The following is a 57,671-nucleotide window of genomic DNA, read 5'->3' on the forward strand; positions in this document are numbered from 1 at the left end:
GGGGAATAGTTCATGGATGGTCCGCTGGGCGTAAACCGAGGCCTTCAGGTTGGCTTTCTTCAGGGAGACCACCTGGGCGGTCAGCTCCTTTTTCTGGTGCAGGGGGTAATCCCCTGCGGCATCCGTCAGGGTAACCACCTGCTCCAGGGTACCGTTCCCGTCAAAATCGTTTACCCACATTTTCATGGGCTTCCCCGGCTCAGGTTTGTAATGCAGGTTAGCGCCCTGGTTTCCCAGGATGAGGTCCAGATCCCCGTCTGCATCCAAATCTGCGGCTTCCACCGCATTCCACCATCCATGCAGGGTGTCCAGGCTGGTGGAGGCGCGTTCCAGCCTTCTGCCGGTGTTTCTGAAAATGGCCGGGCTGCCCCAGTCGGAAACGGTCACCAGGTCCTTTCGGCCGTCCCCGTCCATATCTGCCCAGCGGGCTGCGGTAACCATGCCGGTATTCTTCAATTCGCCGGCCGCCCGGTCCGTGATATTCGAAAACTGCCCATTGCCGTCGTTCTGCAGGAGCAGGTGGTCCGGGTTTACCCCATAGATGCCCACCACGGAGCGGGACCCGATAAAGACATCGATGTCCCCGTCCCCGTCAAAATCCTCAGGGGTGACGGTAGACATGTTTTTCAAGACAGTGGGTAGCTGCTGTTCTGATTTCAGGAAGGTGCCATTGCCTTGGTTCAGGTACAGGCGGGGGCGGTAATTCCGGTAGCGGTCCGTCTGGTTCCCGCCGGTGGCCACCATCAGGTCTGCATCTCCGTCCCCGTCGGCGTCAAAGAAGGCCGCGGCGGTATCCTCCAGGTCTGCATCCTGCAAAAAGGCAGCTGGGGTCTGGGCGCGCAGCCGCCCGCCCCCCTGGTGCAGGTACAGTACCCCGCTTTCGCCAGAGGCCCCGCCCAGGTAAAAATCGTCATTGCCATCCCCGTCTACGTCAGCTACCGCCAGGGCCGGGCCTTCCTGGGAAAGTTTCCCGTAGATCAGGCCTTCGTGATCAAAGTCGTTGTAGGGATCTTCCTTGTGGGCGATGGCCCCCTGAAGGGGTAGTTCGGTTAGCAGGGTAGGGGTTTTACCCGGACCGGGAGGCGCATAGGTTTCCGACGCCTGGGCGTGGTCCAGGGGCCACTCCCGGTCGGTTTCCAGGCCGGTTAGCAGCTGGGTGCGGTCGTCCGGCCAGATCACCCGGAGGGAATCCAGGCGGGATACCTCGCCCAAGCCAAAGGTAATGGGGTAATCCACTGAAGATTGGAAGCCGCGGGAAGGAACGAGTTCCTGCACCCACACCTGATCCCCGGCATAGGCCTTTACGGTGGCGCCTATGGCAAAGGGGTTCTTTTCCGGGCCTTTCAGGCGCAGCCGCACAAAATGACGGTCGGGTTGCTGTTCCGTATTGTTGCGGTAAACAAAGGCCGGCATATTCACGTTGTTAATTACCAGGTCCAGGTCTCCGTCGTTATCCAGGTCGGCATAAGCGGCCCCGTTGGAGCGCGTTGGGAGTTCAAAGCCCCAGGCCGCGTTGGCATTGTCGAAGGTCAGGTCGCCCTTATTTCGGAAGGCATAGTTGGGCTGGGGTTTGATCGGCATTTTCTGGATGATGGAATCGATGGATTCCTTCCGGCCGGTCAAGGCCATTTTCTGGATGATCTCATTGGCAAAGAAGTCCACGAAATCCAGGTCGGTCAGGTCGTGGTTAATGCCGTTGGTCACAAAGATGTCGCGCAGGCCGTCGTTGTCCATGTCGAACATGAGCCCGGCCCAGCTCCAGTCCGTGGCGTGCACCCCGCTGTAATAGGCCACTTCCGAAAAGGTGCCATTGCCGTTGTTCAGTTGCAGGGTATTCTGGATATACTGGTGGCCAAAGTCCTTGCCTTCCTTGAGCTTGTACACGTTATACCCCTCGAATTCCATAACGGACTTAACCCGCTGTTCTGCTTCCGGGAGCATGTCGGTGATAAAGACATCCTGGTACCCGTCATTGTTGATGTCGCCAATATCGATCCCCATGGCGGAGAGGCTCAAATGCCCGGCCCAGGCCTTGATTTGCTCAGAAAAGGTGCCATCCTGATTGTTGATGTAGAGGTAATCACGTTCGTAGAAATCGTTGGATACGTAGATGTCCGGGTACAGGTCCTGGTTGAAGTCCGATACCAGTACCCCCAGCCCGAACCCGATCAGGCTCCCGTAAATGCCGGCGGCCTCGCTCACGTCGGTAAACGTGCCCCCGTCGTTGCGCAGCAGCATATCGCCCACCCCGCGAAAGATATGAGGTACGCCCTCCCAGTCCTGGGCACGGACCTGCCGCTGCTCGGCATAGCCCAGGCTGCTTACCGGGATGTTGCTGTTGTTCAGGATATAGGCGTCCAGGTCTCCGTCCTTGTCGTAATCGAAAAAAGTGGCGTGGGTGGTAAAGCCGGTTTCGGCCAGGTTGAATTCCCGGGCCTGTTCCGTAAAGGTGTTATCGCCGTTGTTGATGTACAGGTCGTTGTCGTGGTTGTTGCCCTCCATATTCCCGGCGTTACTCACATAGATGTCCAGCCACCCATCCGCATTGACGTCGGCCATGGTTACCCCCGTGGACCAGGGTTTGTTGCCGCCCACCCCGGCCGACTCGGTAATGTCTTCGAACTTGAGGTTCCCGCGGTTCAGGTAAAGGCGGTTGGAGACCATGTTCCCGGTCAGGAAGATATCCGTGAGGCCGTCGTTATTGATGTCCCCCAGGGCTACCCCGCCCCCGTTATAAAAATTCCGGTATTTGAAGATATTCAGGTCCTTCTGGTTCTCCACCTGGTTTACAAACTCCACCCCCGTGCTGTCCGGCGGTAGCAGGGTAAAGAGGGTGGGGCGTTCTGCCTCGCTTTCTGGCGTGGCCATTTCCCCGTCCTGGCAACTCCATAGCGCCAGGAGGGCCAACAATGTGAGAAACCTAGTTGCGCTTGTCATCTGGTATGTTTTTGGTGAGGGTAAAAGGCCGGGCATTATTGCGGCCGATAACCCACGTTTTCAATCCGTTTATATGCAGGCTGTCTATGCTGCGGGCGGCACCCGGGATAAAGGGCAAAGCGCCCGGATCCCAGTGGTATCCGCCTTCCGGGGTCGCCTGCAAAAGTAAGCCATGCAGGGCATCCAGCCTACCGAGCTGGGTGCTGATGTCGTAGTTGTTTCCCACAGCAAGGAGGTCAACCCGCCCATCGCCGGTAAAATCTCCTACCCCGAAGTCAAATATGGCCGAGGTTTGGGCCATGCGGGGGAGTATTTCCATGGTAAAGCGGCCTGTACCGTCATTCCTGAAAATGGCGCTTTCCAGCAGATACACCTCTTTCCGGTCGGAGGCCTTCAAGGCCTCAGCCCCGAAAACCTCCTCCAGGCTGGCAGTGGCAAAATCCCGGTAGGTACGGAATTTCTTGTTTAGGAAGGGCATTTGTTTGGAGAGTTCGTCCTTTGAAGCAAAGGGTGTTTCCACCCCGTTGTGGTAATAAGTAACTACGGGTTCGGTACTGCCATTGCCGTCAAAATCGTTGCGATAGAGCCGTACCGGGGTTTCCCGGCTGGCCCTGAACTTGCTGTTCAGCCCCCAGTTCCCCCCGATAAGGTCCATATCCCCGTCTCCGTCCAGGTCTGCAGCCCGCAGGGCGTTCCACCAGCCATGGGTGAATTCCAGGCCCGTCTCCTCGGCCGGAACCCATCCCTTGCCCGTTCCCAGGAACAGGCGTATGGGGCTCCAGTGGCCGGCAACGGCCAGGTCGGTGGTTCCGTCCCCGTTAAAGTCTGCCCATTGCACCCGGGTTATGGCGCCGGAGCGGTCCAACCCCGGGATGGGGGAAGGAGAAGCTAATTGGAAATGGCCCTGACCGTCGTTGATTAAGACATGGTGGCTGGGGGTTTGACCAAATGCCCCGGGAACGGCATCGGCCGTTATGAGTACATCGGGGTCCCCATCGGCGTCCAGGTCCCGGGCCGAAAGGGTTGAAGCATTGATGGAAATTTCCGGTAAATGGGCCGATGTTTTTTCAAAATACCCGCCCCGGTTCAGGTACAGCCGGGGTTGCAGGGGTTCGCCCTCCTGGAATTCATTGCCCCCGCCGGCAATAATCAGGTCGGGTTGGCCATCGCCGTTGGCATCGAATACCAGCAACGCGGTGTCTTCGCTCAGCGCATCTTCAGCAAACAAGAGGGAATCCCGTTGGGTAAAGGATCCGTCTTCCCGCTGGAAATACACGGCCGTGGGTTGGCGTTTGGCACCGCCTATTACCAGATCTTGCCGCCCGTCTCCATTCAGGTCTGCTGTGGCCAGGGCCGGGCCCTTGTTGGAACCGGCAAAGACGATCAGGGGTTCCCGGTCAAAATCCAGGACGGGGTTTTCCCGGTGGCGGAAGGGGACCAGGCTGTCCGTAGCCAACCAGTTTCCGGGTTGCAGCACCATCCGTCCCGCAGGTTTAGGACGGGCCTGGGCATAGTCCATTACCAAAAGGGTATCCGTAGCGACACCGTGCAGGGTTTGCACCCGCCCGTCCGGCCAGGTAACGCTAAGGGAATCGGCAAGGGTCCGGGAACCTGTCCCGAAATGCAATTCCGGGGGAACGGCAGACAAATAGCCCCGGGTAGGATAATTTTCAGCCCATTGGGTGCCTTCCTGGGTGTACAGGAGGGCCTGGGTCCCTATGCCAAATGGGTTGCCTTCAGGGCCTTTAAAGGCCAGGGTAAGGCCATGGCCGCCGGAGATGGTGTTTTCAAAAACAGAGGCACTTTGATTCATATGATTGACCACCAGGTCCAGGTCTCCATCCCGGTCCAGGTCTGCATAGACGCTGCCGTGGCTGAAGGTGGGTTCTTCGGGATACCAGGTGCCGGTCATATCCGAAAAGGTTAATTCTCCCGAGTTGCGGAAGAGGTAGTTGGGTACCTTCTTTTCCGGGATTTCGCGGGTCAGGGGCATATCCGAAGCTTTCATCCCGGCGTCAATGCGGCGCTGTATGTCTTCATTGGCAATGAAGTTCATGTAGTCCATATCATTAGTGGCCCCTTTAATACCGTTGCTGATAAAGATGTCCCGCAGGCCGTCATTGTCAAAATCGGCCAGCAGGGTACCCCAGGACCATTCGGTGCCGGCCAGGTCGCTCAGGTATCCGATTTCCGAAAAATGCCCGTCCCCCAGGTTTAATTGCAGGGCATTTTGCATGTACTGGGGCGCAAACCCCTGGTTCAGGTACTGCTTGTAAATGGGATAGGCATATTCCAGGCCTGAGGTCTTGTAGGTAACCAGATCTTCCGGCAGCATATCCAGGGAGAGGATGTCCGGCCGGGCGTCGTTGTTCAGGTCCGCAATGTCGTTGCCCATACTGAAGTGGGTGGTATGGCCTATCCCTTCGGCGCCGGAGGCGATACGCTCGCTATAGGTCCCATTGCCGTTGTTCAGGTAGAGGTAATCGTTTTCAAAAAAGTCATTGCCCACATAAATGTCCGGGTAGCCGTCTGCATTCAGGTCACTGATTCCCAGGCCCAGGCCATACCCGGCTTTCCCCTGGTAAATGCCGGCTTCCTGACTAATGTCTGTAAAGACACCGCCGTCGTTCCGCAACAGCCGGTCCCCGGCCAGGGCATCAAAGCCCTCCCGTTGTTTCCCCCGGCCGTAGTTCCGATTGGGGTGCACGGAGTGATTCATCAAAAAGGCATCCAGGTCTCCATCCCGGTCCATGTCAAAAAACGCAGCCTGCGTGCTCAGGGCTTCCAGGTCCAGGCCGTATTGGGCCGCCTGTTCCTCAAAACGGGGAATGCCATTGGCGTCTGGCCCCAGGTTTACATACAGCCGGTTGCGGCCTTTCAGGTTCCGGTATCCGGAGGCCTGGCAGAGGTACAGGTCCAACAAGCCGTCGGCATTAATATCTACATGGGTGACCCCGGTGGTCCAGCCGTTGGGTTGTAGGAGCCCCGCTTTTTCGGTCACCTCTTCAAAGGTCATATTGCCGCGGTTCAGGTACAGGGCGTCCGGCTGTTGGTTGGCCACGAAATACAGGTCAATCCAGCCGTCGCTGTTAAAATCGGCTGCGGCCACCCCGGCGCCGTTGTAGTAATACAGGTAATTCAGGATGTTAAGTTCCGGGGTTTCTTCCAGGAAATTGCCAAAAGTAATCCCGGTGTGTTCCGGGTCCAGTTCGCGCAACCGGGGTTGTTCTTCAGAACAACTCTGGAGCAGCAGCAAGATTCCGAGAAGTACGGGCAGGGTGCGCATGGTGTTTTCAGCAAGCTGCTAAAATACCCATTCTGCAATGAAAAGGCCAATGTTTACGGGCGGTTGGCGAGGTTTTTAACGATGCCTTAGCTCTTGTTAATTTTTCATTAGTCTTTTCCGCCATAAACAAAAAAAGGCTGCCATTTGGCAGCCTTTTTATCAGGTCTTGCAAATCCCTAGTAACCGGGGTTCTGCTGCAGGTTGGGGTTAGCCAACAGTTGCGGCAGCGGGATGGGGAAGAGCAGGCGTTTGCTGCTGGTATCTTCCTTGAATTCCCAGTTGCGCAGGTATTGTCCGAAGCGAACCATGTCGTTCCGGCGCCATCCTTCAATGTAGAGTTCACGGCCACGCTCATCCAGCAGGTCGGACTCGGTTACGCTTCCCAGGGGGGTAGCACCGCGGATAACGCGCAGGTCGTTCACCATGGCGGTGGGGTCCTGCCCCAGGCGCAGCATGGCTTCAGCCTTCATCAGGTAGGCGTCGGCATAGCGGAAAATCAGGTTGTGTCCTTCAAAACCTCCACCAAAACGGGGGTTGTATTTCATAACACGGATACCGGTTTTCTCGTCGTTGTTGATGAGGTTGGGGTTGCCATCGCCGTCAACAAACTCACGGCTGAAAACCAGGGGCTGGCCCTGACGATCGGTAAGAGCAGTTCCATCCAAAGCGTATTGCTGCCCGATCAGGAAGCCGTTTCCTACGTTGGAGCCGTCTTCGTATCCGCCGTTGTCGGAAGTTCCGGGAACGCCTGAGAAGGTTACCCCTACGGTGGGAACCCCGCCGCGACGCTCTTCCTGACCATTATCCGGGGCGCTGTTCAGGTCGCCAGCATAGAAGTTTTCGTCAGGATCGCCCTCAAAGAGGTCGTAGTACTCGGCCAGGGTGCTGAACCCGTTCCATCCCCCTCCACCAAGGCCGGTGGAGTTGTAGTGCAGCCCGTTGAAGATACGGTTCCCTACACCGGCGGTTCCCCACCAGATGGTTTCGGTATCTGCAGAGGAGCGGAAAATGTCAAAGTAGCCGGATTCCAGGGCATAGCCATCGGCAGTGATTTGGTCTACCAGGCTGATAACTTCCTGCATATCCCCTGCATCGGCAGAAGGCATGGCGCCACCGGCAGCCATATCCAACTGGTTGTTGAAGATGTGGCGGTTCAGCAACACTTTGGCCTTCAGCAGGCGGGCAGCCGCCTGGCTGGCGCGGGTCAGGTCTCCGGTACCGGCCTGGACGGAAGGCAGTCCGGAAATGGCTGCATCCAGGTCGGCCAGGATAAAGTTCACGGCATCGGCTCCGGTGAGTACCTCAGGCACCGCAGAAGACGGCAGTTGAGTGTCGCGGAAAGGAACCTGTCCAAACAGGTCCAGGATGGTGAACATGTTATATGCCCGCAGGAAGTGCGCTTCGGCAGCAACCTGAGGGGAAGCCCCACTGCGGGTGTCCAGGATCTGGGAAGCCAGCAGTTGGTTGGCGTTGTATTGGTCAAAGGGGGTGAGGATGTCGGTTTCCTCCAGGCCCCAGGAGTGCTGGTGCAGCTTTCTCCAGCGACCGTTGTCCCCCCAGTCTGCTCCCCGTGTGGGGATCAGCAGGGCGTCGGTGGTCACTTCGTAAAGTGCGTAGCGGTTAGCCTGGTCGGCCCACTGGCCGTAGACCTGGCCGTAAAGCTGGTCCAGCGCGGAAGCCGGGTCGGCCAGACCCTGGAATCCTTCGCTGATAAAGGAATCCGTTTCCTCGATTTCCAGGTCCGTACAGGAACCGAGGGCGAATGCCGCCAGCATGGATAAAGAAAAATACTTCAGATATCTTTTCATGATATACAATTTTTTTTAATTAAAATGTGGCGTTTACTCCAAAGGTTACAGTGAGCGGGTTCGGGAAGGCTGCCCAGTCGATTCCCCGGGTAGGAACTCCGGATCCGAGGGTTCCGGTAGGAACAGTAACCTCAGGATCGATACCGCTGTAGTCGGTGAACAGCATCAGGTTCTGACCGGTAAGGGACAGACGCAGGCTCTTGAACAACCCGTCTCCTGTAAGAGGCACATTGTAGCCAATGGTTGCGTTCTGGAAACGGACAAAATCACCTTTTTCCAGGAAGCGGGTGGATACCGCAGTGGAAGCACCACCATTTTCTCCGGCGCTCGCAGCATCTGCCGTTACGTTACGTGCAGTAACGATCTGGCCTGCGTTGAAGAAGGAGTTGGCAGTGTTGTTGTATACGGAGAATCCGAACTGACCATTAAAGAAGGTGCTGATATCCCAGTTCTTGTAGTTGAAGTTCAGGCTCAGACCGGTAGTTACATCCGGCAGGGCATCTTCACCTACAAACTTCTTGTCCGCATCGGGATCGCCTACACCATTTCCGTCTACGTCTGTATACTGGGGGTTTCCGTTGGAATCGAATCCGAGGAACTCGGCCATGTAGTAAGAGAACAGGGAATAGCCGGCTTCAAAACGCTGGGCGAAGGCTCCGGACAGACCGGGACCTGCAATTTCACCTGTGTTGATAGCCCCGGCGAAATCCTGTATTTCGTTCTGGTTGTAGGCAATGTTGAAGGATGCAGAGAAGGTCGCATCTTCAGTTTGTACGAAATCGTAGTTCAGGCCAAGTTCAATACCCTGGTTCAGGATACTGGCATCCACGTTACCAAACTGGAAGGGGTTAGTGGACGGTGCAGCCGGAGGCGTTTGCAGGAGGACATCCTGGGTTTCGTTCCGGTATACGTCAATGCTACCGTTGAAGCGATCCAGGTTGAACCCGAAGTCCAGACCCACGTTAAAGTTGATGGTGGATTCCCATTTCAGGTCGGGAACATCGGTGGCAACGATAGACAGACCGTTTTGGTTAATGGTGTTGTCGTTGTTGATGCCCAGGCTTGCAAAACGCTGACGGGCGACGAAGTTACCATACCCCAGACCATCCTGGTTACCGGTAATACCGGCACTCAGACGCAGTTTCAGGGTAGAGATGTTCTCTCCGATAAAGTCTTCCTCGGCAATCTGCCAGGCGAAAGCACCGGAGGGGAAGTATCCGTACTGGTTTTCAGGACCGAAACGGGAAGAACCGTCCGCCCGCATGGTCGCGGTGAAGAGGTACTTGCTGTCAATGCTGTAGTTGATCCGTCCGAAGAAGGATTGCAGCTCGTCGGTATTGTCGAATACATCGGCAACCAGGGCACGTACCCCGCGGGTGAACTGGAATGGAACCACTTCTCCTGCCACCACATTCGGGAACAGGCGGTTCACGACAAGGCCGGAGGTGTTGGTGGCGTAGTAGAATTGCTGATAGGAACCATCAACAGTGGCTGCCGCAGCGTTAACGGTGTTGCGCAGCTCAAAGCCCATAACATCAAGGTCGGAAGTACCAAATCCGCGGCCCGCAGATCCGCGACCGGAGGTGCGGAAATCCTGGTAGGCATACCCGACGAGGGCATCCAGGGAGCTGTTGTCAAACTCCTTGCGGTAGTTCAGGGTAGCTTCCAGGGTTTTGTTCTCGCGGTCCAGGGTGTTATAGGTACCAAAACCGTTGCCTTCAATCCCTGTAAAGTTCTGCAGATTGCTGGACAGTACGGAAGTGTTCTCACTTTCGGACTTGTCATAGCCCAGGTTAATTTTTGCAGACAGTTCCGGGGTGAACTTGTATTCGGCGGAACCGTTGATCAGGAAACGGTTAGTCTTGGTGCGGTTCTGGGTCTCGGCCAGGTAGTTGGCAGGCTGGATTTGCCCCCCTCCGTCATCGAAGAGCGGGTCGGCCGGCCAGGTCGGGTTGGCGGAGTAGGCAGCCCCGAGGATATCTCCGCGGAAGCCTGCACCGGCAGCCAGAGGCGGTTGCTCGCGATTCACGCGACCTACGGAAGCCTGAACGCCCAGAACGAGTTTGTCGTCCAGCAAGCGATGGTTCCAGTTCAGACGGCCGGTGATCCGTTCGAATTCTGATTTTTCAACCACACCGAACTGATCCTGGTATCCGAAGGTAGCACGGATGTTCCCGGAACCGTAGTTGCGGCTGTAGGCCAGGTTGTGGTTGGTAGAAGCGGCGGTGCGCATTACCACGTCCTGCCAGTTGGTGTTGTTGCCGAAGTTTACGGCAGTGGCATTTCCACCATACTCGTCTACGGCGCTCAGGAAGCCCTGGGCATCCAGCAACTCGTACTGGCGAACGGGGGTGGAAACGCTCAGGCTGGAAGACCATTCGATCTGCCCGCCGCTGGCGCCACGGCCGCTCTTGGTGGTGATGATTACAACCCCGTTGGCACCCCGGGAACCGTAGATAGCGGTTGCAGAGGCGTCTTTCAGGATGCTGATGCTCTCGATGTCATTCGGGTTCAGGAAGTTCAGGGGGTTACCCACTTCGCTGCCGCCCTGCCCGGTATCCCCGGAGGCATCGGTGCTCTGTCCGAAAAGCGGCACCCCATCCACTACAAAGAGCGGGTTGTTGTTACCACGAACGGAATTAGAACCCCGGATGTTCACCTGGATCCCGGCACCCGGCTCACCACTGGTTTGCTGGATGTTTACACCGGCAGTCTTACCCTGAATCAATTGTTCGGGGGAGGAAATCACACCGGAGTTAAAGTCGTCGGAGGTAACGGCGGTCACCGAACCTGTCGCATCTTTGACAGTGGTTTGGCCGTAACCGATAATCACTACTTCGTCCAGCGCCGTGGCATCTTCAGCCAGGGTTACATTAATAGTGGATTGGCCGTTAACGGCAACCTCTTGCGTGGCGTAACCGATATAGCTGACAACCAGCACTCCGTCGGAAGGAACGCCTGACAGGGTATAGTTACCGTCAAAATCCGTCTGGGTACCGGTAGTGGTCCCTTTTACGACCACACTGGCGCCCGGAAGCGGGCCATTTGCATCAGAAACTGTACCTGACACGTCTTGCGCCTGCACCAGTCCGAAGCATAAAAATGCCCCAACAAGCAACAAGCTCTTCAGTAGCGTAATCTTCATAGATAGTTAATTTTTAAGTTTAGTTAATTTAATTCAAGGGGTCAAAGTATGTAAAAAAAAAGTTAATATCCTATTCCTAAAGGGATACGACGTTACGAAAACGGTTTCGTGTTAATAACTTTAGATTCTGCTGAACTGGTAATTTTAGCACGGCTAAATTACCCGATTCACATTAAGGAGGGGTGGTTTTTGACGAAAGTCAATCAAATATAGCATTTTTTTATTCGACCGGCAATTTAATAAAATTTCGAAAAATATTGTTAATAACCTGTATTTATTAGGACTTACGGGCCTGGAGTACTCCGGGAATTATCCGTAATTTCACCCCAACAGGCATCGCGCAGCTGTGAAACGAAAAATCACCCTCAAGCATATTGCCCGGGAACTGGACGTCTCCATTTCCACGGTTTCCAAGGCCCTCAAAAACAGCGAGGAGATCAGCCGGGACACCAAGGAGAAGGTACAGGCCTTTGCGCGCCTGTACAACTACAAGCCCAACAACATCGCCATTAGTCTGAAGAACAAACGCACCAAGAACATCGGGGTGATTGTTCCGGATATTGTACACCATTTCTTTACCACCGTTTTCCGGGGCATTGAGAAATACGCCAATGCCAAGGGCTACAACGTGATTGTCTGCGTTTCAGACGAGTCCTTCGACAAGGAGGTGATCAATATGGAAATGCTCGCCAACGGGAGTATCGACGGCTTTATCATGGCTCTTTCCGCGGAAACCCAGCGCAAAAATGACTTTAACCACCTGCGGGAGGTGACCGAACAGGGCATCCCCCTGGTGCTCTTTGACCGGGTTACGGACGAAATCCGCTGCGATCAGGTGATCATCGACGACCGGGCGGCCGCCCGGGACGCTACCCTGCGGCTCATCGACAATGGCCGCCGGAGGATTGCCCTTTTCACCACGGAAACTTATCTGAATGTCAGTGCCAAGCGGGAGGACGGCTATCGGCAGGCCCTGGAAGAGCGCGGTATTCCCGTGAGGGAGGAGCTCATCCTTCGCTTGCCGTACCAGTACGAGGAGGAAAACCTGAGTGGGGTATTCTTCCGGGATCAGGAATTCGATGCCGTTTTATGCGTGAACGAAATTTTTGCCGTCCGCGCCATGCGCCTGGCCCAGCAGCAGGGTCTTCGTATTCCTGAAGACATTTCCTTTATCGGTTTTACGGACGGGCTGCTCTCGCGCTACAGCGCCCCCACCCTTACCACTGTGGCCCAGCACGGGGAGCAGATGGGGGAGGCCGCTGCAAAGATGTTAATTGATAAGGTAGAGCAGGAATACGACGAAACGGACGCCCGCAGCTACCGTACCCGGGTTATCCCCACTACCCTGATCGAGCGGGAATCTACGGCTTTGTAAATCCGGCCCTTGTTTTTTATTCCACTTTGAATTCTGAAACCTCGGAGGTGCTTTGGTTCCCGGCCTGGTCACGGGTAATTACCTGCCAGTAATAAAGGCCTGGTGCAGTTAGGGCCAGGGTAAGAGTTGCTTCCGAAGGCGCTCCCACCTCGGTGGCCGGGGTAGGGTTGGTATCCAGTAAGACCCGATAGCCTGTAATGTCCCCGTCGATATCCGAACCGCTCCAGACCAGAGTTACAGGCCCCGGAGCAACAGATTTTCCGGAGGCGGGGACCAGCAGTTCTGCCGGGAAAGGGGCATAATTCAGGATGGCTTCCCCCGCATTGTAGAATCGCCAGGTGGCACTTCTGACTTCTTCCGTGGTCTGATTGTTTGTAGCCACTACCGACCACGCATACGGTTGCCCCCGGGTTAAGGTTACCGTAGCCTCGGGCTGAGTGCTGTTGTAGCGCTGCTGGGTGTTGTCGGAGAGGTCTGTAACCTCCAGCACAAAGGTTTCCGAGCGGGCCCCTGCCGCCCACTGAAAGGTGATCCTGCTTTCAGTGCTCGACAGGATTTCCCCTTCTGTGCATTCGGACATATTTTCCGGGAAAACCAGGGAGCTGGCTTCCGGGGGCAACCCGGGCTGTGCCGGGGGGTCCGGATTCGGGTCGGAGCCATTACTACAGGCCGCCAGGAAAAAGGCAGACAGGGCCAGGATGCGAATGGTCATTTTCATTTCAGGATGAGTTTTTTGGTGGCTACCTGTTTACCGGACCGGCCTTCCAGGATATATACACCGGGTGCCAAGGCGGGCAGGGGGAGCAGCCGTAGGTTTTCGCCTCCCTGCAGTTTCGCCTGATAAACCCGCTGCCCCTGCAGGGTGTAAATCGCCAGGGATTGGAGGGGTAAACCAGTATTCAGCAGTAGCTCCACGGTCCTGCCCTGGGCGGGGTTCTGCCCGATGGCAAAAAGGTCCCCCACCAGGAACTGCTCCCGGTAAGTCCCCTGGCAATCCAGGTCTGTGGATACCTCTACGGAATGGACCCCGTCCGGCAATGGGATCGAAAAACGGGGTTCGGATACTACCCACCGTTCCTGGTTGATCAGGATGGTATAATGTTTTGCCCCATTGAGGTCCAGGATAAGCTTTCCGGAATCGGGCTGGTATTTTCCGCTAACCGAGAGGGCTTCCGGTTGGGTGATCTCCAGGGTGTAACACTGCAGGTAGTCCGGTTCTCCCGCCACGGTAATGCATAACTGATAGGTGCCGGCTGGCAGGTTTTCAAAGGCTAGGCTGGTGCTGAATGCGGTAGACTGGTTTATGGGTCCGCTCAGGGTAGCCGTGTAGTCCAGGGCAAGCTGGGCAGTGATTTCAATGCGGCCGTTATTCGCGCTACGGCAGGTTTCGGAAGCGGAGCGGATCTCAAAATTCTGAGGGTCCAGGCTAAAGACGGGGCACCCGTCCACTGTTACCTTGGTGCCCAGCGGAGTATCCGGGCAGAGGTCCGCCCCATCCAGGACCCCGTCGCTGTCCTGGTCCGGCGGGTTGTCGTCCGGGAAAAGGGTGGTGGGGGCATTTGCAAAGAGGCGGAATTCCCCCGGGGCCAGGGTAATGACCTGTTGGGGCTCCGGCACTACAAATTTCAGGTTGTTCTCCAGCCATTCGTACCAGACCCCACTTTCCTGGAAGGTAACGGTGATTTCCTGGGGTGTAACCCCGAAGTTGCCGATAACGGTCAGGTACCCTGCTGCACCACCGAGTGGGGCGGGATCCGTGAGCTGGAGGATTTTCAACCCGCTGGATGCCCCCAGGCTCAGGGTAACCTGGTCGGTTCGGAATATAGGCTCCGCAGTTTTCAGGGTTATCAGGTCCGCCATGAGGTCATAGAGAGCGGTTCGGTTGGGGTTGTCCAGATAGTCCCAGCGGATAGGTTTATTTCCGGTACGTCCATTGTAATCAATGCTGTAATCGTATCCCAGCTCTCCGAATTGCCAGATCATCTTGGGCCCGGGAATGGTAAAGAAGAAAGCGGAGGCGGCCTGTACCCGTTTCAGGGCAGTGCCCAGGTCCTTTACATTATAAGCTCCGCTGCTGTTCCCGTATTCCAGGTTTTTAAACATCAGTCGCTCCTCATCATGACTTTCCATATAGGAGATGGCCGAAGGCTGCGCAAAGCCCTTAGCCCCGTAAAAGGCCTGGCTGAAATCGGACTTGCCACTGTCGTGGTAGCCCATGGTGGCTTCGTTGTAGGGCTCGGTTTGCTTATTCCACAGTAAAATGCCCTTGCCTTCCGACACCCGGTAGTCCGCCCACTGAGATTCCTCGGCCACGGTGCCCAGGTGTTCAAAAATGACCAGGAAATCGGGATCTGCAGCCCATTGGGTGTCTGCATACTCTTTGAGCACGGCAATCCGATCTGCCTGGGGGCTGTCTGTACATCCACCGTCAGAGGCGGTGCAGTTCTGGGTAAAACCCTTGGTGAGGTCCCATCGCATTCCGTCAATATGGAACTCCTCAATCCAGTACCGGACCGTTTGCTTTACGTAGTCCCGGGTAGCCGGGCTCTGGTGGTTAAAGTCCTGGAACACGGAATACGAGTGGGTCGCTTCCGGGTTGAAGAACGGATTTTCGGCCGTGGCCTGCCCCCCGGTGCCCCCTCCGCTGGTGTTCCACATGCGGAAATACGGGTGCTGCCCGGTGGCGTGGTTGTAGACCACGTCCAGGATCACGGCAATGCCGCGGGCGTGGCAGGCGTCCACAAACTGCTTAAAGGCTTCCGGGGTGCCGTAGTATTTGTCCAGTGCCATATGGAAGGCCGGGTTGTAGCCCCAGCTTTCATTCCCGTCAAATTCGCTCACCGGCATTAACTCTATGGCGTTAATGCCCAAAGACGTGAGATAATCCAGACGGTTCACCACGGCGTCATAGGTGTGCAGGGCGTCAAAATCCCGGATCAGTAATTCATATACCACCAGGTCTTCCCGGGCTGCAGGCACAAAATCCGTTACCTGCCAGGCATAGTCCGGGTCCCCGGTGCGGAGTACGGTAATAGCCTCGGTCTGCCCGGCAGGGTAGGGAGGCAGATCGGGAAAAACGGAAGGGTCAATGAAGGCATCGTTCCCGTACCCGTCAAGGACCAGGGTAGCGTAGGGGTCGGCAATATTGATGTCGTACTCCACCAGGTACTGATACAGGTAAGGGGTCTGCGGGCTAAGCCCGGTTAGTTCCAGCCAGAAGCGATCATTGGTCGAGTCTCGGTTCATCAGGTAGGTGTCCAAAGGGGCCCAGCCAATCCAGTCCCCGATCAGGTGTACAAATTCTTTTCCGGGAGCATACAACACCAGGGTGGCCCGGGTGGGGTCCGCAGGGTCCAGGTTGATCCCATCCACAAGGCCTGCCGGAAGGGGGGCTTCTGTAACCGCAGGGCGGACATAGGCCTGGAACCCGGATTGCAGGGTTTCGGACCCATTGGTGGCGGAGAGCTCATATAGGGTGCTGGTATTCACCGTGGCCAGGTAAGTATAGGAGGTGATCCCACTTTGCTGGTCGATGATGGCCCCGTTGGCCCGCAGGGTGAAATCTGCATTCTGGGAGGTGCTGGCCGTGATGGACACGTTGCTCCCAGCATCTATAAGTACCGGGTTTTCCAGGGGGTTGGTCAGCGTAAGCTGAAAGCCGCCTACTTCTACCACATAGTCCTGGGATTTTTTGTCCCCTGTCCCATCCTTGGCCTTGACCAGCATTCCTATGCGGTCTATGGCAGTGGTGCCGTACAGTTGGCTTGGCACAAAGCTGAAGCTGAAACTGCCGTCCCCGTTGTTGGTCATCCGCTGGGCTTCATCGGAATTGGCCCAGGTGCCGTTGGTGGGCGAATTAATAGCCGAAGTGGATGCCGGGGTTTCAAAATACCAGGCCCAGACATAGAGGTCGGTTACGCCCCAGGCCCCGGGGTCCACCCCGGTTACGGTTAAGGTGATGGCGTCGTTGGCGCCAAAAGTGGGCGGGGTTATGCTGAAGGTCGCGTTTTGCTGCTGCCCCGAAAGGCCAATGGCCCACAGGAAGAGGAAAATGCCTAGGATACCTTTTTTCATATGCCGGGTCTTTTAGTGCGTAAAGGGCTCCCCCGGGGGAGCCCTTTTCACTCTAAATCAAAATAACTAAACAAGTGAATAAACAAAAAGATCTATTTGCTGATAAGCGTATAGGTTCCCCCTTCGCTAAAGTCGAGGTAGATGTCATAGGTGCCTGCTGTTACCACAATGTTGGCTCCGTTCGCTTCCAGGGTGCCATCGGCCCCGTCGTCGCCCAGGTTGTTGCCCCAGTCTTCATTGACCCGGAATTTGATTTCCCCATCAATCAGGGTCACATTCTGGGCCAGCCAGAGATCTGTGTTGACTTCGGTAAAGGTAAAGTCCGGGCCCGCACCACCCCAGTCGTTGTAACCGGAACCTACCACGCCCCAGAGTTCATCCGCTTCCATGGTGTAGGTGTTATTGACCAGGTCCAGGGTTATGGTATAAAATCCTGCAGTGGAGGGGATATTGGCGCCATTGGCCTCCACGGTGCCGTCGGCCCCGTCGTCTCCCAGGTTGTTGCCCCAGTCGTTGTTAAAACGGAATTTAAATTCCCCGTCCAGGAGTTTTACCCCCACCTTAAAGGTGTTGGTGGTGTAGTCGTAGAACATCTTGGCGTCCGGGCCTGCACCGCCCCAGTCATTCCAGGCGGAGCCCACAATACCCCAACTGAAGGCTTCAATGGAGTAGGTATTGCTGTTCAGATCCAGCAGGATGCGATAATCCCCTGCGGTTACCGTGATATTGGCGCCCCCGGCTTCCAGGGTGCCGTCGGCCCCGTCATCGCCCAGGTTGTTGCCCCAGTCGTTGTTTTCCCGGAATTTGATTTCCCCGTCTTTCAGGTTGGCGTAGGAGACCAGGACACCATTCTGATCCGTAGTATAGAAGGGGATATCCGGCCCGGCACCACCCCAGTCGTTGGCTGCAGAGCCTACCACGCCCCAGGTAGCTACGGAAATACCGGCTCCGGTCCCTTCCGGGGCGCGTTCCAGGATGCTGAAGGGCACTGCCCGGACCTCAGAGAGAGTGCTTACGCCATTATCCGCACCGCTGCTGCCCACAAAAGCACTTACACGGAAGTACAGGGTTCCGGTATTGTTGGGCTCGCCCCCGTCAGCTGTCGTGGCCGGGTCGTCGTCCAGGCCCAGCAATTCAAGCATGCCCAGGACGTTGCCCATGGTTACGGCGTGGTTGGTTTCGGAAAGGGTGCCGGAATCGTAATCCACACTGGCAAAGTCTGCCTGAATGGACCCTTCCAGGCGGTAGCTTACCGTGGTGGGGGCTTCAAAATCAGGGGTATTCCAGACAAAACGTTCCGCAATGCTGCTTCTGGTCTGGTTGGAGACCACATAGTTGTCCGAAAAGGTATTGGTGAATGCGATTTGTTCATTGGGTTGCCTGGCCTCAATGACCAGGAAATCCTCCTTTTCGCATCCCAAGAGCAGGCCAAGCGTTACGATGGCCAACACAATGTTCTTAGTGGGGTTGAATAGACCTTTCATAATATAGAGAGTTTAGTAACCGGGATTCTGAGTTAAGTTGGTATTGATGAGCAGGACGTTGTCCGGCAGGGGGAAAATTTTCCTGAAGTCTTCCACGGCACGGCCGTTGGAAGCCCCGCCTTTAAAGGGCCAGAGGTAAGAGCCTCCGGTAAACAGGCCGTAGCGAATCAGGTCTGTGCGCCGCAGGCCTTCCCAATGTAATTCCCTAGAGCGTTCATCCAGTACAAATTGGAGGTCCAGGTCTGCGGTAGTAATGGTTGGGGCACTTGCGCGTGTCCGCAATTCATTGATCAGAGCGGCACTGGTGGCCGCACTGCCCCCGCCGCCCCTCAGGGAGGCTTCAGCGTAATTCAGGTACACCTCTGCCAACCGGATGATCGGGAGGTCGATGTCCGCAAAATCCCCGGAAGTATCGCTGCCGGGGGCCCCGGTCACGTCCACATTCCGGAATTTGGACAGGGCATAACCGTCCTCAAAGGTATTGGCGATGGTGGTGATTTCGTAATTCTGCCCGTCGGTAAAGAACTGGGCACGCGAATCGTCCCAGCCCACGGGAAAACCATCCCCGTCGCTGGCATTAATGGCATAGTCGAACTTTTGTACCAGGCCCTTGGTGGTGCGGTAACCGCTCCACCCGCCATTAATCCCGAAATCCGCCGGGTCCATGTTCCCGCCTACCGGGCCATGGGTCAGGAAGGTAGTGCCGCCGTAGGTTTGGGATTTCAGCCCGTCGTAGGTCAGGACAAAGATGAATTCGTTCTGTGACCCGTTGCGGTCGTTGTCTGCCAGGAAGAGCTCGTCGTAGGCAGAGCCATTCCCATTGCCGTCCGCCGTGTTGATGCTGTAGGTGCTGTTGATTGCCATTTCAGCATAGGTAACGGAATTGGTGTATCGGGCTTCCCCGTTAAAGACCTCGGCGTTCAGATACAGGCGGGAGAGAAGGGCCCAGGCGGCTACCTGGTCTACCCGGCCGTATTCATTGCTGCCCGGGCTTTTCAGGGCGTCCTGGATCTCCAGCAGTTCGGCCTCTACAAAGCCGAAGATTTCGCTCCGGCTGCTTTGCTGGGGCAATTCGGTTGTGATCGCCGTTACCAGCGGCACACTGCCAAAGAGGTCCATTAGGTTGTAATAGGCATAGGCCCTCAGGAATCGCGCCTCCGCAATATAGTGTTGTACTTCCGCATCGCTGGCCAGGTTTTCGGCATTCGAGATAAAGGAGTTGCTGAAACTCACCACCTGCGAAAGCCGGAAATACATGGCAGTGGTAAAGTCATTGCCAGACCCCCAGGACATTTCGTGCAGGTTGGGTAACCCGGGGTCCCCCCATCCGACCACGCAGTGGTCCGTGGTGAGTTCGTTCAGGTTGAACAACATCCGCGAAAACTGGGAAAATCCTTCGTCAATTCCGCTGATATCCGGCTGGCCAGCAGGCCCGTTTTGCCCGGTCAGGGAGAGGCTGGCATATACTTTTGCCAGGGCGCTCTTGGCCTCATCGGCCGATTGGTATACGTCTACTTCGGTAAAGAGGTCCGGATCGATCGGAGTTTGGTCCAATTCCTTGTGACAGCCATTGAGGAAACCGGCCAGGGCGACCACTGCTGCCAGGATCAGATACTTTTTCATAACCATCAGATTAAAAATTCAGGTCCAGCCCAAAGATGATGGTCCTTGGCCGGGGATAAAAGTTATTGTCGATACCGCCAGTGATTTCCGGATCCAGCCCCTGGTAATCTGTTACCACCAACAGGTTCATGCCGGTAAGGTAACACCGCAGGGAGTTGCTGCCCAGGAATTCCGGGAAGGTGTACCCCAGGGTCACGTTATCCAACCTAAAGAAGGAAGCATTTTCGATGAAATGGTCGCTCAGCAGGTTGGTTTCGGTGAACTGGTTAAAGCGGGTACGCAGGTAATCCGCGTGGATGTTCCTCAGGATATCGTTCTGGAAAACGTTGGTGCGGGCCGTGACACTGGCAATGTTGTTGTAGGAGTAATTGCCAATGCTGGCGCGGGACACAAAGCTCAGGTCCCAGTTCCGGTAGCTGAAGTTACCGCTCAGGCCCATGAGTACATCTGCATAAGGACTCTTATAGAGGTATCGGTCGCTGGAGTTGATCTCCCCGTCACCATTCAGATCCGCATAGGCTCCCTCAATGGGGTTGCCGTTGGTATCGTAGATCTGTTTATAGACCAGGAATGAAAAGGGCGCTGCCCCTTCCTGGTGCCGTTGAATGGTATTGCCCACCCCTCCGGAAATTCCACCCACATCCTGGGGATCCGGCAGGCGGGTGATTTTGTTTTCATTCAGGGCCACGTTGTAGTTAAGGCTCCATTCGAAATCCTCGGTACGTATGGGCACTACATTCAACTCCAGTTCAACACCTTTGTTTTCCATGTCGCCAATGTTGGCGCTGATGGTATTCCCGAAATTGGTAAAGGGGTCTACCACGGTAGTGGAAATGAGATCTTCCGTTTTTCGGATATAGGCATTTACCGAACCGGAAACGCGGTTGTTGACCAGGGTGAAATCCAGGCCGGCATTCAGGGTTTTACCCACTTCCCACCGCAGGTTCTCATTGATGGGTTCCGGACGGTAAGTGCGGTAAAAGGCGTTGCCGAACTGGTACTCCGCGGTGTTGGTACTTACCACGTAACGGGTCAGGAAGTTGTAATCGCCCAGGCCGTTAACGTTCCCGACTTCCCCGTAGCCCAGACGAAGCTTAAGCTCCTGGAAGAGGTTGTCCCCCAGGAAGTCCTCGTTATGCAGGTTCCAGGCAAAGGCCGCAGAGGGAAAGTACCCCCAGCGGTCGTTCGGGTTCAGTTTGGAGGAAGCATCCGCCCTTAAGGTGGCGGTAAACAGGTATTTGCCGTCAAAATCGTAATTGACCCGCCCAAAGTAAGAGAGCAGGACGTTTTTGGATTTGTCGATAAAGGACTGTTCAATGGAGGCGTCCTCGTTCAGGGTGCCATCCGTATTGAGGATGCGTTCGGAGGAATTCGAAGCGTTGTCGAACTCGAAATCCTGGTAGGCGTACCCCGCGGTGGCATCCAGGCGGTGTTTGCCGAAGGTTTTGTTGTAATTCAGGTAGGCGTCAAAAACCCGGTTGGTGGCCTGGTTGGTGTAATCCGTGCGCGCCCCGTCAAACCCGCTGGCCGAGGTGGGGATGTTGCTGGGGGTAATCCGGAAGCCCTCGCTGTCCGAAAAATCCAGGGCCCCGTTCAGGGTCAGGGTCATGCCGGGAACCCAGGGCAGTTGGTAATCTGCCTTCAGGCTGCCCACAAACCGGTCTACAGTGGCCCGGTCGTTTATCAGTTCCAACAGGGCCACCGGGTTGGTGGGGGCCAGGTTGATCTGGTTGGTGCCCGCATCGTTCAGGTAGGTGTAGTACCCGATATCGTTCCCGCTGGCATCCGTGTAGGCGTAAAAGGGCGAATTGATGTCGTACACGGGTTGGGTGGGGTCGAAGGAATTGGCGGCCCCGATAGCGCCCCGGTCCGCAAAGCGGTTTTCGGTCCGTGCCACCCGCGCATTAAACTCGAGCTTAAGCTGGTCTTCCAGCAGGCGGGGGGTCAGGTTCAGGGACCCGGTAACCCGCTCCATCTTGTCATTTTTCAGGATTCCGCCTTGATCGGTATAGCCCAGGGAGGCTCGCATGGGGACCTTTCCTATGGCCCCGTTGGCACTGAAGGAATGGTTAAAACCAAAGGCAGTCTTATATATAAGGTCCTGCCAGGAGGTGCTTTCCACACCCAGGCGGGAAATGTCGTCCTGATCCCCGTAGGTCTCCACGATATTCCGGAATTCCGAAGGCGTAAGGATGTCTACAAACCGAACCGGCTCATAGACGGATGCCGCCGTGCGGAAGTTAAACTGGAATTCCCCGGTCCGACCTTTTTTGGTGGTGATGATCACCACCCCGTTAGCCGCGCGGGAGCCGTAAATGGAAGTTGCCGAGGCATCCTTTAGGACGCTGATCGCCTCGATGTCACTCGGGTTGATCAGGTTCAGGGGGTTGCGCGTACCGCCTACCCCGCCGTCATTAAGCGGTACACCGTCCACCACAAATAGCGGGTTGGAGTTTAGGTTAAGCGATCCGATCCCCCGGATCAGGAAGTTGGAGCCTTCCCCCGGTGCACCACCGCCCGAGACGATGGAAACCCCGGCAATTTTCCCCTGAATCAGTTGTTGGGGTGAAACGACGGGCCCTTTTACAAAATCTTTGGAACTGACCAGGTCCAGGGTGCCCGTAAGGTCTTCTTTGCGGACGGAGCCGTATCCGATAATGACGACTTCGTCCAATTGGGCGGCGTCAGGTTCCATAACGACGTCCAGGGGGGAACGGTCCGCCGGGAGGCTGATGGTGCGGTATCCCAAGTAGGAGAACTGAAGGAGGTCTTCCGGTCCTGCCTCAATGGTATAATGCCCGTCAAAATCCGTGGTGGTCCCCTTTACCGTACCGGTGATCACAATGGATACGCCCGGCAGTGGTTCCCCGTTATCCGCAGCGGTAACTGTGCCGCTCACCTGGGATTGTGCAAATATGCCCGTCTGGAAAAGCAGCAGGCACAGCAGCCCAAGGGGTGTGCATTTTTTCATTTGGAAAATAGGATTGGTTAGGATTCCTTGTGGTACTTTGAAAGCTTTGCAAGCTTCAAGGTAGTTATAAAAAAATGTTAATTTGTGATCCTTATTACATAGGGGGTAATTACAACGTTTTCCGGTGGATAACTTTTGTGTTTTCAAGGGTTGAGGCGATAGGATTTGCCAATTTCCGCCCTAGATTTACCCCCGGCAGCAAAAGGCCTGCCCTGTGCGGTATTTGCCGGGCAATCAACGCCCGGACGCAGGGGGCCGGGTTACAAATTGAAAAGAACAACTGTCCATGAAGCCCAAGATGACCTTGAAGCGTATCGCGCGGGAACTCGATGTTTCCATTTCCACGGTTTCCAAGGCCCTGAAGGACGACAAGAATATCAGCCAGGAAACACGCGAACGCATACAGGCTTTTGCCCAGTATTACAATTACAAACCCAATAGTATTGCGCTGAGCCTTAAGAATAAGCGCTCCAACAGTATTGGGCTGATCATTCCCGAAATTGTGCATCATTTTTTTGCCAAGGTGATCAGTGGGATAGAACGCGTGGCCAATGAGCGGGGGTATAACGTGATTATCGGGGTTTCCAACGAGTCCTTTTCCAAGGAGATCATCAACATGGAACTCCTGATCGACACCAATATTGACGGCTTTATTATGTCCCTTTCAAAGGAAACCCTCCGGCTCCGGGATTACCACCACATTAAGGAAACCATCAACCAGGGCGTCCCTGTGGTCCTTTTTGACCGGGCTGCAGACGAGATCCATTGCGACAAGGTGATCATAGACGACCGCCAGGCCTCCCGGGAAGCAGTGTTGCGCCTGCTGGAAACGGGGTGCCGGAATATCATGCTGATTACCACGGAAGATTATATCACCATTGGCAGGTTACGAACGGAGGGCTACATGGATGCCTTGAAGGAAAAAGGTATTCCTGTGCGGGAGGAACTGATTCACCGCACCGACGAGCCGGGGGATGACATCCACGAAGAAGAAGGGCTGCAGGCTGTAGTGCACCGCACCCTGGACGAACACCCCGAAATCGATGCCATTTTTGCGGTGAATGAGATCTATGCCGTCACCGCGCTTAATGCCGTGCGGTTGCGGGGGCTGGATGTGCCGGGGGCATTTTCGGTCATGAGTTTTTCGGACGGGGTGCTGGCACGACACGCCCGCCCGGCCCTGAGCACGGTTAGCCAACACGCTGTGCAAATGGGGAAAGAAGCCGCCCACCTGCTGATCAACCGGCTGGAAGCCGAAGAGGGACAGGAACCTGAGCTGGTGACCCGGGTTATACAATCGACTATTGTGGAACGGGATACTACCCGTAAAAAGGTAGCATCGCTTTGAAAACGAATACTGACATACAACGGACCTCTGCCCGGTTGTTGCCTGAGACTTTGCGGCAAATGGCGGGCCGGGTGCGCTAAGAACTTTTGTCTGTGGATAAAAAAGGATTTATTTTCGACCTGGACGGCGTCATTGTAGACACGGCCAAATACCATTACCTGGCCTGGAAAAACCTGGCGGACGAACTGGGCATCTCCTTTACCGAGGAAGACAACGAACGCTTTAAAGGGGTCAGCCGAAAGCGGTGCCTTGAAATCCTGCTCGATATGGGTGGGGTAACCGTTTCCCAGGAGCAGTTCGACGCCTGGCTGCTGGAAAAAAACGAGGATTACCTGCAGTACATCCGCAAAATGGATGCTTCTGAAATCCTCCCGGACGTGCCAAAAATACTGGATTACCTACAGGCACAGAAGGTGCCCATGGCACTGGGTTCTGCCAGTAAGAACGCCAAACCCATCCTGGAAAAGGTGGGCTTGTCCGGGTATTTCCACGCCGTAGTGGACGGACACGAAACCACCCGGGCCAAACCGGACCCCCAGGTGTTTCTGCTGGCAGCCGAACGGCTGGAGGTAGAACCGAAAGCTTGTGTGGTCTTTGAAGATGCCCTGGCGGGCATAGCCGCCGCCCGGGCTGCCGGGATGTACAGTGTGGGCATTGGGGACCCCGGAGTCCTCACAGACGCACACCGCGTATTCCGCAACTTTACTGAAATCCAACTGGAATTTATTGAAGGCCTGCTGCAGGGCAGGGCCTAACCCAAGAAACCATCGCATTATGAATCAAGATTATATTGTTCCCAACGAATGGTCCATCATTGAAGAAGGGTTTGAACCCGAACGGGTGGAGTCTTCCGAAAGCCTTTTCAGCCTCGGGAACGGGGCTATGGGCCAGCGCGCAAATTTTGAAGAAACCTATACAGGCGAAACCTTTCAGGGCAGCTATATTGGCGGGGTATATTACCCGGATAAAACCCGAGTGGGTTGGTGGAAGAACGGATACCCCGAATATTTCGCCAAGGTGCTGAACGCCCCCAACTGGATCGGGATCGAAATTACTGTGGATGGGGAAACCCTGGACCTGAATACCTGTAAGGCCGTAAAGGGTTTCCGCCGCGAACTGAACATGAAGGAAGGCTGGTACCAGCGCACCTTTACCGCTGAGATGGCGAACGGGAAAACCCTGGAGGTGGTCGCAACCCGTTTCCTGTCCATGAAACGGGACGAACTGGGGGCCATCCGCTACGAGATCCGCATGCAAGGCGGCGGGGCCGAAGTAGCGATGGAACCTTACCTGGACAGCGGCATCACCAACCAGGACACCAACTGGGACGACCCGTTCTGGAAAACGACTTCTGTGCGTACGGCAGGCAGCCGGGCCTACATCTGCGCCCATACCCTCAAGACGCATTTCGGGACCTGTACCTATATGGATTCCCGCCTGGAATTGGACGGGCAGCCCCTGGATGTACAGGGGGAGGCTACCGAGGGCCCAACCCGTGCCGGATACCGGTACCGGCAGCCCGTGGCGGAGGGGCAAACCCTGGTCCTGTACAAGTATGCAGGTTATGTTACAGATATGAATCACGCCGCCGGGGACCTGGAGCAGGCGGCAGATGCCAACCTGGACGGGGCGCTGCAGGCCGGTTTTGAGACCTTGCTGGAAGAGCAGCGGCAGGCCTGGGCCGGGATCTGGGAGATGAGCGATATCACCATTGCGGGCGATGTAAAGGCCCAGCAGGGGATCCGTTTTAACATCCTGCACCTGAATCAGACCTATACCGGCCGGGATTCCCGCCTGAACATTGGTCCTAAGGGCTTTACCGGGGAGAAATACGGCGGCAGTACGTACTGGGATACAGAGGCCTACTGCATCCCCTTCTACATGGCTACCAAAAACCAACGGGTAGCCCGTAACCTGTTGAAATACCGGTACAATCAACTGGATAAGGCCATCGAAAACGCGATGAAGCTCGGCTTTTCCGGCGGGGCAGCCCTGTATCCCATGGTGACCATGAACGGGGAGGAGTGCCACAACGAATGGGAGATCACCTTCGAGGAAATCCACCGCAACGGGGCCATTGCCTTTGCGATTTATAACTACTACCGCTATACCGGGGATTATACCTATATCCCGGAAATGGGCCTGGAGGTCCTGATCGCCATTGCGCGCTTCTGGCACCAGCGGGCCACCTTTTCCGAGCACCGCGGCCAATATGTGATTTTGGGGGTTACCGGGCCCAACGAATACGAAAACAACGTAAACAACAACTGGTACACCAACTACATTGCCCGGTGGTGTATCCAGTACTGCCTGGAGCAGCTCGAAAAGGTAGAAGAGGGTTATCCGGAGGATTACGATCGCATTATCGGGGTAACCAAACTTACCTCCCGGGAAACGGATGCCTGGGCCAAGGTGGCCGGTAACATGTATTTCCCGTATTCGGAAGAACATGGGGTCTACCTGCAACAGGACGGCTTCCTGGATAAGGAGTTGGTCACGGTAGATCGCCTGGAACGTAAACACCGCCCGTTAAACCAGAAATGGAGCTGGGACCGCATCCTGCGATCGCCCTATATCAAACAGGCAGACACCTTGCAGGGCTTTTATTTCTTTGAGGACCACTTTAGCCTGGAGGCCCTGGAGAAGCATTTTGACTTTTACGAGCCCTTTACCGTTCACGAGTCTTCCCTCTCGCCCTGCGTCCATGCCATTCAGGCCGCCCGGCTTGACCGCATGGAACAGGCCTATGCCTTTTACCTGCGTACGTCCCGCCTGGATTTGGACGATTACAACAAGGAGGTGCACGAAGGGCTTCACATCACCTCTATGGCGGGTACCTGGATGAGTATTGTAGAAGGTTTTGGCGGCATGCGGGTGCGCAACGACAAACTTTCCTTTGCCCCGCGTATCCCGAGCCAGTGGAAATCCTATTCCTTTAAACTCAACTTCCGCAACCGCATCCTGAAGGTAACAGTAACCCCGGAGGGCAGCAGCTACCAACTGGAAGGGCAGGAGGAAATGTCCATACGGGTAAATGAAAAGCGGGTGGTACTCACCCCTGGAAAAACCGAAAATGTCCGGTAAGCGGGGGCAGGGGAGGTCCGTTCTTCCCGCCCTGCTCACGGCTGTTCTGATCCTGAGTATGACCCTACGCGAACCCCTGCAGGCACAGCTGCGCGTGGAACCGCCCAACTGGTGGGTGGGGATGCGGGATAACTCCCTGCAACTCCTTGTGCACGGCCCGGGAATGGCGTCTGCCACACCCACCCTGGATTACCCCGGGGTGACTATGGAGGCCTGGCACCCCGGGGCCAGCCCGAATTACCTGTTTATTGACCTGCAGATTGGGGAAGATGCCCGGCCGGGTACCTTGCTCCTGACGCTGGAGCGGAGCGGCACGCCTCCCCTGGAGGTGGCCTACCCCTTGCAGGCCCGGGAGAAACCCGCAGCGGCTTACACCGGTTTTGATGCCTCGGATGTGATCTACCTCATAACCCCGGACCGTTTTGCCAACGGAGACCCTTCCAACGATGTGGTACCGGCTATGCGCGAAGCCCGCCTGGACCGCAAGGACGACTACGGGCGCCATGGGGGCGATATCCGCGGGATGATCAACCACCTGGATTATATGGCCGAAATGGGCTTTACGGCCCTCTGGCCCAGCCCCCTGCTGACCAACGACATGCCGGAGGCATCCTACCATGGGTATGCCATCACCGATTTCTACCAGGTAGACCCCCGCTTCGGGACGCTGGAAGACTACCGGGAACTGGCGCGGGAAGCCAACCGCAGGGGCATTAAACTCATTATGGACCAGGTGGCCAACCATTGCGGTCTGTACCACTGGTGGATGGAAGACCTGCCCTTTCCCGACTGGATTCACTACCAGCGGGCCTGGGAGGAGGGAAAACCGCACACGGTGACCAACCACAGGCGAACGGTAAACCAGGACCCCTATGCCTCCGGGGTGGATAAGGACCTCATGAACCAGGGGTGGTTTGTGCCCAGCATGCCAGACCTGAACCAGTCCAACCCCTTTATGGCCCGGTACCTGATCCAGAATAGTATCTGGTGGGTGGAAACCCTGGGCCTGGGCGGGATCCGACAGGACACCTACCCCTACCCGAATAAGTTTTTTATGGCCGAGTGGGCCCGCGCCCTGATGGAGGAGTATCCCAACTTCAACATTGTAGGGGAGGAATGGAGCTATAACCCCTTGCTGGTGGGGTACTGGCAGGATGGCAGCCCCAACCGGGACGGGTACCGGTCCTACCTGCGAACCACCATGGATTTCCCCTTGCAGCGCACCCTGGTCAATGCCCTGAATGCCCCGGAGCAATGGGATAGCGGGCTGAACACCCTTTACGAGGGGTTGGCCAATGATTTTTACTATACCCGCCCCCAGGATATCCTGCTTTTTGGGGACAACCACGATATGGACCGGCTCTATACCCAACTCGGGGAATCCGACTGGCGCACCGAGGCCGCCCTGGCCTTTATCCTGACGGCACCCCGGATTCCGCAGATCTATTACGGGACGGAAATCCTGATGCAGAATACAGCCAAGCCCGGCGATCACGGCCTTATCCGGAGCGAATTTCCCGGAGGGTGGCCGGACTCCAAGGCCAATGCCTTTACGGGCAAAGGCCTATCCCCGGGCGCACGCAACATGCAGGAGAACCTGAAGCGCTTATTGCAGTTCCGTAAAAACAGCCCGGCTCTCACAGGCGGGAGCACGGTGCATTTTGCGCCCCAGGACGGGGTCTATGTGCTGGCGAGGAAGGCAGCTGGGCAAACCGTGGTGTTGCTGCTGAACAAAAACGAAAAACCCGTATCTGTGCCCCTGGCCCGATTCGGGGAACTCGGGCTGGAAGGCCTTACCCTGACCGGGGTGCTGGACGGTTCCCGCCGGATCTGGTCCGAAACCCTGACCCTGGACCACCCGGGGGCTTATGTTCTGGTTGCCGATGAATAAGCCAAAATATAAATCTATTGGGGCCCTGGCCCTGCTTGCCCTGACTTTGCTAGGCTGTGCGGAAAAGGAAACGACCCGGCCGGGCCCAGAGACAATTTCTTCCATGAATACTGAACACAAACTGGTGATTTACCAGGTGTTTACCCGACTTTTCGGGAACACAAAAACCTTGAATAAGCCCTGGGGGACGCGTGAAGAAAACGGCGTCGGGAAATTTTCGGATTTCACCCCGGCTGCCCTGGAGGCCATCCGCGACCTGGGCGTTACCCATATCTGGTATACAGGCGTACCCCACCATGCACTGGTGGCAGATTACACCGCCTTTGGCATTACCCCGGACGACCCGGATGTGATAAAAGGCCGGGCCGGTTCCCCCTATGCCGTAAAAGACTATTACAATGTGAACCCGGACCTGGCCGACGACCCGGCCCGTCGCCTGGAAGAATTCCAGGCTCTGGTGGGGCGTACCCACGAGGCCGGGATGCAGGTGATCATCGATATTGTCCCCAACCATGTGGCCCGGAATTATGAGGGGGCCAGCACCCCCGAGGGCAAAGCGCCGTTTGGCGCTTCGGACGATACCACGGTGGCTTACAGCCCTACCAACGATTTCTATTACATCCCCGGCGAGCCGTTCCGGGTACCGGAGTGGCGGGACGGATACCAGCCCCTGGGGGGTGAAGCCCACCCCATGGCCGACGGCCGCTACCGGGAAAACCCGGCCAAGTGGACCGGAAACGGCTCCCGCAACCCCCAGCCGAACATGAACGACTGGTATGAGACCGTAAAGATCAATTACGGCGTAAGCCCGGACGGGCAGACCGATTTCCCGGCCCTGCCCGGGGATTGGGACCAACGCGACACGGAAGCGCACTATACGTATTGGCAGGGGAAGGACGTGCCACCCAGCTGGGAGAAATTCCGCGATATTGCCTATTATTGGATGGAAATGGGGGTCGATGGTTTCCGCTTTGATATGGCCGAAATGGTCCCTGTGGAATTCTGGAGCTACCTGAATTCCCATATCAAACACAATAATCCGGCGGCTGTGCTGCTTGCGGAAGTCTATAACCCATCGTTGTACCGGGATTATATCCACCGGGGGAAAATGGACTACCTCTACGACAAGGTAGAGCTCTACGACAGTCTGAAACACATCATGAAGGGCTACGGGTGGACAGACCACATCCCGGTAGTGCAGCAGGGACTGATGGATATCGAACACCATATGCTCCACTTCCTGGAAAACCACGACGAACAGCGCATTGCCTCCCCTGAATTTGTGGGTCGGGCGGAAATCGGGAAACCGGCCATGGTGGTCTCGGCCACCCTGAGTACCTCACCCACCATGATCTATTTTGGGCAGGAAGTGGGGGAACCCGGGGCCGAGGATGCCGGCTTCGGAAAACCGTCCCGGACTTCTATTTTCGATTATATCGGGGTGCCCCACCACCAGCGCTGGATGAACGGGGGCGCCTTTGACGGGGGCGCACTCACTACCTCAGAAGCGGAACTGCGCGACTTTTACCGCCGCCTGCTCAACTTTACCATCCGCAGTAAAGCCCTGATGGGCCACTACCAGGACATCCACTACTTTAATAAAGAGCATACGGAAGGGTACGACCATAGGGTTTACGCCTTTGCCCGCTGGGGGGGCGGCGAATACCTGGTGATCCTGTCCAATTTTGATACGGAGCGGGCTTACGCTTTCGACCTGAAACTCCCTGCGGACCTGCTTGGGCAATGGGGTCTGCAAAGGGGGCAGCATGCTGTAGAAGAGGTCCTGTATGGCGCCCGCCCTTACCAACTGACCGTAACAGACAGTACCGGGGTAATCCCGGTAGAGCTGGCGCCCCTGGAATCCCTGATCCTTCGGGTAAAGCCTCAATAAAAAAGGCCCGGAGGGATCCCCCGGGCCGTTTTGCTTTCTTTCAGGCTCAGGTTTTAGGCTGCTGCCTTGGCTGCCGTAGCCTTGTAAACCAGGGCAATCACCATTCCTATGATGGCGTAGAAGATAATGTCCAGGACCCCTTCGGCCATATGGCCGGTAGCGTCCATCAGTTTGGAGGTGCCATACCAAAGCAGGTTCATACCCACCCCGATAAAGATCCCGATCCAGGCCCCGAACTGCAGGCCTTCGGAAGCGGAGTGGTGCCCTCGGGACCACTTTCCGTACAGGGAACTCATGGCAAAAGCCATGACTAGGTTGCCGAGGAAGATCATCAGCATACTCATCTCGGAATCGTCCTTCATGGTGTCCGACAGGGAGTGTACTTCAAAGAAGCTCGCCGTGGCCATCCCCCAGATGAGGTACCCCAGAATAAACATCACTACAGTGCCCGCAAGGGTCGCCAAAATATTTTGTTTTGAAAACATGGTTGTTCAGTTAATTGGTTAATAGTGAATACAATATAGGAAATCTATCCATGCGCGGGACCGGTTTCAGTCAAATTTAGCAACCCACCAAACCTTATGCTCCTGCCGGTCTTTGTATTTTTAAACGCATAAACCGTCTGCCTATGAAATCATTAAGCCTGTTTGCCGTATGTTTGGTTATGGTCGGATGTCAGCCTGCACATAACACCATAATCATCGGCCACCGCGGTGCCAAGGGATACGTTACGGAAAATACCGTAGCTTCTGTGGCGCACGCCCTGGATCTGGGGGTGGATATGATCGAAATCGATGTTTTTCGCCTTCGCAGCGGGGAAATCGTGGTCTTCCACGACGACGAGGTAGACCGCCTGACCAACGGTAGCGGCCCCGTGGAGGAATATACTTATGAAGGGTTGCAACAACTATCCCTGGAGGGGGGGCATACCATCCCCAGCCTGCAACAGGTCCTCGATGCCATGGCGCACCGGGTGCCGTTGAACATCGAGCTTAAGGGCCCGGGTACGGCAGCTCCCGTCTATGACATTACCCGGGAGTACATCTCCCGCCAGGGGTGGGCCCCGGAGCAGTTTATCATTTCCAGTTTTAACTGGGACGAATTGCGGGCCTACAGGCGGCAGGACCCGGAGGCCCGTATTGCGGTCCTGACCGAGGGAGACCCCCTGGAAGCCCTGGAAGTGGCTGCAGAGCTGAATGCGGAAGCGGTAAACCCCAGTGCCCGCGCGGTAACCCCGGATGCGGTAACAAGGCTTCATAAAGCCGGGTATAAGGTTTATGTCTGGACCGTAAACGATCCCGATGTTTTTCGCGACCTCCGGGCCATGGGGGTAGACGGGATCTTTTCGGATTACCCTGACCGCATGCGATGAAATACGATCTGTTGGTTATTGGAGGGGGGGCAGCCGGCTTTTACGGGGCCGTGCATGCGGCCCGGCAATGCCCCGGGCTGCGGGTTGCCATCCTGGAAAAGGGCAAAGCCTTCCTGGAAAAAGTGCGCATTTCCGGCGGGGGTCGGTGCAACCTGACCCACCGGCCATTGGACCCCAGAGTACTTGCCGGGCATTACCCACGGGGCCACCGCGAGCTGATCGGGCCTTTCCACAACCACGCCAGCCGCGAGGTAATCACTTTTTTTGAAAAACTTGGGATGTCCGTTAAAACGGAAGCCGACGGGCGGGTATTTCCCGTTTCGGACCGGTCCCAGGACGTGATCGATACCCTGACCAAGGAGGCCCGGCGCCTGAACATTGAACTGATCCCCGGGTGCGGGGTACAGGCTTTTGGACCGGATAGCCCGGGTACGGGGTGGTGGGTGGAAACAGCTAAGGGGCCGTTCCATAGTCAGTGGTTGCTGGTTACCGCCGGCAGCAGCAAGAAAATATGGGGGCAGCTCCGGGAACTGGGTCATACGATTGTCCCCCCCGTTCCCTCCCTGTTCACCTTCCGCATCCCGGACCCCCGCCTGCAGGGGTTGCAGGGGCTTTCCTGCCCGGCAACCATTGCGGTCTTACCCCCGGAAAACGGGGACCCTCTGGCTGCGGCTAATTTCCGCAAGGCACAGCGAGCCGGCAGCCTTACAGCCGAAGGCCCTACCCTGATTACCCATTGGGGCCTGAGCGGCCCTGCCGTCTTAAAGCTTTCGGCCTGGGCAGCCCGGTTGCTGGCCGCCTGTGGATATCACTTCCGCATCCAGGTGAATTGGGTGCCGGAATACCACCCGGGCAGCCTGCCCCAATATTTGGAAGAGGTGCGCAGGGCTTCTCCCGCCAGGACGGTGGTGGCCAGCCGGCCTTTTGACCTCGCGGGCCGCCTGTGGGCCAGCCTTGTGGCCGGTGCAGGGATTAAGCGGGAAACTACCTGGCAGGCGATGGACAAAGCTGCCATTCGCCGGCTTTCCAGCCAGCTTTCCGAAGGGATTTTCCGGGTGGAGGGAAAGAGTACTTTTAAGGAGGAATTTGTAACGGCCGGGGGTGTTGCCCTGAAAGAAGTGGATTTCAAAACCTTTCAAAGCCGAAAGCTGCCAGGGCTTTTCCTGGCCGGGGAAATCCTGGACGTGGATGCGGTAACGGGGGGCTTCAACTTCCAGAATGCCTGGACCGGGGCCTTTATGGCTGCCCGTGGCATTGCAGCGGCCGCTGCCCTATCCGAGGGCCAGAAAGAGTAAAGCGGCAACCAGGGCACCGGAAACGGGTCCCAGGATGGGAATCCAGGAATACCCCCACTGACTCGGGCCTTTACCGGGAATGGGAACCAGGCGGTGAATAATCCGTGGGCCCAGGTCCCGCGCCGGGTTAATGGCATATCCCGTGGTGCCCCCAAGGCAAAGCCCGATCCCCCAGACCAGCAGGGCTACCGGCAAGGCGCCCAGGGACCCCAGGCCAATGGTGGTTTCGGGTTCGCTCAGGCTGGCGTCCGTAAAATACAGGACGGTAAAAACCAGTACAAAAGTGCCCAGTAATTCGGAAAGGAAATTCAGGGCCCGGTTCGGGATGGCCGGCGCGGTGCTGAACACCCCGAGCTGCATCCCGGGGTCTATGGTGCGGTTAAAATGGTCGCGGTGCATAAGCCAAACTCCAAATGCCCCCAGCATGGCACCTGCAAGCTGGGCCAGGACATAGGCCGGCACCTCGGCCCATGGGAATTTTCCCGCTGCGGCTAGGCCCACGGACACGGCCGGGTTAATGTGGGCCCCGCTGTAGGGGCCGGCCACCACCACCCCGACAAAAACGGCAAAGGCCCACCCGGTGGTGATGACCATCCAGCCGCTATTCTGCCCTTTGGTCCCTTCCAGGACTACATTGGCGTTTACCCCGCATCCCATCAGGATCAGCAGGAAGGTTCCTAGGAGTTCTGCAACAAATGGCGTCATGTTCAGGGCGTTTGGGGTTGGTTTGTGCTCCAGGCCTGCAGGGCGTTAACCGCCTGCTGCCAGCCCTGGATTTTATCTTGGATAAAGGCGGGATCGGCCTGGGGCTCAAAGGTGCGGTCGGTTTCCCAGATACGGCTGATTTCTTCCGTGTTCGCCCAGAATCCTACCGCGAGCCCTGCCAGGAAGGCCGCCCCCATTACCGTGGTTTCCACCACCCTTGGCCGGATGGTCCGTGCCTGCAGCACATCGGCCTGGAATTGCATCAGCAGGTTGTTTACCGTCGCCCCCCCATCGACCCGGAGTTCCCGGATGGCGATGCCCGAATCTGCCTCCATGGCTTTCAGGACATCCATGGTCTGGAAGGCGATGGATTCTAGTGCGGCCCGCGCTAGGTGGGCGTCTGTGGTGCCTCGGGTAAGGCCAAAGACGCAGCCCCGCGCCTGTTGGTCCCAGTATGGGGCCCCCAGACCTGCAAAAGCGGGTACCAGATAGACACCGCCCGTATCCGGTACCTGGGCGGCAAGGGCTTCCACAGCCTCCGAGGTATCGATCAGGCCCAGCCCGTCCCGGAGCCATTGGACTACAGCGCCGGCAATAAAAATACTTCCTTCCAGTACGTAGGTGGTCTTTCCACCCAGGGTCCAGCCTACGGAAGTAAGCAGGTTGTTCCGGGATAAAATGGGCTCCGAACCGATGTTCATCAGCATAAAGCACCCTGTGCCATAGGTGTTTTTAACCATCCCTTTGCGGGTACACATCTGCCCGAAGAGGGCGGCCTGCTGGTCGCCGGCAATCCCGGCAATGGGGATGGGCTTGCCCAGGAAGGATGCGGAACATTCTCCATAGACTTCACTGGACTCCCGCACTTCCGGCATCATGGAGGCGGGAACCTGGAAGTGTTCCAGCAGTTCCGGGTCCCACCCCAGGGTATGGATGTTAAATAAGAGGGTGCGGCTGGCATTGGTGGTGTCCGTAATGTGCAGGGCCCCATCGGTCATCTTCCAGATCAGCCAGCTGTCTATGGTGCCCATCAGGAGGTGGCCGGCCTGTGCCTTCTCCCTGGCGTCGGGTACGTTTTCCAAAATCCATCGGGCCTTGGTACCTGAAAAATAGGAGTCCAGGACCAGGCCGGTTTTTGCCCGGATAAACTCCTGGTGCCCTTCTTTTTTCTGGGCCTCACAATACCCGGCCGTGCGCTTGTCCTGCCATACAATGGCGTTGTGCACCGGTTTTCCGGTCCTGCGGTCCCATACCACCGTGGTTTCGCGCTGGTTCGTAATGCCGATCCCACGGATTTGTTCAGGACGGATGCCGTTGACTTCCAGGGCCTGTCGCGCCATTTCCCGTTGTACCTCCCAGATTTCCTCAGCATCGTGTTCTACCCACCCCGGTTTGGGGAAGTGCTGTGTAAATTCCTTTTGGGCGGTGGCCACCAGGGAACCCTTGCGGTCAAAGAGCAAAGCCCTGCAGCTGGTGGTGCCCTGGTCCAGGGCCAGGATATAGGTTTCCATAGGCAATCGAGATCGTTACGCCACAGGCGGGTTGAGGGTTAAAAATAACGGAATTATCGGTTTATGCATAATACCTACCTTTCCGGGTGTATGGAAGCGTATATCGGATGGTTGCCCGGGGTGAACGTTGGGGGTCACCGCAAGGTGCAGATGGCAACATTGCGGGAGGTACTGCAGCAGGAAGGGTTGCAGGATGTTGCCACCTATGTGCAAAGCGGGAATTTCGTTTTTAAGGGTCCGCCGGGCAAATCCCTGCTATCCCTGCAGCTGGAAAAGGTCATAGCAGCCCATTTCGGGTTTTCCGTCCCGGTTGTACTGCTCAGGCCTGCTGAAGTCCGGGCCTTGCTGGAGGCCCATCCTTTTCAGGGGGACCGGGAGAAGTGTTACTATGTGTTCTTCAAAGATTCTCCGGATCCTGCCCTGGAATCCCGCCTGGAAGCGGGGAATTATCCCGGGCAGCGCTGGCAGCTGGCGCCCTGGGGGATATACCTTTGGTGCGAAGAGGGTTATGGGAAAGCCAGGCTCAACAACAATGAAATAGAGCGCCTGGGGCAGGTTCGGGCTACCACTCGCAATCACCGAACCCTGTGCCAGGTGCTGGAAATGGCAGCAGGGCTGGAGGCGTCTTAGTTTAACTGAACAATGCTCAGGTTCAGGACACTGGCAAACAGGACCCAGGCCAGGTAGGGGAGCAGCAGCCAGGCCGCAGGTTTACTGACAATCCGGAACCACTTCAGGGTGAAGATCAGGGCCAGGATCAGGGCCAGGATTACAAAGAATGCCCACAAGGGCTTTTGAAGGCCGAAGAAGACTATACTCCAGCTGCCATTCAGTAGCAACTGGAAGCCGAAATGGTAGAGGGCAGTTTTTACCCAGAGGTGGTGAAACCCCCGGGACCAGACCAGGCCGGCCGAGATCCCCATCAGGATATACAAGACGGTCCACACCGGGGCAAACAACCAGTTGGGCGGGGTGAACGAGGGCTTGGCCAGTGTGGTGTACCACCCCCCAACAGAACTCTGGGTCGCAAAGGCTGCCAGGATGCCAATCAACAGGCAAACCAGGACCGAAACCAGGATGCGCAGATATGTTTTACGGGAGGTGCCCATTGGTCTAAATTAGGAAAAAATGCGTTGCGGCACCCCGTGAATTACCGCTATCTTTGCGCAAAACAGTCCTATGGACATGAAGGAATTCGTATACCAGGGGCCGGATACAGGCCCGGAGCAGGGGGCGGTGCACTGGGAGGCCCCCAGCAATATCGCCCTGGTGAAGTACTGGGGGAAGCACGGGAACCAACTGCCCATGAACCCCTCCTTAAGTTTTACCCTGGACGCATGCCACACCCGGACCCGCCTGGAGTTTTTTCAGTCCGGGGGCTCCATGCCTGTGGAAGTGTTATTGGACGGGCAGCCTGCACCTTCCTTCGAACCCAAAATCCGGCAGTTCCTGGAACGCGCCCTGCCCTTTCAACCGTTTCTGAAAGGATATGGTTTCCGGGTACATACCCACAACAGTTTCCCGCACAGCAGCGGGATTGCCTCTTCGGCCAGCGGCATGGCAGCCCTGGCCCTTTGCCTGATGGATCTTGAGCGACTTTTTGCCCCGGGGCTTTCGGCAGGGCAGTTCCGCAGGAAGGCTTCTTTTCTGGCCCGCCTGGGTTCCGGGTCTGCGGCCCGCAGTGTGGACGGCGGGCTGGTCCTCTGGGGCACCCACCCGGGGCTGGAGGGTAGTTCAGACGCTTACGGGGTCCCGTATCCGGAAAAAGTGCACCCTGTATTCCAGGACTACCACGATACTATTCTCCTGGTAGACAAAGGGGAAAAGGCGGTAAGTAGTACCGTGGGGCACGGGCTCATGGACGGGCATCCCTTTGCCGGGGCCCGCTTTGAGCAGGCGCGCCAGAACCTGGACCGCCTTGGCCCAGTACTGGCTGCCGGGGACCTGGATGGCTTTGTAGACCTGGTGGAATCCGAGGCGCTTACCCTGCATGCCATGATGCTCAGCAGCTCGCCTTCCTTTATCCTGATGAAACCGGGCACCCTGGCCATCCTAGAAAAATTACGGGCCTTTCGAAAAACCAGTGGCCACCCCGTTTGTTTCACCCTGGATGCCGGCGCCAATGTTCACGTACTTTACCCGGCTGCCAGCCGGGAAGCGGTCTATCCCTTCATACAGGAAGCCCTGTTGGAGCATTGCCATCAGGGCCACCACATCTGCGACCGGGTGGGCCGCGGGGCCAGGCGGCTGGCAGGTGCCGGTTCCTGAAATGTGACTCTATACCCGGAAGGCAGCAAGATCCCAGCACTCAAAGGTTTAGGAATTTCTTAACCGGAAGTTTTGTATTTTTGTTCTGTAGATTGAGGCTGGCTTATGAAAGGACCCCTGTTTTATTCCAAAATCCTGCTCTTTGGCGAGTACGGGATCATTAAGGATTCCCGCGGCCTGTCCATACCCTTTAATTTCTTTAAAGGGGCCCTGAAAAAAGAGGAGGCACTGGCCGGGGCAGCCCTGGCCTCCAATACCAACCTGCGGAAATTTGCTGACTATCTGGACGTGGCGCGTAAGCAACACCCGGAAATGCCGGAATTTGACCTGGATCAATTGCGGCAGGACCTGGATGAGGGGATGTACTTTGACAGTTCTATCCCCCAGGGGTATGGGGTAGGGAGCAGCGGCGCCCTGGTGGCTGCCGTTTATGACCGTTACGCCAAAACCAAAATCACGGTGCTGGAAAACCTCACCCGTGAGAAGCTCCTGCAGCTCAAGGAGGTCTTTGCCCTGATGGAATCCTTTTTCCACGGAAAGTCTTCCGGCCTGGACCCGCTGAACAGCTACCTGAGCCTGCCCATCCTGATCCATTCCAGGGACCATATCGAATCCACCAGCATCCCTTCCCAGAACCCGGAAGGAAAAGGTGCCGTATTCCTGCTGGATAGCGGGGTGGTAGGAGAAACGGCCCCCATGGTTCAGATCTTCATGGAGAAAATGAAGCACGAAGGCTTCCGTAAAGTGCTCAAGGACCAGTTTATCCGCTATTCGGATGCCTGTGTGGAGGATTTTATCAGCGGGAACGTTAAATCCCTTTTCGGAAACATTAAGCAACTTTCCCACGTGGTCCTGGACCACTTCAAGCCGATGATCCCCCAGGAATTCCACCAGCTCTGGCAGCAAGGGATAGATACCAATGCCTATTACCTGAAGCTCTGCGGTTCTGGTGGCGGCGGTTACATCCTCGGCTTTACCGAAGACCTGGAACAGGCGCGGGAGGCTCTTAAAGGCCATCGCCTGGAGGTGGTCTACAACTTCTAAACCACAACCCCGGCATGCTTAGCCGACAGCATCGGATCGTCTTGCTCAAACTGCTGAGCCTGGTCTCCATTGTACGGGGGTACAACATCCTGGTTATTGCGCTGGCTCAGTACCTGGCTTCGATATACATTCTTTCCCCGGACCTGCCCGTGAGACAGGTGGTTTTGGACCTGAACCTCTTTCTGTTGGTGCTGGCCTCGACCCTGGTTATTGCGGCCGGCTATATCATCAACAGTTTTTACGATTCCGAAAAGGACCTGATCAACAAACCGCGGAAGACCCTGCTGGAACGCCTGGTCCCACAGCGGACGAAGATCTACGCTTATTTTATCCTGAATTTCACGGCCGTACTCACGGCCAGTTACGTTTCCTTTCGGGCGGCCTTCTTTTTTGCGGCCTATATTTTCGGGATCTGGTGGTATTCCCACCGCCTGAAACGCATTACTTTTCTGGGCAATGTGGTTTCGGCCACCCTGGCCATTGCCCCGTTTTTTGCGGTATTTGTGTACTACAAGAATTTTGCAGCCGAAATTTTTGTGCACGCCCTTTTCCTTTTCCTGCTGATCCTGAGCCGGGAGCTGATCAAGGATATGGAAAACCTGGCGGGGGACCTGGCCCAGAACTACCAGACCATTGCCGTGCGCTACGGCACCCGCTTCTCCAAATGGTGCGTGACCTTCCTGATCCTACTGGCCCTGCTTCCGGGATTCCTGCTGGTGCGCTATTTTGAAGTGGGATATATGTACCTGTATTTTATCGCCAGCGGATTGCTGATGCTGTTGTTTATCGTGTTGCTCTGGAGGTCTACCACCAAACGGCATTATGTCTGGCTGCACAACATCCTGAAGTTTATTATTGTATCCGGGGTATTCGGGATCCTGCTCATCGATGTGCATCTGGTCCTGAACCGCTTCCTTTAAGGCGCCCCGGGCTTTTTTTATTCCCTACCTTTGCCCCAACATATGAGCAGATCCGACAAAAACGACAAGAGAAGGCCCCGGCCCCGTTCCGGCGGGAATGGAGCCAAAAAGGCCTCAGGGCGGCAAGGTGGCAATTTCCGACGCAAGAGTTATGCACGGGGAAATGCCCCGGTCACCCCTAAGGCCCACACCCCCAAACCGGACCCGGACCTGGTCCGGCTGAACCGCTATATTGCCAATGCCGGGGTGTGTTCCCGCCGGGAGGCCGATACTTTTATCGCCGCTGGCAATGTAACGGTAAACGGGAAGACCGTAACCGAGATGGGTTATAAGGTGAAGCGTTCGGACGAGGTGCGTTTCGACGGCCGCCTCTTGCAACAGGAACGCAAGGAATATGTGCTTTTAAACAAGCCCAAGAATTTCATAACCACCACTAAGGACGAGCGGGGGCGGCGCACCGTGATGGAACTCATCTCCAATGCCAGCAATGCCCGATTACTCCCGGTAGGCCGGCTGGACCGCAATACCACCGGGCTGCTGCTCTTTACCAATGACGGGGACCTGGCTAAGAAACTCACCCACCCCAAACACGGGGTACGCAAGATCTACCACGTAGAACTGGATAAAAGCTTTAAGGCGTCGGACCTGCAACAGGTACGCGAAGGGCTGACCCTGGAAGACGGCTCAATCGCAGTGGATGAGATCAGCTATATAGACGGGGCTGCCACCAAAAAGGAAGTCGGGGTACAGTTGCATAGCGGGCGAAACCGTATTGTGCGCCGGATCTTTGAACACCTGGGTTACGAGGTGGTGCGCCTGGACCGGGTGGTGTTTGCCGGCCTGACCAAGAAGGACCTGCCCCGGGGCCACTGGCGGCATCTTACGGCCCAGGAGCTCATCAACCTGAAAAACCTCTCCTAGGGCTTATCCCCAGGCCTCCAGGGCCTGCATCATCTTCTTTTGGATGTCTTCCAGGCACAGGTTGCCGATACTCCCCTGGTGGGTATGGCGTGCATCCTTTTTTGGGCGATAGGTGCCGGCCTCGATTTCAGCTGCGAGTTCCCGGTAGGCATCCCGGAACGGCATGCCTTCCAGTACCCGTTGGTTTAAAGCATCCACACTGAAGAGGTAATCGTATTTCGGATCGTTCAGGATGTCTTCCCGTACCCGGACCTCCCGCAGGCTGCTGGTGGCAATCTCCAGGCAGGCCTTCAGGTTCTGGATGGCAGGTAGCAGGATATCCTTGGTCAGTTGCAGGTCGCGGTGGTACCCGCTGGGCAGGTTGGTGGTCAGGGTGGTCAGTTGTACGGGCACCCCTTGCAGGGCATTGCACTTGCCCCGTATCAGTTCAAAGATGTCCGGGTTTTTTTTGTGGGGCATAATACTGCTGCCCGTGGTCAGGTGGTCGGGGAAGGAAATAAAGTTGAAATTCTGGCTCATGTACAGGCAAACATCCATGGCCATTTTCCCCAGGGTGGCCCCAACCGACGCCAGGGCTGTGGCTGTGGTGCGTTCTACCTTGCCCCGCCCCATTTGGGCGGCTACTACGTTGAATTTCTGCGTCCCAAAGCCCAGGGCTTTCGTGGTAAAATCCCGGTCTATCGGGAAGGAGCTGCCATAGCCCGCTGCGCTGCCCAGGGGGTTCTGGTCTGCCACCCGGTAGGCGGCGTGCAGCAGGTAGATATCGTCTACCAAACTTTCCGCATAAGCGGAGAACCACAGGCCGAACGAAGAGGGCATGGCAATTTGCAGGTGGGTATACCCCGGCAACAGGACCCCCTTGTAGCGCGCCGCCAGATTGATCAACAGGCTGAAAAGCTCCGACACCTGGTCCCGGATACCCCCTAATTCATCCTTCAGGTAGAGTTGCAGGGCTACCAGTACCTGGTCGTTCCGGGAGCGGGCAGTGTGGATTTTCTTGCCCGTATCCCCCAGGGCTTCGGTGAGGAGGTATTCGATTTTGGAATGCATGTCCTCAAAATCCTTTTCAATGGTAAAGCGGCCGGCTTCGGCCTCCTGCAGCATCCGGTCCAGTTCGGCGGTGAGCTGCTCCACCTCTTTGCCGCCCAACAGTCCTATGGATCCGAGCATGCGCGCGTGGGCGCGGGAGGCAATAATGTCGTATTTGACCAGGGCCAGGTCCAGTTCCCGGTCGTTGCCTACCGTAAATTGATCTGTCTGTTCGTCCGGGTTTCCACCCTTGTCCCAAAGTTTCATATGCGCATTTTTGTTGTTTTTTACCTTATGGGGCCCCCCGTGCCTTACCCCCAGGGCAAAGCTAGGTTTTTTAACCGCAACTGGGTTACGGCCAAGGGTTGGCTTTTATCTTATCCAGCCAGGAAACGCTCCAGCATCCGGATGTAGAGCTGAATGCCATCGGCAATTTCCTGTACATAAATAAACTCGTCTGCCGAATGCGACCGCCGGCTGTCGCCCGGGCCCAGTTTCAGGGAAGGGCAACTCAGTGCCGCCTGGTCCGAGAGGGTCGGGGACCCGTAAGTCTGCCGGCCCAGGGCCACCCCGGCCTCCACCAAAGGGTGGTCTGCCGGGATGGAGGAGGAATTCAGCCGCAGCGACCTGGGTTTGACTTTACAGGGGGCTTCGGCCTGAAGGATATCGGCAATCTCCTGGTTGGTATACCGGTCGTTCACACGCACGTCCAACACCAGGTCTACCTTAGCCGGTACCACGTTGTGCTGTGTTCCCCCGTTAATCTGGGTTACCGTGAGTTTCACCTCCCCTAAAACCTTTGAAATTTTGGGGAAGCGATAGGCCCGGAACCACTCCAGTACGGAGATGCAGTTGTACAGGGCGTTGTCCGCATTGGGGTGGGCGGCATGGGAGGGCGTGCCGTGCACCTCGGCATCGAAAATCACCAGGCCCTTCTCGGCAATGGCCAGGTCCAGTAGTGTAGGTTCCCCTACAATGGCAACGTCTACCTCCGGCAAAATTTTCAGCATGCTGTTCAGGCCATTGGGCCCGGAGTTTTCCTCCTCGGCTGAGGCCACAATCACCACATTGTGCGACAGGTTTTCCCGTGGGTACCAATAGGCAAAACAGGCCAAGAGGGAAACCAGCGGCCCGCCGGCATCGTTGCTTCCCAGGCCGTAGAGCTTGCCGTCGGCGATTTCCGGGGTAAAGGGGTCCCTGGTATAGGCGCTGTTGGGTTTAACGGTATCGTGGTGGGAGTTTAGTAACAACAGGGGTTTACCCTCGGTATAGTCCCGGTTAAAGGCATAGATGTTGTTTCCGCTTCTCTTGAAGGGGATCTCCAGGGCTTCCAGCCACTGGCCTATGCGCGTTGCTGTCTGGTCTTCCTCCCCGGAAAAAGATTGGATACGGATCAGGTCCTGCAGGAGGTCCGTGGCACTTTGAATAAGTTCTTCGATCGTTTTCATAGCGTGATTTCGGTATGGTTTTCCCGTCCGCCTCTAAGCATTTCCGGTTGGCCGATATATACGCGGCCTACCCCCTGGCGGAGGGCTTCAAAACAGTTGTGGAGTTTGGGCAGCATGCCTGCGGCGATCTGCCCGGAGGCCTTCATGGCCTCATACCGCCCAGGATCCAGTACGGGTACCCGGCTTCCCGGGTCATTCACATCGGTGAGCACCCCAGGCTTTTCAAAACAGTAATAGAGTTGGGTGCGGTAAAGGTCGGCAAGGGCTACGGCCACGGCCGAGGCAATGGTGTCTGCATTGGTGTTGAGCAACTGGCCTCGGCCGTCGTGGGTAAGGGCGCAGAATACCGGGACCAGCTCCGCCTGCAGCAGCCCCTGCAGGGCCTGGGTGGATACGGTCTCAATATCCCCCACAAACCCATAGTCGATCTCCTTAACAGGCCGTTTACGCGCCCGGATCAGGCCAGCGTCCGCTCCGCTTACCCCAAGGGCAGGGCACCCCAATGCCTGCAGGGCGGCCACCAGGGTCTTGTTGGCCCATCCGGCATACACCATTACCGCTACTTCCAGGCTGTCTGCATCGGTAATGCGGCGCCCGTCTACCATCCGGGGGGTAATGCCCAGGCGTTTGCTGACCTGGGTGGCGCGTTGCCCGCCCCCATGTACCAGTACTTTCGGACCGGGCAGGGCAGCGAAGGCCTTATAGAAATCCGTGGCTAATCGGGGTTCTTCAAGGAAGGCCCCGCCAATTTTTACGATGGAGAGATCGGGTTTCATGGGTTGTTGCGTATCAGGTGTTCCAGGGCCAGCTGGGCCGCCAGGGTGCGGTTTGCGGCTTGCTGGACCACCAGCGATTGCCCGCCATCCAATACCCCGTCTGCGGCCACCACATTGCGTCGCAGTGGCAGGCAGTGCATAAAATACGCATCCCCCAGTTTTTCTGGGGTCATCATCCATGCAGGGTCCTGGGTCAGGACCGCCCCGTAATCCGAATAGCTGCTCCAGTTCTTCACATAGACAAAGTCTGCCCCATCCAGGGCCGCACCCTGGTCATGGGTGGTTTGTACGCCTTCGGTGAGTGACGGTGCCAGAGCATAACCTTCCGGGTGCGTCAGCACCAGCTCTACAGGCATGCGCTTCATGACGTCCAGGAAGGAATTGGCAACCGCCTGGGGCAGGGCCCTGGGGTGGGGCGCCCAGGAGAGGACTACCTTTGGTTTTTCTTTAGACCGGTACTGCTCCAGGGTCAGGGCATCGGCCAGGGCTTGCAGGGGGTGGGCCGTGGCACTCTCCATGTTCAGGATGGGGACACCGCTGTACCGGGCAAACCCGTTCAGGACTTCCTCGGCATAATCGGCCTCCCGGTCCTGCAGGCTTGCAAAGGCCCGGATTCCGACGTAATCGGCATACTGCCCTACCACTTGTGCGGCCTCCTTCACGTGTTCGGCCTTCCCGCCGTCCATGACCACCCCGTCGGCGTATTCCAGCTGCCAGCCCTCGGAGCCGAAGTTCATGACCATTACCTCCAGGCCCAGGCGCTGGGCCGCCAGCTGGGTGCTCAGGCGGGTGCGCAGGCTGTTGTTAAAAAACAAGAGGCAAAGCGTGCGCCCCTGCCCGGGGGTGCCCAGCATATCCGGGGTTTCCCTCAGGGCTGCCCCCCGTTCCAGCCACTGCGGGAGGTATTCAATGTCCGATAGGTTGCAAAAATGCTTCATGCGAGCTCTTTTTTTAGGGCGGTAAACAACAGGTCCAGGGCCTCGGGTTGTACATTCAGAGCCGGCAGGATGCGCAGCAGGTATTTGTCCTTGGCGCTGCCGGTAAAGATGTGGTGTTCAAAGATCAGGCGTTTGCGGAGGTCGGCCACCGGCTGCTCCAGTTGGATGCCCAGCATCAGGCCCTTTCCTTTTACCTGGAGGATAGCCGGGATTTCCGAGGCCCGGGAACGGAAATAGGCTTCCATCTCCCTGCAGTGTGCCATAAGCCCTTCTTCCCGGATGACCTCCAGGACGGCCAGGGCCGCGGCGCAGGCCAGGTGGTTGCCCCCAAAGGTGGTGCCCAGCATGCCGTGTTTGGGACGAATATCCGGGTGGATCAGGATCCCGCCCACGGGGAAACCATTGCCCATGCCTTTGGCCATGCTGATAATGCCGGGTTGGGCTCCGGAGTGCTGGAAGGCAAAAAACGCCCCGCTGCGCCCAAAACCGCATTGTACTTCGTCCGCAATCAGGACGGAACCGTATTGGCTGCACAGGCGGGAGGCTGCTTCGTAGAACTCCGGATGAACCATATCCAGGCCGCCTACGCCCTGTATCCCTTCCAGGATTACGGCACAAACATCCCCTTTGGCCAGTTCCCGTTCCAGGGCCGGGCCGTCGTTCAGTTCCAGGAAGGTTACCTGGTGCCCGGCGTTGAGCGGGGCAACAATGGCAGGGTTGTCTGTGGCAGCGACTGCGGCCGAGGTACGCCCGTGGAAACTATTGCGGAAGGCCACTACCCGGGGCTTTCCGGTGTGGAACGAAGCCAGTTTCAGGGCATTTTCATTGGCTTCCGCCCCGGAATTGCAGAGGAACAGCTGATAGCCTTCCAGGCAGGAGGCTTCGCACAGGGCATCTGCCAGTTCGGTCTGCAGGGGGTTCTGTATGGAGTTGCTGTAGAAGGCCAGTTGGTGTAACTGGGCTTCCAGGCGCGCTACAAAGTGCGGGTGGGTATGCCCGATGGAAATTACTGCGTGCCCGCCATACAGGTCCAGGTAGCGCTGGCCCTGCTGGTCTGTAATCCAGGAACCTTCCCCCTTAACCGGGGTGATATCGTACAGGGGGTAAACGTCAAAAAGCGGCATGGGTTAGGCTTTTCTGATTTGTGAAATTTTGTCGAAGGAACTTACGATCCCCCGAATCAGGGAAGAGCTCAGGCCCTGGTGCTCCATCTCGTTCAGGCCCTCAATGGTACAGCCCATGGGGGTGGTTACCCGGTCGATTTCCTCTTCCGGGTGGCTGCCGGAGGAGATCAGCAGTTCTGCCGCTCCCCTGCAGGTATGCATGGCCAGTTCCTGGGCTTCCCGCGCATCGAACCCCAGTTGTATGGCGCCCTGGGTGGTGGCCCGGATCAGGCGCATCCAGAAGGCGATCCCGCTGGCGCAGATCACGGTTGCGGCCTGCATCTGGCTTTCGGGGATCACCATGGAATGCCCCATGCGGTTAAAGATGGCCCCGGCCAGTTCCAGCCGCTTCTGCCCCTTTTCGTTGGCGCAGAGGCAGGTCATGGAACGCCCTACGGAAATAGCGGTATTGGGCATGGCCCGGATAATATGGCAATCTGTACCCAGGATGGATTCCATCCGGGTAATCCGAAAGCCCGTGATGGTGGAGATTACCACGTGGTTTTCGTGGAGCAGATCCTTGACGGATTCCAGGATTTCTTCGAAATGGCCTGGTTGTACGGCAAAGATCAGGATGTCCGAAGCGGCAACCGCCTCCCGGTTGTCCGAGGTGATGCGGACATTCCCGTACTCCTCGAAGGGGCGAATGCTATCCAGGTGGCGGCGGGTCATGTACATGGTGGTGGCGCCTCCGCTGTGGAGAATGCCCTTGGCGATGGATAAGCCCAGGTTTCCGGCGCCGATAATGGCTACTTTCATGGCAGGTGTTTTTTGGTTTAAAATGCGCTGGCTTTTAATTCCAGTCCCAGTTTTTCCTCCAGGCCAAAGAGGAGGTTCATGTTTTGCACGGCCTGCCCCGAGGCCCCTTTCAGCAGGTTGTCGATAACCGAACTCACCAGCAGGTAATCCCCATGTTTGTGGAGGTGCAGGTGGGCAAAGTTGGTGTTGACCACCTGTTTGAGGTCCAGCGGGTGGGGACTGCGAACGGTAAAGGGGGCATCCTGGTAATAGGAGTCAAACAGGGTTTCGGCAGCCTGCAGGGAGTCCGTAAAACGGGTGTAGGCCGTGGCAAAAATCCCCCGGGTAAAATTCCCCCGCATAGGCAGGAAGAGCAGTTCCCCGGCATCGGGTTGCAGGGCAGCAAGGCTTTCCCCGATCTCCCCCAGGTGCTGGTGGGTAAAGGGTTTATACCAGGACACGTTGTTGTTGCGCCAGCTGTAATGGGTGGTGGCCGACGGGCTTACCCCGGCCCCGGTACTCCCGGTTACCGCATTGATGTGGACGGCCTCACCCAGGAACCCGGCCTGCGCCAGGGGCAGCAGGGCCAGTTGAATGGCTGTGGCAAAGCAGCCGGGGTTGGCAATGTGGCTGGCCGCTTCTATAGCTTCCCGCTGGAATTCCGGCAGGCCGTAAACAAAACTGCGGCCCTGGAACTGCGATTCGGCGTGCAGGCGGAAGTCGTTGCTCAGGTCAATGACTTTGGTTTGGGGGCTAAACTTGTGTGCCCCAAGGAAGGTGCTGGAATTCCCATGACCCAGGCAAAGAAAGACCACATCCACTTCCGGGTTTACCTTCCCGCTAAAGCGGGCTTCGGTCACCCCAAGCAGGTCCGGGTGGCCGTCCGAAAGCGGCTTTCCCGCCCGGGTGGTGCTGTAAACAAAATCCAGGGTAATGGCCGGGTGCCCCAGCAACAGGCGGATCAGTTCTCCTCCGGTATATCCGGAGCCCCCTATGATGCCGGCCCGGATCATGACGGGTTTTCGATATGGTGGGCAATACGCCCGGGGTTCGACAGGATTTTGATAAAGCCCTTGGCTTCTTCGGCCGTCCAGCCCTTATTCATTTCCCCATAGCTGCCAAAGCGGGCGTTCATCAGGTCGTTCTCGGACTCGATGCCTTCCAGTTCAAAGCGGTAGGGGTGCAGGCGTACGTACACTGTGCCGCTCACCTTGCGCTGGGAGTCCAGGAGGAAGGCCTCGATGTTGCGCATGACCTCGTCCAGGTACTGCCCTTCGTGCAGGAGCATGCCGTAGAAGTTGGCGAGTTGTTCCTTCTGGAATTGCTGCCATTTGCTCAGGGTGTGTTTTTCCAACAGGTGGTGGGCCTTTAGGGTAATCAGTGCGGAAGCCGCTTCAAAACCGACCCGGCCTTTGATCCCTATAATTGTATCCCCCACGTGGATGTCGCGGCCAATAGCATAGGCGCTGGCCAGGGTTTCCAATTCCTGTATGATCGCCGCCGGGTGGCCTGCCTTGCCATTCAGGGCCACAGGCTCACCTTCCCGGAATTCCAGCGCCAGGGTTTGGGGATCCTGCGTCGTTAATGGGCTGGGGTAGGCGTGATCCGGTAGGGCCTTGCGGGAGCCCAGGGTTTCCTCGCCTCCCACGGAGGTGCCCCACAGACCCTTGTTGATGCTGTATTTAGCTTTCTCCCAGCTGTAGGGAATGCCGTGGGACTGCAGGTATTCGATTTCCGCCTCCCGGGCCAGTTTCCGGTCGCGGATGGGGGTGATGATTTCTATTTCAGGGGCCAGGACCTGGAAGATCAGGTCAAAACGGACCTGGTCGTTCCCCGCCCCGGTGCTGCCGTGGGCTATATGGGTGGCCCCCACTTGACGGGCATGGGCTACTATTTCCAGGGCCTGCACAATGCGCTCGGCGCTCACAGACAAAGGATAGGTATTATTGCGGAGTACGTTTCCGAAAATGAGGTATTTCACCACTTTTTCGTAAAAGGTCTGCACCGCATCGATGGCGGTATAGGTGGCCGCCCCCAGCTCCAGGGCCTTGGCCTTAATGGTCGCGAGTTCTTCGGCGTCGAAGCCCCCTGTGTTTACCGTTACGGCATGGACCTCATACCCTTCCTGGTGGGAGAGGTAATGGGCGCAGTAGGAGGTGTCCAGGCCTCCGCTGTAGGCCAGTACAAGTTTTTTCATGGTTTCTTTTTCTTTAAAAACAGGTTCTCTTTAATCTTAGTCAGGCGCTCGTAGGTTTTCCGGTTCATCTTGCGCTCCTTGTTGCGGGTGGGGTCCTTGGGGTCGTACAGCATACCGGTGCACAGGCACATTTTCCGGTCCGTGCGGGTCAGGACATCGAAGTTCTTGCAGGTCTGGCAGCCCTTCCAGAACTCCGGGTCGTCTGTGAGTTCCGAAAAAGTAACCGGCCGGTAGCCCAGGTCGTAATTCATTTTCATGACGGCCAGCCCCGTGGTAATCCCAAAGATTTTGGCGTCCGGAAACTTCTTGCGGGACAGGTCAAAAATGGCTTTTTTGATCTGTTTGGCCAGCCCCTGGTTGCGGTAGTCCGGGTGAACGATCAGGCCGGAATTGGCCACGTACTTCTGGTGCCCCCAGACTTCGATGTAGCAGAAGCCGGCAAAGGTGTCGCCGTCCAGGGCAATTATGGCATTCCCGTTTTTAAGCCGTTGTATGATGTACTCCGGGGTGCGTTTGGCAATACCGGTACCCCGGATCTTGGCAGACTCCGCGATGGTATCGCAGATCACCTGCGCATATTTGACATGGGATGCATCAGCAACAATTATTTTCATTGCCTGTGAAAGGGATTATCGGGTTGTAATGGAAAAAAAATCGGATCGGAGAAACGGAAATGGACGCACCTAATTCCAAAGACAGATACACACCCTTACGGGCGGCGGCGGCGCACACGGGGATACGGGAAAGTGGCCTTTCCTGTGGAGTCGTATATGTGGGCGCTCGTATTCATGAGGGTTAAATGTACAAATATTATTTAATCCCCTCTTTTAACCGCCGGATTTTTGACAAAATCAAACAAATCTTGCCGCAACCGGAATAATTCATAACTCATCAGGGCAAATACTGTAAAGTATTCAAGAAAGAGCCAGAAGGGTTTCTCCAGGACCTGCCCGGGTTCATAGGCCGTATAGGATAACGCTACCAGTGCGGACCACACCAGCAGAAAGCGAAAACGGGTAAACAGGCTAAGGGTGAGCGGGAACACCAGGTACCAGGGGTGCACCACCGCTGCGGTCAGGTAGTAGGTGGCCACCACCGCCAGGGCCCCTGTAAACCAGAAGCGAGCCTCCCGCATCCGGGGGTGCAGGCAAAGCAACCCGGCTACCCCGGCGGCGGCCCAGGGCGCATAACGCCCATAGGCGGCTATAAATTCCCAGGGTTTGGCCCCCTGGCTTACCGCTATGCCCTCTGCCAGGCGGTACATCCCGGCGTTGAATTCAAAATTGGAAAACCACAATTTCAGGGTTTGCAGGTAATGCGGCCCAAAATCCGGGAAGTACAGGGGATAAACACAACCCGCCAGGGCCAGGCCGGTTACCAGGTATAACCCCAGGCTGCGCTTCCACCCCAGCAGGGGCAGCAGCAAGGGCATGAGCAGCAGCGGCATGAGTTTGACCCCAATGGACAGTGCCAGGGGCAGGGCTGCCCAGGCCCAGGATGCCTGCACAAGGAGGTAGAGGGCCCAAAGGAGGAAAAAGACCATTACCCCTTCAAAGTGCAGGTTACCAGTAAGCTCAATCACCACCAGGGGGTTCAGGAAATACCAGAAGATCATATGCGGGGGTTTGTTGAGCTTGCGCAACAATTTGCGCCCCAGGTACAGGATGCCCAGGTCTGCCAGCAGCAGGAGGCCCCGCATGGCAACCAAACTGCCCGTCAGGGTTTTGCCGCCCAGCCAGACCGCCAGGGCAAACAGGTACTGGTTTGCCGGGGGGTAGTTGCTGAAATTCCGGGCGCTCAGGCTCCCCATCCCCTGGTGGAGGGTTTCGGCCAGGGGGAAGGGCGCCTGGCCCCCTGCCATGAACTGGTCCGGGGTGAGCGTATAGGGATTAATCCCATCCAACAACAGGGTGCCATCCCATATAAATCGGTAAAAGTCCTGAGAGAGATTCGGTATGGCCAGCAGGAATACCAGGCGTATCAGGATGCCCGCCACCACCAGGAAGCGGTAGTTCCACTTTTCGAACTGGATGAGTTTGTAGGCGAGGAAAAAAAGGGCTGCCCACAGGGTGAGGAGTTTCGGGCTGTCCGGTCGCTCCAGGGCGTAAGCGAAGGTAGCGTAGAGCCCCAGGCTGGCCAGCAGCAGCAAAATGGAAATCCGGTGGAGGTTCCAGAAGGTCAGCAGTGCCTTTTGCATGTCCCGAAACTTTGGCCTGAAAGTAACAAAATTATGGGACTGGCCGAAGCCCGTTTTGGGCGGCCGTGGTTTGAATAGGCGAATCGGCCCGGGATTATGCCTTGGCGGTCAGGGATTTGAAGAAGACAAAGCCGAAGCCCAGGAATAACATGAAGTGGAAGGGAAAAAGCCCAAAATCATTCAGCGGTATGGCGCTGTACATCCCAAAGAGGAAGTACACCATCAGGGCAAATTCCAGGATCATGTTGGGGGAGAGCTTTTTGGTAATGTACTTGTTGCCCTTCCAGCTGTCCGTAAGGTTGTTGATGTTGAATTTCGGGGTGCGCACAAACTCGGACCGCTTGCCCATATGCCCTTCCAGTACCGCCACGGAATTGTGGAGGGAAAAGCCCAGGGCCACGGAGAAGAAGGTGAAGAAGAGCTTAATGTAATCCACGAAATTATCAAAACTGCTGCCCTGTATACTCTTGTAGGTAAACCAGTAGCAGATGAACAGGATAATGGTGCTCACGATAAAGAAACTGGTCACCTCAAAAACCCACCCCAGGTGCCCGTAGGTGTTTTTGATGTACAGCATGGGGATGCTCAGGACTGCTACCACGAAAACACAGAGGAACATACTGCTGTTCAGCAGGTGCATCACCCCGTGGAATTTGGTCTTGAACGGAATGTTGCCCGCCTTGATTACACTCAAAACGGTTTTGCGGAAGTTCTCCGCCCCGCCCTTGTTCCAGCGGAATTGCTGGGACCGGGCTGCACTGATGACCACGGGCAGTTCGGCCGGGGTCTCTACGTCTTCCAGGTATTTGAACTTCCAGTTCTTAAGCTGGGCGCGGTAACTCAGGTCCAGGTCTTCGGTCAGGGTATCGCCTTCCCAGTTCCCGGCATCCAGGATGCACTGCTTCCGCCAGATGCCGGCGGTGCCGTTAAAGTTGATGAAGTGGCCCTTGGAGTTGCGCCCCACCTGCTCCAGGGTAAAGTGGGCGTCCAGGGCAAAGGCCTGTATGCGGGTCAGGGTGGAGTAATCGCGGTTGATATGCCCCCAGCGGGTTTGTACCACGCCTATTTCCTCGTCCTTGAAATAGGGTACGGTTTTCTTGAGCCAGTCTTTTCCGGGCAGGAAGTCTGCATCGAAGATGGCGATGAATTCGCCCCGGGCAATTTTCAGGCCTTCCTTCAGGGCCCCGGCCTTAAAGCCTTCCCGGTTTTCCCTGCGGATGTGCTGTATATCCAGCCCCTGGGCCTGCAGGGCTTTGATCTTTTCGGCGGTCTGGATCACGGAGTCGTCAGTGGAATCGTCCAGCACCTGGATTTCCAGTTTGCTTTTGGGGTATTCCAGCAAGGCGATGTTGTCCAGCAGGCGCTCTACTACGTATTCCTCGTTATAGATGGGCAGCTGAATAGTTACAAAGGGGATTTCCTTCGGGTCCAGCAAATTGAATTTGGGGGCCTCCCGGTTGCGGCGTTTATAGCCCAGGTAGTTTACCAGGAGGTTCAGCTGGGAGAGGCTGTAAAAGAAAATCAGCAGCAGCGCCAGGCTGTAGATCCCGATAATGATGTAAGCAATAGTTAAACCCATCTTCTTATTTAAAACTGTACTTAAAAATCCAACCCAGGATTTTTATGCCTGCAAATATAGTACCTTTTACCGTTCCCGATACCTTGGAAACGCCAATTCTTTTTTTGTAACGCACTGGCACTTCGCAATATGCGAGTTTGTGCTTTAGGGCTTTCAGCTGCATTTCCACCGTCCAGCCGTAGGTCTTATCCTCCATTTCCAGCGCCATCAGTTGCCGGAATCCAATGGCCCTGAAAGGCCCCAGGTCTGTATACCGCGCCCCGAAAAACCACCGCATCAGGGTGGTGGCCAGGGCATTTCCGAACACCTGTTGTGGCGTCATGGAGCCAGGCTCCCTAAGGGCCTTGTGGCGCGCACCGATTACCAGATCCATGCCGTTTTCAAGGATGGGGGCTACCACTTTGGGCAGCTCTTCCGGGTAATCGGAGTAATCCCCGTCCATAAATACGACAATGTGGGGTGGGTTGGATTTCCGGGCGATGTAATTTAATCCCTGCAGGCAGGCGTAGCCGTACCCCATACGCGGTTCCGGCAGGACGGTGGCCCCTGCCTTTCGGGCAATCTCCCCGGTGCCGTCCGTGGAGGCATTGTCTACCACCACCACCTCCCGGACCAGCTCCGGGATATCGGCAATGACTTTGCCGATGGAGTCGGCCTCGTTATAGGCGGGTATGATCAGGTCAATGTGAACCATAATGCCGGTTGGGTCGCTGCAAAAGAACGCATTCCCGTGGAATAATCACTTTTCCTCCCCGACAAAATCCATCAGGTCTACCTCGGCCCCCAACAGCATATCCCGGTGGTTGATGCGGTTTTGCAACGGGCCGTTCTCCAGGCGGAGCACCCCCCTGGGGCACACGGCCGAGCAAATCCCGCAGCCCACGCAGCTGGCCCGTACAATGTTCCGGCCTTTCTGGGCATAGGCCCGCACATCAATGCCCATTTCGCAATAGGCAGAGCAGTTGCCGCAGGAAATGCACTGCCCCCCGTTGGTGGTGATCCGGAAGCGGGATAACAACCGCTGCTGCAGCCCCAGTATGGCCGCCATGGGGCAGCCAAACCGGCACCAGACCCGGCTGCCGAAAATCGGGTAAAAACCCGTGCCAATAACCCCGGAGAAGATGCTGCCGATCAGTAAGCTATAGGTTTTTCGCAGGGTTTCGGACCGGAACAGGAACACGTGCTGGGTATCGCTCAGGTAGTGGAAGCCGATCAGGGCGAGGATAATGGTGAAATAGGCTATGGCCCCGTAACGGGCATCCTTTTGGAGCTCCTTTCGGCGGAATAGCATCACCCAGGCAAATACCAGGGTAAGCAGTACCCCCACGCCCACCAGGAGCTCCCCCCGGCTAAGCCAGTACCTGCTGTGGTCCGGCCCCAGGTAGGAATAGACCACGGCTGTGGTCATCAACACCACAAATACCAGGACGCTGTAGATCACCCAGCGCTCCACCCGCCAGGCGAAGGTGCTTTTATCGCTCAGGTGGCGGAAGGGGTCCCCGGCGGTTTCGGCAAGGCCCCCGCACCCGCAAACCCAGGAGCAGTACCAGCGCTTTCCGTAAAAATAGGTAAGTACCGGGGTGATGACCAGGGTGGAAGCCACCCCGAACAGCAGCATGGCCAGGCCCAGGTTACCCTCCCCTATAAAGGCATTGACCCGGTAGCGCTCGAAGTTGTAATAGTTCAGTGGCCAGATATTCTTCAGGTCGTAGTAGGGCAGGTCCCCGTTCAGGCGGGCCATGATTTCGGGAATCAGGAAGGCAAAGGCCAGCTGGAAGAACATCACGCTCAGGGTGCGCAGCAGCTGGTAGCGGTTGTGGCGGTATTTCCAGATGAATTTGGCCCCGAAGGCCAGGATGGCCAGGGTGTACAGGGCCCCGTATACAAACCACTGGCTGGCCGGGTTGCCGCTCAGGGCCCGGCTAAGCGGGTCGAAAAGGGCGATAAGCCCCCGGTTGGGGCCGTCCTGGACCAGGCCCAGGTATTGGGGGTAGAAATAGAGGACCACATAAAATCCGGTAAGCAGGATGCCAAGGCCCCAGGCCCAGATGCCCCGGGCCGAAAGGGATTTGAACCAAACCCCATTGTTGCGGATACCGGCCGGGTGCCCGCTGTAGGCGCCCAGGCTGTACCCCAGCACCCCACCCAGGATCAGGAACAGGGCCAGTGCGAGCCAAAGCCCCGGTTTTGGAAAACCAATACCGAAGGTGGCTAGCAAGAGGATAAAAAGGCCTGCGAACCCCAGGAAGAGGGACAGGCGTTGGATGCGGTTCAGGGCACTTGGCGGCCCCCCGGCCAGCGACAGGGATGGATTCATGAGGCAGTCAGGGTTTGTTGGCGAAAGGCCGTTTGGATGTGTTTGCGGTAATCCGAATATCCTTCAGGGTCGAACAGGGCTTCCCTCAGGTGGGTTAGGGCGTATTCCGCCGTGCGTTGCTCGGTGAGCCACTGGTCCAGCACGGCATGGCGCATGCGCATGCCAAAGGTGTTTACCCCTAGCAGGGTACCGCTGCCGCGGTCGTAGGCCAGGGTAAGGCAGATGTGTTTTTTCGGGTGCCGCCAGTGAAAGTGGGCTTCATGGGCTTCCCGGGTGTGTTCCGGAAAAACCCAGCCGTAGGTCTGGTATTCGATATCGAGGAATTTGGCGGAATTGAACCAATGCCCCGGGGTATAGGCGGTGCGTTGCCCGCAAACGGTCCGGGCCACGGTTTCCCCCATCATCCGCCCAGTATACCACACGGCTTCCACAGGTCGCCGCCGGCCAATGGGCTCCCGTTGTTGGGCGCAATCCCCCACGGCGTAGATGTCCGGGAGGTTGGTTTCCAGGTACCGGTTAACCAGTACGCCTTTGCCCAGGTTTATGCCCGAACCCCTCAGGAAATCGATGTTGGGCGATACCCCGGCGGTGAGCCCCACCAGGTTGCAGGGGATGGTCTCCCCCTGTTCCGTTACCACGGCACGAACCCTGCCATTGGCATCGGGCAGGATTTCCTTGAGGTTGGTTCCCAGTCTCAGGTCTATGTGGTGTTCCCGGATATGGGTGTTAATCATTTCGGACTCCCCGGCAGGCAGCACCCCATTCCAGAAACTCGATTCCCGTACCAGGAAGGTTACCGGGATATCCCGGCTGCGCAGCATTTCGGCCAGTTCAATCCCGATCAGGCCGCCACCCACCACCACGGCCCGCCGGCACGCTGTGGCGTTTGGGGCAAAGGCCTCCAGCCGTTCCAGGTCCTGATAGGAATACAGCCCCTGCACCCCGTCCAGGTCCTGCCCGGGCCACCCGAATTTATTAGGCTTGGAGCCCGTGGCCAGGATCAGCTTGTCATAGCCGATTTCGCGCCCGTCCGCCAGGGCAACCGACCGGGTTTCCGGGTGGATGGCCGTAACGTACCCCCGGATGCGGTCCATGCGGTTGCGGGACCAGAAGGATTCGGGATAAGGTTGGGTCTGCTGAAAAGTGAGGTGGCCCATATAGATGTACATCAGGGCGGTACGGGAGAAAAAGGCGTCCGTTTCGGCCGAGATCAGCGTGATGCGGCAATCGGAATTTTTTCGGATATGCCGGGCGGCGGTCACCCCGGAAATCCCGTTCCCGATAATGAGGACATGCATATTGGGTCTTTTCGGATTTAAAAGCTCTGTCGAAGGGAAGATAAGAACTTAACAAGAAATTAGCCGGGCGGGCAGGCGATTTTGGTATCTTTAAGAGCAATTCGCCACAGCCATGAAAAAATTCGGGGTCGTATTACTCTTGCTTTTACAGTGGGGCTGCGCCGTGCAGAAGGCCGGTAAGATTAACGGGGTCAGTTTTGTGGGCTCGCGGGAAGCGGCCAGCCAGGCCCACGTAGACGCCCTGTTGGATATCTATGCGGACTATGCCGCGGTTATGCCCTTTGGTTTTATCCGCGAGGTGGGCAGCCCCGAGATCATCTTCGATACAGACCGCCAATGGTTTGGGGAAACCCGCCAGGGGGCCCGGCAGTATATAGAAACCCTGCAGCAAAACGGCGTTTCCGTAATGCTTAAGCCCCAGCTGTGGATCTGGAGGGGGGTCTTTACCGGAGACCTTGAAATGGCATCGGAGGCCGACTGGAAGGCCCTGGAAGCATCCTACTCCCGGTTTATTTTAAATTTTGCGGATTTGGCGGAGGAAACCCAGGTGTCCCTGTTTTGCATCGGGACAGAGCTTGAGGAATTCGTCAAAGCCCGCCCGGGCTATTGGCAGGACCTGATTGCCCAGGTACGCCAGCGGTATTCCGGGAAGATCACCTATGCCGCCAACTGGGACGAATACGGACGCACCCCCTTTTGGAAGTCCCTGGACTTTATCGGGATCGACGCCTATTTTCCCCTATCCGAAAGCCGGGAGCCCGGGGTGGAGGAACTCCGTGAAGGCTGGAAAAAATGGAAAGAAGATATCCATGCGCTTTCCCTGGCTGTAGGCCGTCCGGTATTGTTTACCGAATACGGGTACCGCTCCATGGATTACACGGCCAAAAAACCCTGGCTGGTAGACCGCAACCAGGAGCGGGTTAACCTGCAGGCCCAGGCCAATGCCAAAACCGCCCTCTTTGAGGAATTCTGGGGGGAAGACTGGTTTGCCGGTGGCTTTGTCTGGAAATGGTTTATCCACCACCCGGTGTCTGGCGG

41 protein-coding genes (2 of these 41 running past the window's edge) are annotated in these 57,671 nt (G+C 56.7%); 14 read left to right on the forward strand and 27 right to left on the reverse strand.

Annotated elements, in window-relative coordinates:
* The 4 genes from OZ410_RS05750 to OZ410_RS05765 all read right to left on the reverse strand — a co-directional run.
* Positions 1-2,937: the 5' portion of a VCBS repeat-containing protein gene (locus OZ410_RS05750; RefSeq protein ID WP_277706966.1), read on the reverse strand. The gene continues 414 nt to the left of window position 1, outside the view; 2,937 of the gene's 3,351 nt are visible here — the first part of the coding sequence; its start codon is at positions 2,935-2,937; its stop codon lies off the left edge, out of view.
* Entirely contained in the window at positions 2,921-6,223 is a 3,303-nt protein-coding gene (locus OZ410_RS05755) for a VCBS repeat-containing protein (RefSeq protein WP_277706967.1), read from the reverse strand. Before OZ410_RS05755 ends, OZ410_RS05750 begins: the two co-directional genes overlap by 17 nt.
* 176 nt (positions 6,224-6,399) lie before the next feature.
* A complete protein-coding gene (locus OZ410_RS05760; protein WP_277706968.1) occupies positions 6,400-8,031 on the reverse strand; it encodes a RagB/SusD family nutrient uptake outer membrane protein in 1,632 nt (543 codons plus the stop codon).
* A gap of 19 nt (positions 8,032-8,050) precedes the next feature.
* Positions 8,051-11,176 carry a SusC/RagA family TonB-linked outer membrane protein gene (locus OZ410_RS05765; protein ID WP_277706969.1) on the reverse strand — a complete coding sequence of 1,042 codons (3,126 nt, stop codon included), beginning with the start codon at positions 11,174-11,176 and terminating at the stop codon, positions 8,051-8,053.
* 346 nt (positions 11,177-11,522) lie between these two features.
* Here OZ410_RS05765 and OZ410_RS05770 point away from each other — a divergent pair, with 346 nt between their 5' ends.
* The gene (locus tag OZ410_RS05770) at positions 11,523-12,551 is read left to right on the forward strand and encodes a LacI family DNA-binding transcriptional regulator (protein ID WP_277706970.1); all 1,029 of its coding nucleotides are present in this window, start codon (positions 11,523-11,525) and stop codon (positions 12,549-12,551) included.
* A gap of 16 nt (positions 12,552-12,567) precedes the next feature.
* Here OZ410_RS05770 and OZ410_RS05775 read toward each other — a convergent pair whose 3' ends face one another.
* From OZ410_RS05775 to OZ410_RS05795, 5 genes are all read right to left on the reverse strand, one after another.
* Positions 12,568-13,269, reverse strand: a complete 702-nt coding sequence (locus tag OZ410_RS05775; protein WP_277706971.1) for an Ig-like domain-containing protein — start codon at positions 13,267-13,269, stop codon at positions 12,568-12,570.
* Positions 13,266-16,625: an alpha-amylase family glycosyl hydrolase gene (locus OZ410_RS05780; protein WP_277706972.1), complete on the reverse strand. Its 3,360-nt coding sequence runs from the start codon at positions 16,623-16,625 to the stop codon at positions 13,266-13,268. The genes OZ410_RS05775 and OZ410_RS05780 overlap by 4 nt, the downstream gene beginning before the upstream one ends.
* A gap of 92 nt (positions 16,626-16,717) precedes the next feature.
* A complete protein-coding gene (locus OZ410_RS05785; protein WP_277706973.1) occupies positions 16,718-18,109 on the reverse strand; it encodes a SusF/SusE family carbohydrate-binding protein in 1,392 nt (463 codons plus the stop codon).
* A 12-nt stretch (positions 18,110-18,121) separates the two neighbouring features.
* Positions 18,122-19,732, reverse strand: a complete 1,611-nt coding sequence (locus OZ410_RS05790) for a RagB/SusD family nutrient uptake outer membrane protein (protein WP_277706974.1) — start codon at positions 19,730-19,732, stop codon at positions 18,122-18,124.
* Positions 19,733-19,742: 10 nt separating this feature from the next.
* Positions 19,743-22,703, reverse strand: coding sequence for a SusC/RagA family TonB-linked outer membrane protein (locus tag OZ410_RS05795; RefSeq protein WP_277706975.1), 2,961 nt, complete (start codon positions 22,701-22,703; stop codon positions 19,743-19,745).
* 286 nt (positions 22,704-22,989) lie between these two features.
* Between OZ410_RS05795 and OZ410_RS05800 the strand changes: the two genes are divergently transcribed.
* From OZ410_RS05800 to OZ410_RS05820, 5 genes are all read left to right on the forward strand, one after another.
* Positions 22,990-24,051: a LacI family DNA-binding transcriptional regulator gene (locus tag OZ410_RS05800; RefSeq protein WP_277706976.1), complete on the forward strand. Its 1,062-nt coding sequence runs from the start codon at positions 22,990-22,992 to the stop codon at positions 24,049-24,051.
* A 92-nt stretch (positions 24,052-24,143) separates the two neighbouring features.
* Positions 24,144-24,806 carry a beta-phosphoglucomutase gene (gene pgmB / locus OZ410_RS05805; protein WP_277706977.1) on the forward strand — a complete coding sequence of 221 codons (663 nt, stop codon included), beginning with the start codon at positions 24,144-24,146 and terminating at the stop codon, positions 24,804-24,806.
* A 19-nt stretch (positions 24,807-24,825) separates the two neighbouring features.
* Positions 24,826-27,135 (forward strand): glycoside hydrolase family 65 protein, encoded by a 2,310-nt coding sequence (locus tag OZ410_RS05810; RefSeq protein ID WP_277706978.1) that lies wholly within the window; start codon positions 24,826-24,828, stop codon positions 27,133-27,135.
* Entirely contained in the window at positions 27,125-29,026 is a 1,902-nt protein-coding gene (locus OZ410_RS05815; protein ID WP_277706979.1) for a glycoside hydrolase family 13 protein, read from the forward strand. The genes OZ410_RS05810 and OZ410_RS05815 overlap by 11 nt, the downstream gene beginning before the upstream one ends.
* Entirely contained in the window at positions 29,019-30,917 is a 1,899-nt protein-coding gene (locus OZ410_RS05820; protein ID WP_420917747.1) for an alpha-amylase family protein, read from the forward strand. The genes OZ410_RS05815 and OZ410_RS05820 overlap by 8 nt, the downstream gene beginning before the upstream one ends.
* A 53-nt stretch (positions 30,918-30,970) precedes the next feature.
* Here OZ410_RS05820 and OZ410_RS05825 read toward each other — a convergent pair whose 3' ends face one another.
* On the reverse strand, positions 30,971-31,381 hold the full coding sequence (locus OZ410_RS05825) for a hypothetical protein (protein ID WP_277706981.1): 411 nt from the start codon (positions 31,379-31,381) through the stop codon (positions 30,971-30,973).
* Between the two features lie 164 nt (positions 31,382-31,545).
* Here OZ410_RS05825 and OZ410_RS05830 point away from each other — a divergent pair, with 164 nt between their 5' ends.
* On the forward strand, positions 31,546-32,289 hold the full coding sequence (locus tag OZ410_RS05830) for a glycerophosphodiester phosphodiesterase (RefSeq protein WP_277706982.1): 744 nt from the start codon (positions 31,546-31,548) through the stop codon (positions 32,287-32,289).
* Positions 32,286-33,584: an aminoacetone oxidase family FAD-binding enzyme gene (locus tag OZ410_RS05835; protein ID WP_277706983.1), complete on the forward strand. Its 1,299-nt coding sequence runs from the start codon at positions 32,286-32,288 to the stop codon at positions 33,582-33,584. The genes OZ410_RS05830 and OZ410_RS05835 overlap by 4 nt, the downstream gene beginning before the upstream one ends.
* On the opposite strand, the gene OZ410_RS05840 is transcribed toward OZ410_RS05835, so the two are convergent.
* On the reverse strand, positions 33,561-34,289 hold the full coding sequence (locus OZ410_RS05840) for an MIP/aquaporin family protein (protein WP_277706984.1): 729 nt from the start codon (positions 34,287-34,289) through the stop codon (positions 33,561-33,563). The genes OZ410_RS05835 and OZ410_RS05840 overlap by 24 nt on opposite strands.
* Before the next feature lie 2 nt (positions 34,290-34,291).
* Positions 34,292-35,800 carry a glycerol kinase GlpK gene (gene glpK / locus OZ410_RS05845; protein ID WP_277706985.1) on the reverse strand — a complete coding sequence of 503 codons (1,509 nt, stop codon included), beginning with the start codon at positions 35,798-35,800 and terminating at the stop codon, positions 34,292-34,294.
* A 63-nt stretch (positions 35,801-35,863) separates the two neighbouring features.
* Here glpK and OZ410_RS05850 point away from each other — a divergent pair, with 63 nt between their 5' ends.
* Positions 35,864-36,430, forward strand: coding sequence for a DUF1697 domain-containing protein (locus OZ410_RS05850; protein WP_277706986.1), 567 nt, complete (start codon positions 35,864-35,866; stop codon positions 36,428-36,430).
* Here OZ410_RS05850 and OZ410_RS05855 read toward each other — a convergent pair.
* Positions 36,427-36,909 (reverse strand): TspO/MBR family protein, encoded by a 483-nt coding sequence (locus OZ410_RS05855; RefSeq protein WP_277706987.1) that lies wholly within the window; start codon positions 36,907-36,909, stop codon positions 36,427-36,429. The two genes, OZ410_RS05850 and OZ410_RS05855, sit on opposite strands and share 4 nt — an antisense overlap.
* A 76-nt stretch (positions 36,910-36,985) precedes the next feature.
* Between OZ410_RS05855 and OZ410_RS05860 the strand changes: the two genes are divergently transcribed.
* From OZ410_RS05860 to OZ410_RS05875, 4 genes are all read left to right on the forward strand, one after another.
* On the forward strand, positions 36,986-38,068 hold the full coding sequence (locus OZ410_RS05860) for a diphosphomevalonate decarboxylase (RefSeq protein WP_338156646.1): 1,083 nt from the start codon (positions 36,986-36,988) through the stop codon (positions 38,066-38,068).
* Positions 38,069-38,173: 105 nt separating this feature from the next.
* Positions 38,174-39,112, forward strand: a complete 939-nt coding sequence (locus OZ410_RS05865) for a mevalonate kinase family protein (RefSeq protein WP_277706989.1) — start codon at positions 38,174-38,176, stop codon at positions 39,110-39,112.
* Between the two features lie 14 nt (positions 39,113-39,126).
* Positions 39,127-40,032 (forward strand): geranylgeranylglycerol-phosphate geranylgeranyltransferase, encoded by a 906-nt coding sequence (locus OZ410_RS05870; protein WP_277706990.1) that lies wholly within the window; start codon positions 39,127-39,129, stop codon positions 40,030-40,032.
* Between the two features lie 42 nt (positions 40,033-40,074).
* Positions 40,075-40,953, forward strand: a complete 879-nt coding sequence (locus OZ410_RS05875; RefSeq protein ID WP_277706991.1) for a pseudouridine synthase — start codon at positions 40,075-40,077, stop codon at positions 40,951-40,953.
* A 3-nt stretch (positions 40,954-40,956) separates the two neighbouring features.
* Here OZ410_RS05875 and argH read toward each other — a convergent pair whose 3' ends face one another.
* The 14 genes from argH to OZ410_RS05945 form a co-directional block, all read right to left on the reverse strand.
* Entirely contained in the window at positions 40,957-42,249 is a 1,293-nt protein-coding gene (gene argH / locus OZ410_RS05880) for an argininosuccinate lyase (protein WP_277706992.1), read from the reverse strand.
* A gap of 110 nt (positions 42,250-42,359) precedes the next feature.
* Positions 42,360-43,430, reverse strand: a complete 1,071-nt coding sequence (locus OZ410_RS05885; RefSeq protein WP_277706993.1) for a M20 family metallo-hydrolase — start codon at positions 43,428-43,430, stop codon at positions 42,360-42,362.
* Positions 43,427-44,206: an acetylglutamate kinase gene (gene argB / locus OZ410_RS05890; RefSeq protein ID WP_277706994.1), complete on the reverse strand. Its 780-nt coding sequence runs from the start codon at positions 44,204-44,206 to the stop codon at positions 43,427-43,429. The genes OZ410_RS05885 and argB overlap by 4 nt, the downstream gene beginning before the upstream one ends.
* The gene (locus OZ410_RS05895) at positions 44,203-45,144 is read right to left on the reverse strand and encodes a Rossmann-fold NAD(P)-binding domain-containing protein (protein WP_277706995.1); all 942 of its coding nucleotides are present in this window, start codon (positions 45,142-45,144) and stop codon (positions 44,203-44,205) included. Before OZ410_RS05895 ends, argB begins: the two co-directional genes overlap by 4 nt.
* Entirely contained in the window at positions 45,141-46,268 is a 1,128-nt protein-coding gene (locus tag OZ410_RS05900) for an aspartate aminotransferase family protein (RefSeq protein ID WP_277706996.1), read from the reverse strand. The genes OZ410_RS05895 and OZ410_RS05900 overlap by 4 nt, the downstream gene beginning before the upstream one ends.
* 3 nt (positions 46,269-46,271) lie before the next feature.
* The gene (proC, locus tag OZ410_RS05905; RefSeq protein WP_277706997.1) at positions 46,272-47,066 is read right to left on the reverse strand and encodes a pyrroline-5-carboxylate reductase; all 795 of its coding nucleotides are present in this window, start codon (positions 47,064-47,066) and stop codon (positions 46,272-46,274) included.
* A 17-nt stretch (positions 47,067-47,083) separates the two neighbouring features.
* Positions 47,084-48,058 (reverse strand): N-acetyl-gamma-glutamyl-phosphate reductase, encoded by a 975-nt coding sequence (gene argC, locus OZ410_RS05910; protein WP_277706998.1) that lies wholly within the window; start codon positions 48,056-48,058, stop codon positions 47,084-47,086.
* On the reverse strand, positions 48,055-49,242 hold the full coding sequence (argG, locus tag OZ410_RS05915; RefSeq protein WP_277706999.1) for an argininosuccinate synthase: 1,188 nt from the start codon (positions 49,240-49,242) through the stop codon (positions 48,055-48,057). The genes argC and argG overlap by 4 nt, the downstream gene beginning before the upstream one ends.
* Positions 49,239-49,856, reverse strand: coding sequence for a GNAT family N-acetyltransferase (locus OZ410_RS05920; RefSeq protein ID WP_277707000.1), 618 nt, complete (start codon positions 49,854-49,856; stop codon positions 49,239-49,241). The genes argG and OZ410_RS05920 overlap by 4 nt, the downstream gene beginning before the upstream one ends.
* 200 nt (positions 49,857-50,056) lie before the next feature.
* On the reverse strand, positions 50,057-51,439 hold the full coding sequence (locus tag OZ410_RS05925; RefSeq protein ID WP_277707001.1) for an MptA/MptB family glycosyltransferase: 1,383 nt from the start codon (positions 51,437-51,439) through the stop codon (positions 50,057-50,059).
* A gap of 94 nt (positions 51,440-51,533) precedes the next feature.
* Positions 51,534-53,018 carry a cellulose synthase family protein gene (locus tag OZ410_RS05930; protein WP_277707002.1) on the reverse strand — a complete coding sequence of 495 codons (1,485 nt, stop codon included), beginning with the start codon at positions 53,016-53,018 and terminating at the stop codon, positions 51,534-51,536.
* Between the two features lie 4 nt (positions 53,019-53,022).
* Positions 53,023-53,712 carry a glycosyltransferase family 2 protein gene (locus OZ410_RS05935; protein WP_277707003.1) on the reverse strand — a complete coding sequence of 230 codons (690 nt, stop codon included), beginning with the start codon at positions 53,710-53,712 and terminating at the stop codon, positions 53,023-53,025.
* A 45-nt stretch (positions 53,713-53,757) separates the two neighbouring features.
* Complete coding sequence (locus OZ410_RS05940; RefSeq protein ID WP_277707004.1) at positions 53,758-55,335, reverse strand: 4Fe-4S binding protein; 1,578 nt, start codon at positions 55,333-55,335, stop codon at positions 53,758-53,760.
* Complete coding sequence (locus OZ410_RS05945) at positions 55,332-56,633, reverse strand: NAD(P)/FAD-dependent oxidoreductase (protein ID WP_277707005.1); 1,302 nt, start codon at positions 56,631-56,633, stop codon at positions 55,332-55,334. The genes OZ410_RS05940 and OZ410_RS05945 overlap by 4 nt, the downstream gene beginning before the upstream one ends.
* 112 nt (positions 56,634-56,745) lie before the next feature.
* On the opposite strand from OZ410_RS05945, the gene OZ410_RS05950 reads away from it, so the two are divergent.
* Positions 56,746-57,671 carry the 5' portion of a glycoside hydrolase family 113 gene (locus OZ410_RS05950; protein ID WP_277707006.1) on the forward strand. Its footprint extends 79 nt past the window's final position, so the window shows 926 of its 1,005 coding nt (coding positions 1-926); it begins with the start codon at positions 56,746-56,748; the stop codon falls past the right edge of the window.

This window comes from Robiginitalea aestuariiviva, from assembly GCF_029537735.1.
In the GTDB taxonomy this organism is placed as follows: Bacteria; Bacteroidota; Bacteroidia; order Flavobacteriales; family Flavobacteriaceae; genus Robiginitalea; species Robiginitalea aestuariiviva.

Excerpts from the sequence above, each read along its gene's own strand:
- OZ410_RS05865 (WP_277706989.1), top strand. The coding sequence starts at position 38,174 with ATGAAAGGACCCCTGTTTTATTCCAAAATCCTGCTCTTTGGCGAGTAC.
- glpK (WP_277706985.1), bottom strand. The coding sequence starts at position 35,800 with ATGGAAACCTATATCCTGGCCCTGGACCAGGGCACCACCAGCTGCAGG.
- argC (WP_277706998.1), bottom strand. The coding sequence starts at position 48,058 with ATGATCCGGGCCGGCATCATAGGGGGCTCCGGATATACCGGAGGAGAA.
- OZ410_RS05800 (WP_277706976.1), top strand. The coding sequence starts at position 22,990 with ATGAAGCCCAAGATGACCTTGAAGCGTATCGCGCGGGAACTCGATGTT.
- OZ410_RS05760 (WP_277706968.1), bottom strand. The coding sequence starts at position 8,031 with ATGAAAAGATATCTGAAGTATTTTTCTTTATCCATGCTGGCGGCATTC.
- OZ410_RS05900 (WP_277706996.1), bottom strand. The coding sequence starts at position 46,268 with ATGCCGCTTTTTGACGTTTACCCCCTGTACGATATCACCCCGGTTAAG.
- OZ410_RS05935 (WP_277707003.1), bottom strand. The coding sequence starts at position 53,712 with ATGGTTCACATTGACCTGATCATACCCGCCTATAACGAGGCCGACTCC.
- proC (WP_277706997.1), bottom strand. The coding sequence starts at position 47,066 with ATGAAAGTAGCCATTATCGGCGCCGGAAACCTGGGCTTATCCATCGCC.
- OZ410_RS05755 (WP_277706967.1), bottom strand. The coding sequence starts at position 6,223 with ATGCGCACCCTGCCCGTACTTCTCGGAATCTTGCTGCTGCTCCAGAGT.
- OZ410_RS05870 (WP_277706990.1), top strand. The coding sequence starts at position 39,127 with ATGCTTAGCCGACAGCATCGGATCGTCTTGCTCAAACTGCTGAGCCTG.
- OZ410_RS05810 (WP_277706978.1), top strand. The coding sequence starts at position 24,826 with ATGAATCAAGATTATATTGTTCCCAACGAATGGTCCATCATTGAAGAA.
- OZ410_RS05895 (WP_277706995.1), bottom strand. The coding sequence starts at position 45,144 with ATGAAGCATTTTTGCAACCTATCGGACATTGAATACCTCCCGCAGTGG.
- OZ410_RS05795 (WP_277706975.1), bottom strand. The coding sequence starts at position 22,703 with ATGAAAAAATGCACACCCCTTGGGCTGCTGTGCCTGCTGCTTTTCCAG.
- OZ410_RS05790 (WP_277706974.1), bottom strand. The coding sequence starts at position 19,732 with ATGAAAAAGTATCTGATCCTGGCAGCAGTGGTCGCCCTGGCCGGTTTC.
- argB (WP_277706994.1), bottom strand. The coding sequence starts at position 44,206 with ATGAAACCCGATCTCTCCATCGTAAAAATTGGCGGGGCCTTCCTTGAA.
- OZ410_RS05930 (WP_277707002.1), bottom strand. The coding sequence starts at position 53,018 with ATGGGTTTAACTATTGCTTACATCATTATCGGGATCTACAGCCTGGCG.
- OZ410_RS05940 (WP_277707004.1), bottom strand. The coding sequence starts at position 55,335 with ATGAATCCATCCCTGTCGCTGGCCGGGGGGCCGCCAAGTGCCCTGAAC.
- OZ410_RS05875 (WP_277706991.1), top strand. The coding sequence starts at position 40,075 with ATGAGCAGATCCGACAAAAACGACAAGAGAAGGCCCCGGCCCCGTTCC.
- OZ410_RS05925 (WP_277707001.1), bottom strand. The coding sequence starts at position 51,439 with ATGCAAAAGGCACTGCTGACCTTCTGGAACCTCCACCGGATTTCCATT.
- argG (WP_277706999.1), bottom strand. The coding sequence starts at position 49,242 with ATGAAAAAACTTGTACTGGCCTACAGCGGAGGCCTGGACACCTCCTAC.
- OZ410_RS05840 (WP_277706984.1), bottom strand. The coding sequence starts at position 34,289 with ATGACGCCATTTGTTGCAGAACTCCTAGGAACCTTCCTGCTGATCCTG.
- OZ410_RS05820 (WP_420917747.1), top strand. The coding sequence starts at position 29,019 with ATGAATAAGCCAAAATATAAATCTATTGGGGCCCTGGCCCTGCTTGCC.
- OZ410_RS05785 (WP_277706973.1), bottom strand. The coding sequence starts at position 18,109 with ATGAAAGGTCTATTCAACCCCACTAAGAACATTGTGTTGGCCATCGTA.
- OZ410_RS05830 (WP_277706982.1), top strand. The coding sequence starts at position 31,546 with ATGAAATCATTAAGCCTGTTTGCCGTATGTTTGGTTATGGTCGGATGT.
- OZ410_RS05860 (WP_338156646.1), top strand. The coding sequence starts at position 36,986 with ATGAAGGAATTCGTATACCAGGGGCCGGATACAGGCCCGGAGCAGGGG.
- OZ410_RS05945 (WP_277707005.1), bottom strand. The coding sequence starts at position 56,633 with ATGCATGTCCTCATTATCGGGAACGGGATTTCCGGGGTGACCGCCGCC.
- OZ410_RS05920 (WP_277707000.1), bottom strand. The coding sequence starts at position 49,856 with ATGAAAATAATTGTTGCTGATGCATCCCATGTCAAATATGCGCAGGTG.
- OZ410_RS05815 (WP_277706979.1), top strand. The coding sequence starts at position 27,125 with ATGTCCGGTAAGCGGGGGCAGGGGAGGTCCGTTCTTCCCGCCCTGCTC.
- OZ410_RS05765 (WP_277706969.1), bottom strand. The coding sequence starts at position 11,176 with ATGAAGATTACGCTACTGAAGAGCTTGTTGCTTGTTGGGGCATTTTTA.
- argH (WP_277706992.1), bottom strand. The coding sequence starts at position 42,249 with ATGAAACTTTGGGACAAGGGTGGAAACCCGGACGAACAGACAGATCAA.
- OZ410_RS05855 (WP_277706987.1), bottom strand. The coding sequence starts at position 36,909 with ATGGGCACCTCCCGTAAAACATATCTGCGCATCCTGGTTTCGGTCCTG.
- OZ410_RS05835 (WP_277706983.1), top strand. The coding sequence starts at position 32,286 with ATGAAATACGATCTGTTGGTTATTGGAGGGGGGGCAGCCGGCTTTTAC.
- OZ410_RS05780 (WP_277706972.1), bottom strand. The coding sequence starts at position 16,625 with ATGAAAAAAGGTATCCTAGGCATTTTCCTCTTCCTGTGGGCCATTGGC.
- OZ410_RS05885 (WP_277706993.1), bottom strand. The coding sequence starts at position 43,430 with ATGAAAACGATCGAAGAACTTATTCAAAGTGCCACGGACCTCCTGCAG.
- OZ410_RS05775 (WP_277706971.1), bottom strand. The coding sequence starts at position 13,269 with ATGAAAATGACCATTCGCATCCTGGCCCTGTCTGCCTTTTTCCTGGCG.
- OZ410_RS05850 (WP_277706986.1), top strand. The coding sequence starts at position 35,864 with ATGCATAATACCTACCTTTCCGGGTGTATGGAAGCGTATATCGGATGG.